Source organism: Gemmatimonadetes bacterium SCN 70-22 (assembly GCA_001724275.1).
Taxonomy (GTDB): Bacteria; Gemmatimonadota; Gemmatimonadetes; order Gemmatimonadales; family Gemmatimonadaceae; genus SCN-70-22.
Window position 1 is genome coordinate 1 of record MEDZ01000034.1, and the last position, 56,582, is coordinate 56,582.

48 protein-coding genes and 2 pseudogenes are annotated in these 56,582 nt (G+C 71.6%); 32 read left to right on the forward strand and 18 right to left on the reverse strand.

Annotated features, from left to right (window positions below):
- Nucleotides 1-651: pseudogene (locus ABS52_15175) on the reverse strand (hypothetical protein).
- Nucleotides 652-879: 228 nt separating this feature from the next.
- Here ABS52_15175 and ABS52_15180 point away from each other — a divergent pair.
- Nucleotides 880-1,770, forward strand: a complete 891-nt coding sequence (locus ABS52_15180; GenBank protein ID ODT02067.1) for a hypothetical protein — start codon at nucleotides 880-882, stop codon at nucleotides 1,768-1,770.
- Between the two features lie 71 nt (nucleotides 1,771-1,841).
- Here the strand turns inward: ABS52_15180 and ABS52_15185 are convergent, their stop codons facing one another.
- Nucleotides 1,842-2,573, reverse strand: coding sequence for a hypothetical protein (locus ABS52_15185; protein ID ODT02068.1), 732 nt, complete (start codon nucleotides 2,571-2,573; stop codon nucleotides 1,842-1,844).
- 303 nt (nucleotides 2,574-2,876) lie between these two features.
- Between ABS52_15185 and ABS52_15190 the strand changes: the two genes are divergently transcribed.
- Both ABS52_15190 and ABS52_15195 read left to right on the forward strand, forming a co-directional pair.
- Nucleotides 2,877-3,761: a hypothetical protein gene (locus tag ABS52_15190; protein ID ODT02069.1), complete on the forward strand. Its 885-nt coding sequence runs from the start codon at nucleotides 2,877-2,879 to the stop codon at nucleotides 3,759-3,761.
- A gap of 43 nt (nucleotides 3,762-3,804) precedes the next feature.
- Complete coding sequence (locus tag ABS52_15195) at nucleotides 3,805-4,080, forward strand: hypothetical protein (protein ID ODT02070.1); 276 nt, start codon at nucleotides 3,805-3,807, stop codon at nucleotides 4,078-4,080.
- A 41-nt stretch (nucleotides 4,081-4,121) separates the two neighbouring features.
- On the opposite strand, the gene ABS52_15200 is transcribed toward ABS52_15195, so the two are convergent.
- Together ABS52_15200 and ABS52_15205 are read right to left on the reverse strand one after the other, a co-directional pair.
- On the reverse strand, nucleotides 4,122-4,580 hold the full coding sequence (locus ABS52_15200; GenBank protein ID ODT02071.1) for a hypothetical protein: 459 nt from the start codon (nucleotides 4,578-4,580) through the stop codon (nucleotides 4,122-4,124).
- A gap of 41 nt (nucleotides 4,581-4,621) precedes the next feature.
- Nucleotides 4,622-5,155: a hypothetical protein gene (locus ABS52_15205; protein ODT02072.1), complete on the reverse strand. Its 534-nt coding sequence runs from the start codon at nucleotides 5,153-5,155 to the stop codon at nucleotides 4,622-4,624.
- A 252-nt stretch (nucleotides 5,156-5,407) separates the two neighbouring features.
- Between ABS52_15205 and ABS52_15210 the strand changes: the two genes are divergently transcribed.
- Both ABS52_15210 and ABS52_15215 read left to right on the forward strand, forming a co-directional pair.
- Nucleotides 5,408-6,934 (forward strand): hypothetical protein, encoded by a 1,527-nt coding sequence (locus tag ABS52_15210; GenBank protein ID ODT02073.1) that lies wholly within the window; start codon nucleotides 5,408-5,410, stop codon nucleotides 6,932-6,934.
- The gene (locus tag ABS52_15215) at nucleotides 6,931-7,650 is read left to right on the forward strand and encodes a hypothetical protein (GenBank protein ID ODT02074.1); all 720 of its coding nucleotides are present in this window, start codon (nucleotides 6,931-6,933) and stop codon (nucleotides 7,648-7,650) included. The genes ABS52_15210 and ABS52_15215 overlap by 4 nt, the downstream gene beginning before the upstream one ends.
- Before the next feature lie 54 nt (nucleotides 7,651-7,704).
- On the opposite strand, the gene ABS52_15220 is transcribed toward ABS52_15215, so the two are convergent.
- From ABS52_15220 to ABS52_15245, 6 genes are all read right to left on the reverse strand, one after another.
- A complete protein-coding gene (locus ABS52_15220) occupies nucleotides 7,705-10,323 on the reverse strand; it encodes a hypothetical protein (protein ID ODT02075.1) in 2,619 nt (872 codons plus the stop codon).
- Between the two features lie 53 nt (nucleotides 10,324-10,376).
- Nucleotides 10,377-11,396 (reverse strand): hypothetical protein, encoded by a 1,020-nt coding sequence (locus ABS52_15225; protein ODT02076.1) that lies wholly within the window; start codon nucleotides 11,394-11,396, stop codon nucleotides 10,377-10,379.
- Nucleotides 11,397-11,419: 23 nt separating this feature from the next.
- Entirely contained in the window at nucleotides 11,420-12,532 is a 1,113-nt protein-coding gene (locus tag ABS52_15230) for a hypothetical protein (protein ODT02077.1), read from the reverse strand.
- Between the two features lie 165 nt (nucleotides 12,533-12,697).
- Nucleotides 12,698-13,633 carry a hypothetical protein gene (locus tag ABS52_15235; GenBank protein ID ODT02111.1) on the reverse strand — a complete coding sequence of 312 codons (936 nt, stop codon included), beginning with the start codon at nucleotides 13,631-13,633 and terminating at the stop codon, nucleotides 12,698-12,700.
- Nucleotides 13,630-14,550 carry a hypothetical protein gene (locus ABS52_15240; protein ID ODT02078.1) on the reverse strand — a complete coding sequence of 307 codons (921 nt, stop codon included), beginning with the start codon at nucleotides 14,548-14,550 and terminating at the stop codon, nucleotides 13,630-13,632. Before ABS52_15240 ends, ABS52_15235 begins: the two co-directional genes overlap by 4 nt.
- Nucleotides 14,547-14,780 carry a hypothetical protein gene (locus ABS52_15245; protein ODT02079.1) on the reverse strand — a complete coding sequence of 78 codons (234 nt, stop codon included), beginning with the start codon at nucleotides 14,778-14,780 and terminating at the stop codon, nucleotides 14,547-14,549. The genes ABS52_15240 and ABS52_15245 overlap by 4 nt, the downstream gene beginning before the upstream one ends.
- A gap of 365 nt (nucleotides 14,781-15,145) precedes the next feature.
- Here ABS52_15245 and ABS52_15250 point away from each other — a divergent pair, with 365 nt between their 5' ends.
- Nucleotides 15,146-15,490, forward strand: coding sequence for a hypothetical protein (locus ABS52_15250; protein ODT02080.1), 345 nt, complete (start codon nucleotides 15,146-15,148; stop codon nucleotides 15,488-15,490).
- 7 nt (nucleotides 15,491-15,497) lie between these two features.
- Here the strand turns inward: ABS52_15250 and ABS52_15255 are convergent, their stop codons facing one another.
- Both ABS52_15255 and ABS52_15260 read right to left on the reverse strand, forming a co-directional pair.
- Nucleotides 15,498-16,520 carry a hypothetical protein gene (locus tag ABS52_15255; protein ODT02081.1) on the reverse strand — a complete coding sequence of 341 codons (1,023 nt, stop codon included), beginning with the start codon at nucleotides 16,518-16,520 and terminating at the stop codon, nucleotides 15,498-15,500.
- A gap of 93 nt (nucleotides 16,521-16,613) precedes the next feature.
- Nucleotides 16,614-16,886, reverse strand: a complete 273-nt coding sequence (locus ABS52_15260; protein ODT02082.1) for a hypothetical protein — start codon at nucleotides 16,884-16,886, stop codon at nucleotides 16,614-16,616.
- Between the two features lie 172 nt (nucleotides 16,887-17,058).
- Between ABS52_15260 and ABS52_15265 the strand changes: the two genes are divergently transcribed.
- The gene (locus tag ABS52_15265; GenBank protein ID ODT02083.1) at nucleotides 17,059-19,827 is read left to right on the forward strand and encodes an aconitate hydratase 1; all 2,769 of its coding nucleotides are present in this window, start codon (nucleotides 17,059-17,061) and stop codon (nucleotides 19,825-19,827) included.
- Nucleotides 19,828-19,972: 145 nt separating this feature from the next.
- Nucleotides 19,973-20,905 carry a hypothetical protein gene (locus ABS52_15270; protein ID ODT02084.1) on the forward strand — a complete coding sequence of 311 codons (933 nt, stop codon included), beginning with the start codon at nucleotides 19,973-19,975 and terminating at the stop codon, nucleotides 20,903-20,905.
- Here ABS52_15270 and ABS52_15275 read toward each other — a convergent pair.
- On the reverse strand, nucleotides 20,902-21,423 hold the full coding sequence (locus tag ABS52_15275) for a hypothetical protein (protein ODT02085.1): 522 nt from the start codon (nucleotides 21,421-21,423) through the stop codon (nucleotides 20,902-20,904). The two genes, ABS52_15270 and ABS52_15275, sit on opposite strands and share 4 nt — an antisense overlap.
- A gap of 302 nt (nucleotides 21,424-21,725) precedes the next feature.
- Here ABS52_15275 and ABS52_15280 point away from each other — a divergent pair, with 302 nt between their 5' ends.
- The 7 genes from ABS52_15280 to ABS52_15310 all read left to right on the forward strand — a co-directional run bounded on the left by ABS52_15280 (nucleotide 21,726) and on the right by ABS52_15310 (nucleotide 28,921).
- Nucleotides 21,726-21,968, forward strand: coding sequence for a hypothetical protein (locus tag ABS52_15280; GenBank protein ID ODT02086.1), 243 nt, complete (start codon nucleotides 21,726-21,728; stop codon nucleotides 21,966-21,968).
- A gap of 9 nt (nucleotides 21,969-21,977) precedes the next feature.
- Nucleotides 21,978-22,313, forward strand: coding sequence for a hypothetical protein (locus ABS52_15285; GenBank protein ID ODT02087.1), 336 nt, complete (start codon nucleotides 21,978-21,980; stop codon nucleotides 22,311-22,313).
- Between the two features lie 103 nt (nucleotides 22,314-22,416).
- Entirely contained in the window at nucleotides 22,417-23,757 is a 1,341-nt protein-coding gene (locus ABS52_15290; GenBank protein ODT02088.1) for a hypothetical protein, read from the forward strand.
- Nucleotides 23,758-23,804: 47 nt separating this feature from the next.
- A complete protein-coding gene (locus tag ABS52_15295; GenBank protein ID ODT02089.1) occupies nucleotides 23,805-24,737 on the forward strand; it encodes an acyltransferase in 933 nt (310 codons plus the stop codon).
- Between the two features lie 134 nt (nucleotides 24,738-24,871).
- A complete protein-coding gene (locus ABS52_15300; protein ODT02112.1) occupies nucleotides 24,872-25,942 on the forward strand; it encodes an agmatine deiminase in 1,071 nt (356 codons plus the stop codon).
- Between the two features lie 154 nt (nucleotides 25,943-26,096).
- Entirely contained in the window at nucleotides 26,097-27,209 is a 1,113-nt protein-coding gene (locus ABS52_15305) for a hypothetical protein (protein ID ODT02090.1), read from the forward strand.
- Nucleotides 27,206-28,921, forward strand: a complete 1,716-nt coding sequence (locus ABS52_15310) for a hypothetical protein (protein ODT02091.1) — start codon at nucleotides 27,206-27,208, stop codon at nucleotides 28,919-28,921. The genes ABS52_15305 and ABS52_15310 overlap by 4 nt, the downstream gene beginning before the upstream one ends.
- Nucleotides 28,922-29,021: 100 nt before the next feature.
- Here ABS52_15310 and ABS52_15315 read toward each other — a convergent pair whose 3' ends face one another.
- Nucleotides 29,022-29,831: a hypothetical protein gene (locus ABS52_15315; protein ODT02092.1), complete on the reverse strand. Its 810-nt coding sequence runs from the start codon at nucleotides 29,829-29,831 to the stop codon at nucleotides 29,022-29,024.
- Nucleotides 29,832-29,912: 81 nt separating this feature from the next.
- Between ABS52_15315 and ABS52_15320 the strand changes: the two are divergent.
- The 13 genes and pseudogenes from ABS52_15320 to ABS52_15380 all read left to right on the forward strand — a co-directional run bounded on the left by ABS52_15320 (nucleotide 29,913) and on the right by ABS52_15380 (nucleotide 47,056).
- A pseudogene (locus ABS52_15320) lies at nucleotides 29,913-30,611 on the forward strand (7-cyano-7-deazaguanine synthase QueC).
- Nucleotides 30,612-30,704: 93 nt separating this feature from the next.
- A complete protein-coding gene (locus ABS52_15325) occupies nucleotides 30,705-31,334 on the forward strand; it encodes a 7-carboxy-7-deazaguanine synthase (GenBank protein ID ODT02093.1) in 630 nt (209 codons plus the stop codon).
- Between the two features lie 68 nt (nucleotides 31,335-31,402).
- A complete protein-coding gene (locus ABS52_15330) occupies nucleotides 31,403-31,780 on the forward strand; it encodes a 6-carboxytetrahydropterin synthase QueD (GenBank protein ODT02094.1) in 378 nt (125 codons plus the stop codon).
- Nucleotides 31,781-31,892: 112 nt separating this feature from the next.
- Nucleotides 31,893-32,522, forward strand: a complete 630-nt coding sequence (locus tag ABS52_15335; protein ID ODT02095.1) for a hypothetical protein — start codon at nucleotides 31,893-31,895, stop codon at nucleotides 32,520-32,522.
- Nucleotides 32,523-32,914: 392 nt separating this feature from the next.
- On the forward strand, nucleotides 32,915-34,162 hold the full coding sequence (locus ABS52_15340; GenBank protein ID ODT02096.1) for an RND transporter: 1,248 nt from the start codon (nucleotides 32,915-32,917) through the stop codon (nucleotides 34,160-34,162).
- Nucleotides 34,159-34,884: an ABC transporter ATP-binding protein gene (locus ABS52_15345; GenBank protein ID ODT02097.1), complete on the forward strand. Its 726-nt coding sequence runs from the start codon at nucleotides 34,159-34,161 to the stop codon at nucleotides 34,882-34,884. The genes ABS52_15340 and ABS52_15345 overlap by 4 nt, the downstream gene beginning before the upstream one ends.
- A gap of 257 nt (nucleotides 34,885-35,141) precedes the next feature.
- Nucleotides 35,142-37,553: a hypothetical protein gene (locus tag ABS52_15350; GenBank protein ID ODT02098.1), complete on the forward strand. Its 2,412-nt coding sequence runs from the start codon at nucleotides 35,142-35,144 to the stop codon at nucleotides 37,551-37,553.
- Between the two features lie 224 nt (nucleotides 37,554-37,777).
- Entirely contained in the window at nucleotides 37,778-38,473 is a 696-nt protein-coding gene (locus ABS52_15355; GenBank protein ODT02113.1) for a phosphonate ABC transporter ATP-binding protein, read from the forward strand.
- A gap of 226 nt (nucleotides 38,474-38,699) precedes the next feature.
- The gene (locus ABS52_15360; GenBank protein ODT02099.1) at nucleotides 38,700-40,085 is read left to right on the forward strand and encodes a sigma-54-dependent Fis family transcriptional regulator; all 1,386 of its coding nucleotides are present in this window, start codon (nucleotides 38,700-38,702) and stop codon (nucleotides 40,083-40,085) included.
- A 73-nt stretch (nucleotides 40,086-40,158) separates the two neighbouring features.
- On the forward strand, nucleotides 40,159-41,472 hold the full coding sequence (locus ABS52_15365) for a PAS domain-containing sensor histidine kinase (GenBank protein ID ODT02114.1): 1,314 nt from the start codon (nucleotides 40,159-40,161) through the stop codon (nucleotides 41,470-41,472).
- Nucleotides 41,473-41,837: 365 nt separating this feature from the next.
- The gene (locus tag ABS52_15370) at nucleotides 41,838-43,853 is read left to right on the forward strand and encodes a peptidase S9 (GenBank protein ODT02100.1); all 2,016 of its coding nucleotides are present in this window, start codon (nucleotides 41,838-41,840) and stop codon (nucleotides 43,851-43,853) included.
- Between the two features lie 59 nt (nucleotides 43,854-43,912).
- On the forward strand, nucleotides 43,913-44,620 hold the full coding sequence (locus tag ABS52_15375; GenBank protein ODT02101.1) for a hypothetical protein: 708 nt from the start codon (nucleotides 43,913-43,915) through the stop codon (nucleotides 44,618-44,620).
- A 3-nt stretch (nucleotides 44,621-44,623) separates the two neighbouring features.
- A complete protein-coding gene (locus tag ABS52_15380) occupies nucleotides 44,624-47,056 on the forward strand; it encodes a hypothetical protein (GenBank protein ODT02102.1) in 2,433 nt (810 codons plus the stop codon).
- Here ABS52_15380 and ABS52_15385 read toward each other — a convergent pair.
- Complete coding sequence (locus tag ABS52_15385; protein ODT02103.1) at nucleotides 47,031-47,588, reverse strand: hypothetical protein; 558 nt, start codon at nucleotides 47,586-47,588, stop codon at nucleotides 47,031-47,033. The genes ABS52_15380 and ABS52_15385 overlap by 26 nt on opposite strands.
- 288 nt (nucleotides 47,589-47,876) lie before the next feature.
- Here ABS52_15385 and ABS52_15390 point away from each other — a divergent pair, with 288 nt between their 5' ends.
- A complete protein-coding gene (locus ABS52_15390; GenBank protein ID ODT02104.1) occupies nucleotides 47,877-50,735 on the forward strand; it encodes a hypothetical protein in 2,859 nt (952 codons plus the stop codon).
- 161 nt (nucleotides 50,736-50,896) lie between these two features.
- On the forward strand, nucleotides 50,897-51,691 hold the full coding sequence (locus ABS52_15395; protein ID ODT02105.1) for a hypothetical protein: 795 nt from the start codon (nucleotides 50,897-50,899) through the stop codon (nucleotides 51,689-51,691).
- 10 nt (nucleotides 51,692-51,701) lie between these two features.
- Here the strand turns inward: ABS52_15395 and ABS52_15400 are convergent, their stop codons facing one another.
- The 3 genes from ABS52_15400 to ABS52_15410 form a co-directional block, all read right to left on the reverse strand.
- The gene (locus ABS52_15400; GenBank protein ID ODT02106.1) at nucleotides 51,702-52,388 is read right to left on the reverse strand and encodes an EpsI family protein; all 687 of its coding nucleotides are present in this window, start codon (nucleotides 52,386-52,388) and stop codon (nucleotides 51,702-51,704) included.
- Nucleotides 52,381-53,322 carry a hypothetical protein gene (locus ABS52_15405; GenBank protein ID ODT02107.1) on the reverse strand — a complete coding sequence of 314 codons (942 nt, stop codon included), beginning with the start codon at nucleotides 53,320-53,322 and terminating at the stop codon, nucleotides 52,381-52,383. The genes ABS52_15400 and ABS52_15405 overlap by 8 nt, the downstream gene beginning before the upstream one ends.
- A gap of 72 nt (nucleotides 53,323-53,394) precedes the next feature.
- Nucleotides 53,395-53,964 carry a hypothetical protein gene (locus ABS52_15410; GenBank protein ODT02108.1) on the reverse strand — a complete coding sequence of 190 codons (570 nt, stop codon included), beginning with the start codon at nucleotides 53,962-53,964 and terminating at the stop codon, nucleotides 53,395-53,397.
- 143 nt (nucleotides 53,965-54,107) lie between these two features.
- Between ABS52_15410 and ABS52_15415 the strand changes: the two genes are divergently transcribed.
- Both ABS52_15415 and ABS52_15420 read left to right on the forward strand, forming a co-directional pair.
- Nucleotides 54,108-55,244: an oxidoreductase gene (locus ABS52_15415; protein ODT02109.1), complete on the forward strand. Its 1,137-nt coding sequence runs from the start codon at nucleotides 54,108-54,110 to the stop codon at nucleotides 55,242-55,244.
- Between the two features lie 54 nt (nucleotides 55,245-55,298).
- On the forward strand, nucleotides 55,299-56,582 hold a 1,284-nt coding region (locus ABS52_15420; GenBank protein ID ODT02110.1), incomplete at its 3' end, for a hypothetical protein.

The following is a 56,582-nucleotide window of genomic DNA, read 5'->3' on the forward strand; positions in this document are numbered from 1 at the left end:
GAGCGTGATCGACCCGACCTGCGCGAACTTGGAGATGACCTCGCTCGATTCGTCACGCTTGAGGTAGCGGGACAGCTTCCCCTCCGGCGTCTCGCGGAATAGACCGTAGAGGATCCCCGCGACCACGGCAACGGCGCCGACGAGGTACAGCGCGGTCATCCACGGCGCGCGCCGCCTGCCCACCACCGACATGTGCTCGGCGGCAGCGTGGCGCGACAAGTCGGCCTTGGCCCTCGCCGCCTTGGCGGTGTCGGGCGGGGGGGCGTGCAGGGCGTTGGTGATGCGTGCCCACGCCTCGTCGACGGTGACCGTGGCATGGCCGTTGGCGCGCGTGTGGTGCACCCCTTCGTGTCCCTCGAATCGGTGGAGCGCGGCCCGGCGCGACTTCTCTCGCACTGCCCCCTCGTGCACCGCGTCGCGCAGGAAGCTCTCGAGGGCCTGCGGCGTCTGGAACTCGGTACGCTTCTCCCACGCGCGAAGGGTCGCGGTCTCGACGATCCGGGGGGCGAAGGTGGCATCGTCGAGGTCGGCCTTGGCTTCCTCGATCAGAGCGTCGTAGTGCTCACGAAACAGGCGTTCGAGCGCGCGTTCGTCACCCTGGCGGACTCCAGACAGGACGTCGTTGCTGATGGGAGTGAAGGTCACGGGCATGTCGTTCTCCGGTCGCACGAGTGTGGGGAAATGCTGCTACCACAGTCAGCATTTGCCCCAGAGAGTGCAACGTGGGTTTCTCCCCCCTCGCGCTCGGGGGTTCCCTGACGCCCGCGCTCGCTTGGGGTCGGCCCGCCTCTCCGGTGTCGGCGCGTGCGGTAGATTGGCCTCGATGCACGCCGCCCACTCCTGCGCCAACTCCTGCGCCAACTCCTGCGCCCACCTGCCATGACCGCCGACCGAGAGGCCGCCGAGGCGGCGGCCACGCTCCTCGAGGGGCATCCGGATTACCTCGTCCTGCGGCGCATCCCTCACCCGGAGCGGTACCACGCGGACGACGGCGACGCGGTACGGCTCGCCCTCTTCGTGGACGTGGAGACGACGGGGCTCGAATCGCGGCAGGACGCCATCATCCAGTTCTGCGGCGTCCCGTTCGAGTTCGACCCGTCGAGCGGGCGCATTCACCGGGTCCTCCCGGCCATCACGTGCTACGAGGATCCGGGGCGCCCGATCCCGCCGTTCGTCGTCGAGAAGACGGGGATCACCGACGAGATGGTGGCAGGGCATCGCCTGGACGAGGGGGCGATCCGTGCCGCGTTAGGCAGCGCGGTGCTGGTGGTGGCGCACAACGCCGCCTTCGACCGCAACTTCCTGGAGCGGCGCCTTCCCGAGTTCGCCGACCGGTACTGGGCCTGCTCGATGGCCGACGTTCCCTGGGGGGCCTACGGCTTCGACTCGTCGAAGCTCGAATTCCTGCTGTACAAGCACGCCCGCGTCTTCTACGAGGCGCACCGCGCCGACGAGGACTGCTTCGCGGGGATCCACCTGCTCGCGACCCCCTTCGCCAACGGCGACCTCCCCATGCGCCTCCTCCTCGAGAGTGCGCGCCGTCCCATGTGGCACATCCAGGCCACCGGCGCGCCGCGGGAGCGGAACGAATTCCTCAAGGGGCGCGGCTACCGATGGAACCCCAAGCAGGTCGCCTGGTGGCGCGACGTCCCAGAGGCGGAGCGCGACGCGGAGCTGGCGTGGCTGCGCGAGGCCGTGTACCAGCGCCCCGACGCACGCCCCACGATGGAGAAGCTCGACCTCAAGCGCCGCTTCGCCGAGCGTGCGTGACCGCCGGAGCGGCGCGTGCCGCCTCCCGCTGGGGGAGGCGGCACGCGGGACGAGCCGGCGATGTCGACCGGCTACTGCTTCGCGGCGCTATCGGTCGGGGGCGCGGCCGGCGCCGCCACAGCCTCGGCCTTGGCGCTGTCGACGTACGCCTTGAACTTGTCGAACGAGATGCTCCCCGGAACCATGCGCGACCCGATGATGAACGTCGGCGTCGAGCCGACCATGCGGCGCTCGGCCTCGGCACGGTTCGCCTGGATGTTCCGCAGGTAGCGCTGTTCGTCGAAGCACTGCTCCCACTTGTCGACGTCCAGTCCGATCGCCTTCGCGTAGTCCTTGAAGACCGACTTCGGACGCGAGGTGGCCTCGCCGTTCCACTGATCCTGCCCCATGAAGATGCGGTCGTGCATCTCCCAGAACTTCCCTTGCTCGTTGGCGCACGCGGCGGCGTGTGAGGCCGCCCAGGTGTTGCGGTGGCCGGGGAGCGGGTAGTCGAGGAAGCGGTAGCTGATCTCACCGGTCTCGATGAGGCGGGTGCGGACGTCCGGCTCGGTCAGGACGTAGAACTGGCCGCAGGCGGGGCACTCGAAGTCGGCGAACTCGAGCACCTGCACCGGCGCGTCCTCCTTCCCCAGGAGGTACCCCTCGGCCTTGGGGAGCGGGATCGACGGGTCGACCTTCGTGCTCTCGGGCGAGGTCTTCGGCTTCGTCACCTGATAGATGATGAAGATCCCCAGAACCGCTGCCACCAGTCCCAGCATGGCGTAGAAGCCCTTCTGGTTCCCCTTGGCACTCTTCTTCACCACGTTCGATGGGCGTCCCTTTCCGGCGTCCCTGGATTGCTTGGCCATGTCTCCTCTGTCGTTGCCGTGGCCCCAGTGCCCTAACGGCTCGGCCCAGGCGGGCAGCAGACCGTCGCACGCCCCCGAACCGACCGGGATGGGGTAAGCGGTGAATTCTAGGATGCGAGACGGAGCGGAGGGAGTAGGGCGCCCCGACAAGGAGCCCTTCGGCGCTTACATTTCCCGCGCCCGCCGCACCCCTGCTCCCATCGCGCGCCCCGTCCCCGAGCCTCCCAGCGAAGCGTGAAAGTCCCCACCGACCCCGACATGTTCCGCGTCCCCGTGGGGCCGGGGGCGATGCACGTCGACCGGTTCGGATACGGTGGGACGCCGGTCGTCCTCGTGCATGGATTCGGTACCTCGTCGTTCCTGTGGCGCGAGGTGGGCCCGATGCTCGCCGTGCGACAGTGCAGCGCCTTCGCGGTGGACCTGTTCGGCTACGGAGAGTCGGACCGCCCGTTCGACGCCGACTTCGGCCTTCGCGCGCAGGCCGACTATCTGGACCGCGCGCTGACGGCGCTTCAGCTCCCGAGAGTCACCGTCGTGGGGATGGACGTCGGAGGGATCGTGGCGCTTCGGCTGGCCGCCGAGCGGCGCGACCGTGTGGAGCGAGTGCTACTGGTGGGACCGCCACCGCTCGACGACCTCCCCGGCGCCGAGATACGCGACCTGCAGCGCGAAACCGCGCGCTACGCATTCCGCCTCTCGCGCGGACTGTTCGGCGCCTCATCGCTCCTGACGCCGTTCCTGGAGGCCTCGGTGGCCTCGGGGCGCCACATGCCGAGCGTCCTGGTGGGGCGCTACCTGGCGCCGTATCTCGGGCGTGACGGGGCCAATCACCTGCTGGCCCTGGCGGGGTCGCTCGAGGAGGACCAGGTCGACGACATGGAGCTGTCGGACGTGAAGACACCGACGCTCGTGGTGCGCGGGACCCGGGACCGCTGGTGCACCAAGGGAGTCGCGGAGGGGTACGTGGAGGGGCTCCCGAACGGGAAATACGAGCACGTCGACGAGGTGGGGCGTCTGGTCCCCGAGGAGGCGCCGGGGGAGCTCGTGGAGCTCATTTGCGGCTTCCTAGCAGGGGAATCGCCATCGTTGCAGGGGCCGGAACGTTCCGTTCGAGGCGCGCGTAGCTTGGGCGGACGCGACTGAGAGGTTAGCTTTCGGTCCTGTACTCAACCTACAACCCGAGGACATGGCGAAAAAAACCGTCCGTCGTCACACCACCCCTGCGCTCCCGACCCCGTTCGACGAGGCGCGCGACGAGCTGTTCCAGCACATCATGCGATGCGGCGTCATTGGCGCCGAGCCCGAGCATCAACTCGAGTGGTTCGACGAAACGATGAAATACCTGGCCGATCGATATCACGAGCTGTCGGCCGATCAGTTGAAGCAGATGCGGTTGCTTGGTGAGCGGTTCGTGCAGCCGCCCAAGCAGAGCAAGAACAACGAAGCGATCACCGCGGCGTAGTTCACCCGGCCCCCTCTCCGACGAGGGGGTCTTTGCTTTCCCTACCGTCCCGTCGTTCGTGCCCCGCGAACGAAGAGGGTGAGTCGAACCCCTCCACCGAGGGCGAGCTCGCCCCCCCAGGCGCGCCCGTGCCGTGGCCCCCCCTCGACCCCCACGCCGGCCATGACGCGTGGGCGCCACTCCTCGAAGCCGTCGTACATCGCGCTCAGCCCGCCCACGCCGTACACCCCCCACGGGGACTCGCGAAACGGGTCGAGGAGGAAGCGGGCGAAGAGGTCGCCGCGGGCGGCGGTGCGCGATGCGCCGTCGCGGTGCGCGACCCCGCCAGCCACGGCCGCGCCCAGGCGCACGTAGAGACCCGCCGGGACATTCACGGCGACGCCGCCCTGCATCGACGGGGTGCTGGCGAGGATGGCGTCGAGGCGCCCCTCGAACTGTCGTCCGGCGGGGCGCTGCGCCGGGGCGGCGAGGGGAGCGACGGCGAGCCAGGCCAGGGCCACCGCGAGGCGGTCCCAGCGCCTCCGCCGTGGACGAGGAGCGTTCACGCGGCCCCGCGCTCGCGCTCCCGCCAGAGCATGAGCGTGTAGTCGACGATCGCCCAGGCGGAGGTGATGCCGACGAGGTTGATGAGGGTGCCGGCGCGGTGCGGCTGCATGAGGAGGGCGAGGAGGGCCAGCAGCTGCAACGTGGTGACGATCTTTCCCGACAGGCGGGCGCGGAAGGTGACCGGGCGCAGCCAGGGGACGATGCGCGCCACCAGGAAGCCGATGGCCGTCATGACGTCGCGCGAGATGAGCATGAAGTACTGTGCCGTGCCGATCGATCCCTCGAACAGGAAGATGCAGACGGCGGTGAAGACGAACATGCGATCGGCGATGGGATCGATGAGCGCCCCCCACTTGGTGGTGAGCCCGGCGCGCCGTGCCAACCAGCCGTCGAAGAAGTCGGTGAGCGAGGCGGCGAGGATGAGGATCACGCGCGTCTCGGGGGCTGGGAACACGACGAAGGCCGCCGCCATGGCCAGGCGAGTGAGCGAGATCACGCTGGGGACGTAGAGGAGCACCCGCCGTTTCATGCCGAGAAGGTAACCCGTCCGTGTGGAGGCGGGGATGGGAGCGCGACCGCGGGTGGCGGCGTGCGGCGGGATGGGGATGCGGCATACGCAACGCGCCATCCGCAACGCGCCACGCGCCACGCGCCACGCGCCATCCGCAACGCGCCATCCGCAACGCGCCATCCGCCATGCGCAACGCGCAACGTGGAGCCGGGCGACGGCGCGAGGCGCTCCCTGTTGCTCGTGGAGGCGCCAACGTGGGAGATTTGACGCATGGCGCTCCCTCGCGAGTGGCTCATTCCCGGATACCTCGGCGTCTCGGTGGCGGTGCTGCTGTGGGACGTCGTGCTGGCGTCCCAGATTGCCCGCGCGCGACGCCAGTCGCGCCTCTTCCTGGCGCTGACCTCGATCTGTGCGCTATTCATCGTTCCGGGGGCGCTGATCGTCGTCGCCTCGAGCACGGTGCTGACGGGGCGGGCGATCTACCTCGTGGCCTGGGTGTGGCCCGCGGTCCTCCTCTTCTTCGTGGCCCAGAGCGGGTACGCGATCATCCGGCACCACGCGACGCTCTTCTTCGGGCTCCCGATCTTCCTCTTCAACGTCACCCTGTTTGCCGCGGCGGTGGCGCGTTACGCGAGCGGCTGGGTGGCCGACCTCCCGGCGCCGCTGGTGGCGGCGGCGGTGGCGCAATCGGGGGCGATGGGCTTCGTGTTCGGGCGCGAGGCGCTGTCATCGCCGTGGCTCATCCTCCTTCCGCTCCTGGCGCCGGCCTTCCCGGCCCGCTGGCGGGTGGGGAGCGCGGTACGGGCCGCGCTGGCGGTCGTCGCCGCCGTCATGGCCACGCTCACCGTGATCGAGTTCCCGCGCGCGGTGTACGCCAGCGAGTCGTTCTCGGTCTTTGGGGGCGAGCGCCTGCAGGAGCGGCCGCGCGGCGACTTCGTCCTGGGGTTGCACGTCTTTCCCGCGCTCGACGGTGCGCCCCCTCCCCTGCCGTTGGCCCGCGACCTGGCGCTGGCGGACACGCTCGGCATGCGAGTCGTGAGCGTGACGGTGCTCCCGAAGGGAGTCGGGGCGATGGCGCTCGACTCGCTGGCGGCGTCGCTGGCCGACATCCGGCGCGACTCCGTGCTGCTGGTGGTCGCGCTCGGATACGGGAGCGATGAGGCGAGCGCCTTCCACGCCGATCCTGCCGCCCACCTCCGGCGCCGCCTGGCGATGGTGGACCAGGTGGTGCGCCGCGTGCGCCCCGACGTCCTGGTCCCGGCGCTCGACCCGAGTGATGCCGGGGCCCGGATGCTGGGCGGTGTGCCGGCGGCGTGGTGGCACGACTACCTGGCGCAGTCGGCGGCGCTGGCGCATCGCCTGCGCCCGCGCACCCGCGTCGCCCTCGCGGCGTCGACCTTCTCCCCGAGCGACTCGGCGCTGTACGCCTGGGGGGCGCGGCAGCCGGGGATCGACCTGCTGGGGTTCTCGCTCGCCCCGTCGTTCGGCGGCGGGGCCTCGCTTTCCGCGCGCATGCGGCTGGCGGAACGCTGGATGCGGGGGACCCCAAAGGAGCAGTGGATCTTCTCGGCCCGCGCCTACCCTCGCACGTTCGGCGAGCGGAACCAGGCGCGGGCCATCTGGGGGGTGCTGGCCTGGGCCACCAGCCAGCCCCGGGTGCGCACCGTGATCGTGGACGGCGCGGGCGACTACGAGGCGCTGGTGGGGCTCCGCGACCCCGGGGGGCGCCTGCGCCCGGTGGTGGCGAGCGTGGCCCGCGCCCGCGAGGCGCTGGCCGAGTCGAGCGAGGGACGATGACGATCTTTCCGGGATTCACCCCCGAGGCGCTGGCGTTCCTGCGCCAGCTGAAGCGGAACAACGACCGCGAGTGGTTCAAGGCGCGCAAGGCGCAGTTCGACGCGTTGCTCCTGCGCCCGATGCAGCTGTTCGTCGAGGAGATGGACGTGCGGCTCGCCCGCGCCGTCCCCGAGATCCATGGGAGCCCGAAGCGCTCGATCTTCCGCATCTACCGCGACACGCGATTCTCGAAGGACAAGTCGCCGTACAAGACGCACCTGGCGTGCTGGTTCCCGCACCGGCGCGCGTCGCACGGCGTGGGGACGGAGACCCATGGGGCGGGCGCCGGGTACTACTTCCACCTGGAGCCCCGCGCCTCCATTGTGGCTGGCGGCATCTGGATGCCGTCGCGCCCGGCGCTCGGGGCCATCCGGGACCGGATCGCCGAGCGGGGCGGCGAGCTGGCGCGCCTGCTGCGCGCCCGGGCGCTTTCGGCGCGGTTCGGGGAGCTGAGCCGCGAGGGGAAGCTCACGCGGAGTCCGCGCGGCTACCCGGCCGACCATCGCCATGGCGACCTGTTGCGGCACGTATCGTTCACGCTGTCGGCACCGGTGGACGACGACGAGGTGCTGTCGGCCGAGCTTCCGCGCCGGGTGGAGCGGGACTTCGTGGCGATGCGCCCGCTGGTCCGGTGGCTCAACGACGCCCTGGGATATCCGGCGAGCTCGTCGCGCTAGGGTGCGAGGAGGAGGTTCGGCAGGCGCTGCCATCGACGCTCGCCGCCGCGCCGCTCACCCCCTCCCCCGCACGATCCCCTCGACCCGCCGGTCGGGATCGAAGTAGCGGCGTGCCAGCTCGCGCATCGACGCCGGCGTGACGGCGCGCAGGCGATCGGCGAAGCGGTCGATCTCCTCGAGGCCGGCACCGTACAGCCACGCGTCGACCAGCTCGGCGAGGACGTTCCCGCCGGACTGCTGCGCGATGGCATGGGTGCCTAACGCATAGGTGCGGGCCCGCGCCAGCTCCTGGTCGCTCACCGGCGCCTCGCACAGGCGGGCGAACTCGCGCAGGAGCCCCTCGCGCGCGGCCGCTTCCTTGTCCGGCGAGGTGCCGATGTACGCCAGGAACATGCCCGCGGCGAGGCGATCGCTGGCGGTGGCGTGCACCGTGTAGCAGAGCGACTGCCGGTCCCGCAGCTCGTCGAAGAAGCGCCCGCCCAGCCCGCTCGCGACCCCCGCCGTGAGGTGTGCCGCGATGCGGGCCTCGTCGGGGCGGGGGGGGGCGGGAAAGGCCAGCGCCAGCCCGGTCTGTGCCTTGTCGCGACTCTCGACGCGCTGGACCACGCGACCGGGCCACGCCGGGGTCGCGAACGGCTCGCCGCCGTGAAAGGCCAGGGCGTCGAAGGCGGTGGCGAGCAGTCGCGCCACCTCGGCCGGCTCCACGTCGCCGACCACCGCCAGGACGCACGGTGACGTGCGCACCTGCGCGTCGTGCCAGGCGAGGGCGTCGTCCACCGTGAGGGCGCGGATCGACGCCTCGCTTCCCATGGTGCCGCGGCCGTACGGATGCGCGCCGAAGGCCGCCTCGTTCGCGAGGCGGACGGGGTAGCGCATCATGTCGTCGCGCAATTGCGCGAGCTGCGAGAGGGCGATGGCCCGTTCCGTCTCGAAGGCGGCGAGGGGGAAGGCCGGCGAGAGGACGACGTCGGCGAGGAGGGCGATCCCGGCCGCGAGCCGCGGCGGCGTGACCGACAGCGTCCAGCCGGTCCCGTCGCTGGTGACCGTGGGGGAGATACTCCCCCCGAGCAGCTCGGTCTCGAGCGCGATCGCCTCGGCGTCGCGCCGGGACGTCCCCTTGAGCGTCGTCCGCGACGCCAGCGTGGCGATGCCGGCGCCCGCCGCATCCTCGCGCATGGCGCCGCCGAGGGCGTACATCCCGAGGTGCACGACGCTCGCCCCCGGCTTGCGCCTGACGAGAATCGGGACGCCGTACCTCGTGCGGAAGACGGAGACGGCCCCGTGCACCTGCTCGGGGACGGGGGCCGTGACGACGTGCGGCGGGGCGACGGGTTCCTCGGGGAGGGGGACGCCGGGGAGCGTCGACGGCGGGGCCGCATCCAGGGCGGCGAAGGCGGCATCGGCATCGCGGGCGAAGCCGGGGGCCGAGGCGGGGCGATAGACCAGGAGCGAGGCCTGGCCAGGGTCGAGGTGGCGGTGCACGGCGTGCGACACCTCGTCGGGCGTGGCCTCCAGCATGCGCGCCGCGTAGGCGTCGCCCCACGCCCAATTGCCTAACGCCTCCCACTCGGCGAGATGGTTGGCCTGCCCTTCCATGGTCTCGAGGCGCCGGAGCCAGCGCGACTCGAACAGCCGCTGGGCGCGGAGCAGGTCGGTCGGCCGCACGCCGTCGTCGCGCAGGGCCCGCAGCTCGCCCCACATCGCGCGCGCCGCCTCCGCCGCGCGCTCGGCGGGACCGGCCGCGTGCAGCACGAAGACGCCCAGCTCGGTGGGCGTGTAGTTGTACGCCGCGACGCTGGAGGCCAGGCGACGCTCCCGTACCGCGCGGTACAGGCGCGACGCACGCCCGCTCGCCAGGACGGCCGCGGCGAGGTCGAGGAGCGGGGTGTCGTCGTGACGCGTCCCGGGGGTGCGCCACCCGAGGGCACACTGGCTCTCGGCGACATCGCCGGACAGCTCGCGGAAGCGGCGCCCGGGCGGGGCGATCTCGTCGGCACCGCGGCTCCGCGCGACCGCGCCGTCAGGGAGCGCGCCGTACAACTCGGTGATGCGCGGAAGGAGCGAGTCGGGGTGCACGTCGCCCGACACCACGAGGATCGTGTTGGACGGGCGATAGAAGTGGTGGTAGAACGCGAGGAGCTGGTCGCGTCGCAGGGCGCGCAGCGGCGCCTCGCGCCCGATGCGCCAGCGCCGGATGCGATGGCGGTCGTGGAGGAGCTCGTACAGCGTCTCGGTCGTCACCGCCCCGGGATTGTCCTCCTTGCGCCTGGCCTCCTCGATGATGACCTCCAGCTCGCGGCGGAGCTCGTCGGCGTCGACGAGCGAGTGGGCGTACGCATCGGCCTGGATGGCGAGCCCGGCGTCGAAGCCCTCGATGGGGAGGACGGCGTAGTACGAGGTGTGGTCGTAGATGGTGGCGGCGTTGAGGTAGCCACCACTCGCCTTGGTCTGCCGGGCGATCTCGCCCACGCCCCGCGTCGGCGTCCCCTTGAAGTACATGTGCTCGAGGACGTGGGCGATGCCGACGACGTCGTCCGTCTCGTCGAAGTAGCCGGCCTTCACGTAGGTCACCACGGCCGCCACCGGAGCCGAGTGGTCCTCGTGGATGAGGACGGTGAGGCCGTTGGCGAGGACGGCGCGATGCACCCGTCCGGGGTCGAGCGAGCGGATCATGCGGGGAAGGGCGTGGAGGGGCGAGGCGCGGCGGCGACGGGCAGGGCCCGTCGTCAGCGCGGTGCCGCTGGCGGAGTCATTGCGCCTGGCGGTGGGGCGGCCTGGCAGGCCTGCCAGGCGCCGGGGCCGGCGCGCTCGAAGAAGCGCACGGCCAGGTCGCCGCGCCCCAGCCGCAGCAGGGTGCACGCCATGTAGCCCAGGGAGACCTTGTCGGACGGGTTCAGCTCGATGGCGCGCTGGTAGAACGAGCGGGCGAGCTCGGGCTGGCCGGTGGCGAGGAGGAAGGCGGCGAGCTCGCGGTGGGTGAGGTAGTTCTCCGGCTCGAGCTCGACGGCGCGTCGCAGCTCGGCGCTGGCCGTGCGGACGTCGCCGTCCTCGCGGGCCATGCGCCCCAGGAAGAGGTGCGGCTCCGCCAGCCCGGGGGCGTCGCGCGTGGCCGCGGCAAAAGCGTTGCGCGCCGTGAGGCGGTCTCCGGCGGCATAGGCCGCGCGCCCGTCGCGCAGCGCCGACGACTCGCGCGAGAAGGCGAGCGCGTAGTACGCCCCGGCGCCCACCACCGCGAGGGCGACGAGGGCGACGACCGCGATGGCGAACGTATTGCTCCTGGCGGAGGCCGGGAGCGGGGGCGGGGGCGGGGGCGGAAGCGACTCGGATGGCGCGGCGGGCGAGGTGGCCACCGGGCCGGTGAAGCGCACGTCGCCGGACGCGCCGCTCCCCATGTCACGCGACAGCACCTGCGCCATGCGATCGAACGCGGCCCGCGCGGCGTCGACGTCGGCGCTGGTGGGGGCGTACCCGTCGCCGAGCGCGCGCTCGGCGGCGGCGTGCAGGTCGACGAAGGCATGGGCGTCGTCGAGGGCCAGCAGGTTGCGCTGGCGGAGCTCGCGCACCACGGCGACACCGCCGAGGGCGGTGGTGCCGGCGAGGGCGCGCAGGGCACGCTCGGTCTCGGTCCACACCGCAACGAGGGCGGTGGCGAGCTCGCGTGGGTCGGTCGCCCGTGTCAGGCGATCAAACGGCGCGCGGGCCGCGTCGAACGCGGCCCGCGCGGCGCGTTGGCCATCCGTTGGCATCGTCGCGAGGGGTGGCGGTGGACTTACGGAATGATCCGCAGGAGCCCGGCGTCGGCGCTGCCGCGAATGAAGCTCTCGGCATCGCCGGTGGGAATCACGATCCCCGTGAGCGAGAAGCCGCGCCGCGCCTCGTTGAGCATGAAGTCCTGCACCGACCGGCCGGTGAACGCGGCGCTCCCATCGCGCATCTGGCGGACGATGTCCTCCCAGCTGCCGTGGAAGGCCCGCCCGTCGCGCGTCATCACGCGGTGCGTGCGCTGCTCGGTCTTCTGATCCACGAGCCCGGTGAGCATGCTGCCGAAGAGCTCGAGCTGGTGCTTGACCTCGTGGTGCTCCTGCTCCATCGCGCGCTGCTCGATCTCGGCGAGCATCTCGTCGATGTCGTCGGGCTCGCCCGCCAGTTCGACCAGCCGCTCCTCCCACTTGCGGAGCTCCGGGTCGTCGTCGGGGAGGCGGTGGACGGTGCGCTTGAGCTCCATCAGCCGCCAGATGCCGAGCTCGTCCCAGTGATCCTCGGGCTTGGAGCGATCGAGGTGATAGAGGGCCGCCTCGTACTCGCCGCGGTCGTACAGGATGTTGCCCAGGTAGATGCGGGCCTCGACGTGCCCGGAATCGAGCTGCAGGGCACGCCGCAGCGTGGCGATGGCGCCGTCGTCGTCACCGAGGCGGTGCTGGCAGTATCCCACCAGCGCCACGCTCTCGGCCGAGTCGGGGGCCTGGCGGACCGCGACCTCGAAGTACTCCCTGGCGTCGTCGACGAACCCCTCGCGGAAGAGGGCGCGGCCGATCTGGAGCATGAGCTCCAGGTCGTCCTCGTAGCCTAACGCGAGGGTGGTGTGGAAGGCCTTCCGGGCGGCGTCCACGAGGCCCAGCTTGAGCAGCACCTCGCCGAGCCCGGCGAGCGCATCCTCGTGCTCGGGGTCGAGGACGAGTGCCTCCTCGAAGCTGCGCCGCGCCCACGCGTACTCCTCACGGGCCAGGCGCGCGTAGCCGACGCCGACGTGGAGCTCTACCGCGTGCGGATAGAGCGCGAGCCCCTCGCGCAGCACATCGAGCGCCTGGTCGTACTGCCCATCGTTGTAGAGCTGGTGGGCGCGCTCATCGTACTCCTCGGAACTCAGGAATGGAGTCGGCATCTCTCGAACTTCCTCCGCTTCGAGCGTGCTGGCCTATTGTACCATTCCGAACGCGTGGGGTTCAATACTCTCGTTCGCAGAACGTACGGCGTGGTGAACTGACGGCGCCTGACGCGCCCCTGAAACATAGCGCATCGTCAGGTGCGCTGCCGAGGCGGCTCCTGCTCATGACGCATGGGGGGCACCGGACGGCACGGCCGCCGGGGCGTCCCCGGCAAGGGCCACGGCGATGCGACCGGCCAGCGCCGCGTTGGCCTCGAGGAGGGCGAGGTTGGCGCGGAGGGAGCGCCCGCCGGTGGCCCGCTCGACGGCGGCCAGCAGGAAGGGCGTGACGGCACCGCCCCGCACTCCCTGCGCCTCGCCCTCTCGTAAGGCAGCGCCGAGCGCACGCTCGACCTCGTCGCGGGGAATGGCGTCGGCGGCCGGGCACGGCTGCACCACCAGGAGCGCCTCGCGACGTCCGAGCGCACGATGGGCGCGCTCGATCGCGGCCACCTCGTCCGGCGTCTCGGCAACCGTCGAGACCGGGAGGGCGCTCGAGGTGGAGAAGAAGGCCGGGAATTCGCGGCACCGGTAGCCGACGACCGGCACGCCGAGCGTCTCCAGCCGCTCGAGTGTCGCCGGAAGGTCGAGGATCGACTTGGCGCCGGCGCAGACGACCACGCGCGGCGTGCGGGCCAACGCCACCAGGTCGGCCGACTCGTCGTACGGCGGCGCCCGGTGCACGCCGCCGATGCCGCCCGTGGCGAAGACCCGGACGTCGCTGCCGGCGATTAGGGCGAGGGTGGCGGCGACGGTGGTCGCGCCGCAGGCGCCCTGCGCCATCGCGGGGGCGAGGTCCCGGGATGAAACCTTCCTAATCCCCTCGCGCGCCAGGAAGCGCTCCACTTCGGCGGGGATGAGGCCGATGGTCGGCACGCCATCGACGACGGCGGTGACGGCGGCGACGGCGCCCGCGCGCGCGACGGCCGCGGTCATGCGCTCGGCGGCCTCGCGATTGGCGGGGATGGGGAGTCCCTGGGCGAGGACGGAGCTTTCCAGGGCGACCACCGCGCGCCGCTGGAGGAGCGCCTCGCCGACGTCGGGAGCGAGCCGGATCATGGCCGCCTCGGGGGCGTCCCCCACGCGCGCACGATCGCCTCGCCCATCCGCGCCATGGTGAGCTGCGGCTCCGCGTCGAGCACCCAGCGCTGGTCGGCGTTCTCCCGGGTGAGGACGCAGGCGACGACGCGCCGCGTGAGGTAGAACAGCGAGCACTCGGTGCGCACCGCGTCGGTGGCCCCCGTCTTGTGCGCCGCGCGGACGCCATCGGCGTATCGCTGCAGGAGCACGTTGTCCTCGTTGTGCGCGAGGACATCGAGCATGGCCGAGTCGGCGGACGGCGAGACCGCCTCGCCGCGCGCCAGCAGCTCGAAGAGGCGCGCCATCTCGTTGGGGGTGGTGACGCCGAGCCCGTACTTGACGGACGAATCCATCGCCACGCTCGAGCTGCGCAGGAAGGTCTTGGAGTGGACCTTGGTGTGCTCGAGCCCGAGCGCCTCCATCTTGTCCCACACCCGGCGGATGATGATGCGGTCGAGGAGGATGTTGGTGGCGGTGTTGTCGCTGATCGTGGTCATGAGCCATGCGGCGTCGCGCACGGTGACCTCGATCCCGTCGTGCATGAACTGCAGCGTGCCGGAGCCCGGGACCTTGTCGATCCCGAGGACGGTCAGGCGATCGTCGAGCGACAGCATCCCCCTGGCCACCAGGTCGTACACGGTGACGAGGATCGGGACCTTGATGAGCGATGCCGTGGGGAAGGTCTCGTCGCCGCGGCGCGAGATCGTGGCGCCGGCGTCGATGTCGCGGACCGCATAGCCGACGACGCCGTGGTGCGCGTCGGCCAGGGCATCCAGGGCACGCCGCAGCGCCGCCGTGTCGGGGAGCGGCGTGCCGGCGGCCGGCGCCTGCGCGTCGGCGCGGCCAGCCGCCAGCAGCAACGACGCGAGGGCTGCGCCGGCCGCGCGGCGAATCACGCCACCGCGTCCGGGAACTGCTCGGCGCGCAGCGTGTCGAGCTTCTCTCGCTCCGCCGAGGTCGGGTCGTCCTTGGCCAGGACCTTGATGCGCTCGCCCTCGTAGCAGTCGAACGATTTCGTCGACCCCTTCGGGACGTGGATCTCGTGCCCATCCTCGAAGCGCAGGATCACGTTGAGGTGGTCGTTGTTGCTGTACTGCTTGCGGAGCTTCTTCGGCGGTGTCGGCATTAGGCGTCTCGTCAGGCGTCTGGAGGTCGGAAGCGGCATAGTATAGTGCGCGGTGAAACGCCCCCGCCAGCGTCCGGGCCCCGCTCCCGGCAGGAAGCCCGCCCACGCGCGGCGCCCCTCACGCGCGCGGCTCGCCCAACCGGGCGTGCGATTGCGATGGCGTCCTCGGGTGCGCGGCGGCGAGGCGACACCGTTCGCCGCCCCCCTTTACGGGCGTGACACGGATCACGCCTCGCGCCAGCGCCGGCACAAAGATTCCGGCAGGACCGGAGGCTCGCCGGCGTTGGACGCTTATGGTGTCACCACCCTAGCTTACGCCCGTCCAGCGCCGGCCCCACGGCGCATCACCCCAGCCCGACACTGCCATGACCGTCCGCACGCTCGTCACTCGACTCGCCATCGTCGCGGCCCTCGCGGCCGCCGTCCCGTTCACCGCCGCCGCGCAGGGCCCGGCGACGCCGGCGGCGGCCCAGGCCACCGGCGCCCCGCGCCGTGACGCCAGCGTCGCCGGCGTCCGCTTGCAGGTGACGGCCGATGCCCCGCGCCCGGCGGCGCTCGCGGCGGCGCGGTCGGGCAGTGGCCAGGCGTTGGCGATCGTTGGAGGCGCCGCCTTCCTGGGCGGGCTGATCATCGGTGGCGACGCCGGGACCGCCATCGCGATCGGGGGGCTGGCGGTCGGCGTCTACGGCCTCTGGGTCTGGCTGCACTAGCGCTCGCTCAGGCAGGACCGAGCCCTTCCCTCGCCAGCGCGGCGAGGGCAAGGCGCTCGTACGCCGCGACCGCGTCGGCCAGTTCGCGCACCGAGACGTGCTCGTCGGCCGTGTGCGCGACGTGCACCGAGCCCGGCCCGAACAGGTAGGGAGTCCCCCACTGGGTAAGGGCCGGGATGTCGGTGGCGAACGCGACGACGCTCGTCCGGAATCCCTCCACGGTCGCCAGCCGCACGGGAGGGACCATCACCCCTTCCTCGAGAGTCGCCCGGTCGCCCGCCCACGCTCGCAGGAGGGGCCAGATCTCCTGCGCGGGCGTCACGAGCCGAAGCATCAGGCGCGCCTCGGCGCGCGGGGCGATGACGTTGTCGGCCACCCCTCCCTCGAGCTTCCCGATGTTCACCGTGGTTGGTCCCAGCAGCGGATCCTCGGGCCACCGGACCTCGTCGAGCGTGGCCAGGAGCTGCACCAGCTCGCGCGTGGCGGAGTGCCCCATCTCGGGATAGGCCGAGTGCGCCGCGCGCCCGTGGGTCCGGACGGTGACGCGCATCGCCCCCTTGGTCCCCACGGCGAGGGTGCTCTCGGTGGGCTCGCCATTGATGAGGATGCGCGACGTGGTCGGGCGCGCATTGGCGGCGTGCGCGCCATCGTGCGTCGTTTCCTCACCGATGACGAGGAGGAGCGCGACCGACAGCCCCCGTGCGCGCAGGCGCTCGGCGGCGAGGATCATCGAGGCCGCGATGCCCTTGGCGTCGCAGGCGCCCCGCCCGTGGAGCGTATCGCCGTCCAGGCGCGGCGGGATCCAGGGCGGGACGGTGTCGAGGTGGGTCGAGAGCGTGAGGACGGGATCGGCGGCGGAGGTGGCGAGCAGGGCGTCGCGCCCCTCGGCGACGGGGATGCGGTCGCAGTGCCACCCTCGCCCGGCGAGGAGGCCCTCGGCGACGGCGACGACGCCCCCCTCGTTGCCGCTGGTGGATTCCACTTCCATGAGGCGGATGGCGAGGTCCGCAACCTGCCGTTCGAGCGTCATCGTTAGGCACGGCTGGGGGCCGGCGCGCGTCGCGGGGCGCCGGCGCGCCCCAGGGGGACGCCCGGCAGGGCACGACCCGCGGGGCACGACCGCTCAGCGCAGGAAACGGCGCGCGAGCTGCTCGAGCCGTTCGTCGCCGGCGGCCACCGCCTCGGCGAGGATCGCCGCGACGTGCGGGCGCAAGCGCGACTCGCCCCAGTAGTAGCCGGTGGCCTGTTCGGCGGCGGCGGTGATTCCCTCGCGCGCGGCCTCGAGGATCGCACGCGCACAGGCGGCGTCGTAGTCCGGCGCGTCGGCCGGGGGGAGGTGGAAGTCGCGCTTCGGACCGGAGTCGTCGCGGTCGTCATCAACGAAGGCTCGGGACACGATGCCGGGCGGGAATCGGGGGACGGGGGACGGGCGTGGAGCGCGGCGCGCTCCAGAAGGCCGGGACCTGGAGTAGATTACACGCAGCCTGGCGGCGTGCCGAGTGCCCCGCCAGTGGCTCAGCGACCCACTGCGCCGCCACTTGCGGCGCCCTCATCTGCGTGATGAGCCCATGACACATCCGAACTCCTTCGGCAGCAAGTCCACCCTCACGGTGGGCTCCCGGTCGTACACGATCTTCCGCCTCGACGCGCTGCGCGCGCTGTCGAAGGGGAACGTCGACCGCCTCCCGTTCTCCCTGAAGGTCCTCCTCGAGAACCTGCTACGGGGCGAGGACGGGGCGTTCGTGAAGCGGGGCGACGTCGAAGCGCTCGCCAACTGGAACGTGAAGCAGCCGGTGGACAAGGAGATCGCCTTCCGCACCGCGCGGGTACTCCTGCAGGACTTCACCGGGGTCCCCTGCGTGGTGGACCTGGCGGCGATGCGTGACGCGATCGCGACGCTCGGCGGCGACCCGACGAAGATCAACCCGTTGCAGCCCGTGGACCTGGTGATCGACCACTCGGTGCAGGTGGACGAGTACGGGACCGAGGCGGCGTTCCTCCTGAACGTGAACCTGGAGTACGAGCGCAACGGCGAGCGCTACCAGTTCCTGCGCTGGGGGCAGGAGGCGTTCCGCAACTTCCGCGTCGTGCCCCCGGGAACGGGGATCTGCCACCAGGTGAACCTGGAGTACCTGGGGCAGGTCGTCTTCGCCTCGGCGAGCGGGGGCGAGACGCTCGCCTACTGCGACTCGCTGGTCGGAACCGACTCGCACACCACGATGATCAACGGCCTCGGCGTGCTGGGATGGGGCGTCGGCGGGATCGAGGCGGAGGCGGCGATGCTGGGGCAGCCGGTGTCGATGCTGATTCCCGAGGTGATCGGCTTCAAGCTCACCGGGAAGCTCCCGCCAGGGGCAACGGCGACCGACCTGGTGCTGACCTGCACCGAGATGCTGCGCAAGAAGAAGGTGGTGGGGAAGTTCGTGGAGTACTATGGCGACGGGCTCTCGTCGCTGGCGCTCGCCGACCGGGCGACGATCGCGAACATGGCGCCGGAGTACGGGGCGACGATGGGCTTCTTCCCGGTCGACGCCGAGACGCTCAAGTACCTGCGCCTGTCGGGGCGGAGCGAGGAACAGGTGCAACTGGTCGAGGCGTACACGAAGGCCCAGGGGCTCTTCCGCGAGGACGGGATGCCCGACCCCGTGTACACGGACACGCTCGAGCTGGACCTGGCGACGGTGGTCCCGTCGCTGGCGGGGCCCAAGCGCCCGCAGGACCGCATTCCGCTGAGCGCGGTCAAGGCGAGCTACGCGGAGTCGCTGGCGGCGGAGAAGGCGCGCATGGCCAGCGCGATTCCGGGGGCGGCAAAGCCGGCCCCCGGCTCGGCCGAGGCGGCGATGGTGGCGGAGGGAGGGGCGGTGACCGTGGCGGGGAACGGCATCCCGTGCGAGTGGCGCGGCGAGCGCTTCTCGGTTCGCGACGGGTCGGTCGTGATTGCCGCCATCACGTCGTGCACCAACACCTCCAACCCGAGCGTGATGCTGGCGGCCGGGTTGCTGGCGCAGAAGGCGACGGCCAAGGGGCTCAAGGCGAAGCCGTGGGTCAAGACGTCGCTCGCGCCGGGCTCGAAGGTGGTGCGCGAGTACTTCGAGAAGGCGGGGGTGCAGCCGGCGCTCGACGCGCTGGGCTTCCAGATCGTCGGCTACGGATGCACGACGTGCATCGGAAACTCCGGTCCGCTCCCCGACCCGATTTCGCGCGCGATCGACGAGGGGAAGCTGACGGTGGCGGCGGTCCTGTCCGGGAACCGCAACTTCGAGGGGCGCGTGAATCCGCAGACGCGCTTCAACTACCTCGCCTCGCCCCCGCTGGTGGTTGCCTACGCGCTCGCCGGGCGCATGGACATCGACTTCGACCGCGAGCCGATCGGCGTCGGCACGGCGGGCCCGGTCTTCCTGCGCGACATCTGGCCGAGCCCGAAGGAGGTCGAGGACGTGGTGCTGTCGTCGGTCAAGCGCGAGCAGTTCGAGAAGGAGTACGGCGACGTCTTCGCCGGCGACGCGCAATGGCAGGCGATCCGCATCCCGACGGGCGACCGCTACGCGTGGGACGACCGGTCGACCTACGTGAAGCATCCGCCGTACTTCGCCGGGATGACGATGACGCCCCCGGGGGTGCAGCCCATCGCGGGGGCGCGCGTGCTGGGGATGTTCGGCGACTCGATCACGACCGACCACATCTCCCCCGCCGGGTCGATCGCGGAGAAGAGCCCGGCCGGGCAGTGGCTCCTGTCGTTAGGCGTGGCGAAGAAGGACTTCAACTCCTACGGCGCCCGGCGCGGGAACCACGAGGTCATGATGCGCGGTACCTTTGCCAACATCCGCCTCAAGAACGACCTGACGCCCGGCCTGGAAGGGTGGTGGACGCGCACCGCGCCGGGGGCCGAGCCCACCTCGTTCTTCGAGGCGAGCGAGGGGTACAAGGCCGCCGGGACCCCGCTGATCATCATTGCCGGCAAGGAGTACGGCACGGGGTCGTCGCGCGACTGGGCCGCCAAGGGGACGGCGCTGCTGGGGGTGCGCGCGGTCATCGCCGAGTCGTTCGAGCGCATCCACCGCTCCAACCTGGTGGGGATGGGAGTGCTCCCGCTCGAGTTCACCGACGGCGGCACGCGCCAGTCGCTGGGGCTCACCGGCTTCGAGACGTACGCCATCGAGGGGCTGGCCGAGGGGATGACGCCGCGCGCCACCCTGACCGTGGTGGCTCGCACCGCGGACGGGAAGGAAACACGCTTCGCGGCGCGTTCGCGGATCGACACTCCGGAGGAACTGCAGTATTACCGCAACGGCGGGATCCTCCCATACGTGCTGCGGCATCTGGTGGGCGGGCGGTGAGGCGCCGCGGGAGGCGCTAGCTCCCGCGCCCCCGAGCGAGCCTCCCGACCGGGGAGGCGGCGGCGCGTCCACGCGCGTCGCCCGCCCGAGCCGAGCGGCGGCGCCATTCCCTCCGGGATGGCGCCGCCGTTTCTTTCCGCCGGCCATGTCCCCCCCTACCCCACTCACGATCCTCGCCAACCCCGTCGCCGGGAGGGGGCGGGCCAAGCGCCTGCTCCCCCGGTTGCGCGCGCTCCTGGCGGAGCGCGGCATTCCGCACCAGCTGCACCTGACGGAGCACCCCCGGCACGAGCTCGCGCTCGCCGAGCGCGCCGCCAGCGCGGGAGCCGACACGATCCTCGCCGTCGGGGGAGATGGCACCTGGGGGAACGTGGTGCGCGGCATCCTGGCCAGCGGGCGGCGTCCACGGTTGGCGCTCCTGGCGGCGGGAACGGGAAACGACCTGGCCTACGCCACCGGGGTGCCGGCCCACGACGTCGAGGCAACGCTCGCCATCGCCACGGGGACGGGTGAGCGCGCCATCGATGTGGGCGAGGTGGACGGCGTCCACTTCGTGAACTGCGCCGGCTTCGGCTTCGACGCCGAGGTCCTGCGCGCGACGGAGGGGGTGCGATGGCTGCGCGGGCACACCGTGTACCTCCTGACCGCGACGCGGAAGCTGTTCGGCTACCGCGGCTTCGCCACCGCCATTTCGTACCTCGACGCGTCGCGCGACGGGGAGACGAGCGCGTCATCCGCGCCGGGGGCCATCCGTCACCTGGCGGTGATCGTCTCCAACGGCCCGCGCTTTGGCGGCGGCTTCCTGATCGCACCGGGGGCACGCGTGGACGACGGCGCCCTCGACCTCATCAGGGTGCGCGATGGGTCGCCATGGCGGCGCCTCGCGGTCTTTGCCGGCGCCACGCGCGGAACGCATGTCGGCGCGCCGGAGGTGAGCCGGCACGCCGTGCATGCGGTGACGCTGGCCTTCGAGGCCCCGCCGATCTTCGACGCCGACGGGGAGCTGCACCAGGCGTCGGGAACGACCGTCACCGTGCGCTGCCACCCCGGCGCGGTGCGGCTGGCGGTGAGCGCCTAACGCGGGCGGCGCACGTCGATCTTCTCCCCCACCACCGCCCCGAGCAACCCGCCGGCCGCGGCGCCGATGATGGCCCCCTTCAGCGTATTGCGCGTGCTGGCCACGCCGATCGCCGCCCCGGCCGCGGCGCCGATGATGGCGTCGCGCTTGGTGTTCTTGACCACGCCCGCCTCGCCTCCGTACCCCCCGCCGCTCGAACCGCCGTACACGGATTCGCTGGCGGGGGCCCGGCGCACGACGCGCGGCGCCGGCGCCTGGCGGTACACCACCTGCTGCGGCCGCGGCTGGTAGTACGGCTGGCCGTAGTATCCCTGCTGCGGATAGCGCGGCTGGCCATATCCGTACGCATAGCCCTGCTCCTCGGGCGAGACGTACATCTGCGGCTGGTACGGCTGCATCTGCGCGGCGAGCGACAGGTCGTTCTTGAGCGCCTCATCCATGCGGGGCGCCTCGCCCTTCGAGCAGGCCGCGAGCGCGGCGAGCGCCGCCAACGAGAACATCACACGAGCGATCTTCATGGGATCCTCCGGAATGACACGATGTGGGTGCACCCATGAATGGCACGCCCCGTGCCCCACGCGGACCCGTGGAATCACAACGACTTAGCGTGAGGGGTGTCTCCCCTGCGGACAGTCGGGTGTCCACTCGGGGTCACGATGCGGGGAATGACGCGGGGAAGGACGCGGGGACAGACGCGGGGACGGACGCGGGGACGGACGCGGGGACGGACGCGGGCGGGCGACGTCACCGGCCGAGACGCTCCGTTGCGCGCCACCTGCACCGCCCGCCAACTTCCAGACTCACCTGCCAGGACACCAACATGCGATCCACTTCGATCGGGGGCGTGACGATGGCGGCCGCCATCGCGCTCGCCTTGGGGGGACCGTCGGTCGCCGGCGCGCAGCAGGCGGAGACGGGGCCGAAGGTGGGGGACGTCGCCCCCGACTTCACCCTCCGCGGCGTCACGAAGGACGGCCCCATGCGCGACGCGATCACGCTCTCGAAGTACCGGGGCAACACCGTCGTCCTCGCCTTCTTCTTCAAGGCGCGGACAAAGGGTTGAACGGTCCAGATGGAGGCGTACCGTGATCAGTACGCCACGACCTTCAATGGGGGGAAGCACGTCACCCTCATCGGGATCAGCGTCGATCCCGACACCACGCTCCAGTCGTGGATGAAGGACGCGAACTTCCCCTTCATCTTCGCCAGCGATGCCGACGGTGCGGTGGGAACGCTGTACGGGGCCTACCTCCCCGCGAACAAGACCGACAATCGCTCGCTGTACGTGATCGCCCCCGACGGCCGCATCGCGTACAAGGCGCAGCCGTTCCGCCAGATGTCGGCCGAGGCCTATACCGAGCTCGCGGCCGCCATCGACAAGCTGTCGCCCGAAGCGGGGAGGCGCTGAGCGAGCCTCCCCGGCTCCCCTCCCCCGGGCTCCGCTCGCCCCGACGCACCGCCCCGGCGCCCGTGCCGGGGCGGTCTGCGTTTCGGCGATGTAGGTTTGGGCCATGACCGCCGCCCGCCACCTCGCCGAGTCGCTGTTCGACGCCGCCGTGCGCGCCGCCGACCCGTACGCCGCCACGCGCGCGACGCTGGAGGGACGCGCGTTAGGCGCCCGCCCCTGGATCCTCGCCGCCGGCAAGGCGGCGCTCCCGATGGCCCGGGCCGCGCTCGATGCGCTCGCCGTGGCGCGCCGGATCCCGGCCGGCGGGGTGGTCATCGCCGCCGACCTCCCCCGCGGCGCCGAGGGCGAGGTGACCCCGCTGGTCGCGATGGCCGGCGACCATCCGCTCCCCGGCGAGCGTTCACGGGCGGCGGCCGAGGCGCTCGGGGCCGCCGCCCGGCTGGTGCGCCCCGGCGACGACGTCCTCGTCCTCCTGTCGGGCGGTGCCTCGAGCCTGATGGCGGCACCGGTCGAGGGGATCTCGACCGAGGCGATGCTCGGGCTCTTCCGAGGGCTGCACCGCGCGGGGGCCCCGATCGACGTGATGAACGCGTTCCGCAAGCGGGTGCTGCGATGGGGGGGCGGGCGGCTGGCGAGCGCCCTCGCGGGGGCGAAGGTCCAGGTCCTGATCGCCTCCGACGTGATCGGCGACGAGCCGTCGGCAATCGCCTCGGGGCCATGCAGTGCCGACCGCTGGCGGGCCGCCGACCTGATCGAACTGGCGCAGCAGCAGCGCCTCGGGGCCTACCTGCCGCAGGAAGTGCAGACGTTTCTCGACCGCACGCTGTCGGGCGAGGTGGAGGAGACGCCGAAGCCCGGCAGTCCCGCGCTGGCGGGAGTCGAGGCTCGCGTGATCCTCGGGAATCGCCGCGCCCTCGAAGGAGTGGCGCAGGAAGGGATGCGGTTGGGGGTCGACGTCCGCGTGGCCCCCACGCCGATCACCGGGCGCGCGCGCAGCATGGGCGCGGCCATCGCCATGGCGGCGATGGCGGCGCGGAGTGCGGCGCCCATGCCGTCGCACCGCCCCCTAAACATCCCGTGCCGCCTTGCGCTGGTGTGGGGCGGGGAGACGACCGTCCCCCTCGGCGAGGGGCCGACCGGCACCGGAGGGCGGGCCCAGGAGTTGGCGCTGGCCGCGGCGCAGGCGCTGCACGAGCGTGGCGCGGAGGGGCGCGGGATCACCATACTCTCGGCGGGGACCGACGGGCGAGATGGCCCCACCGATGCGGCCGGAGCCGTCGTGGACGGCACGACGTGGACGCGCATCGCCCTGGCCGGGCACGCTCCGCTGCGCGCCCTCGAGCAGCACGATGCCTACCCGGCGCTCGACGCCGCCGGGGCCCTGCTGCGCACGGGGATGACGGGGACCAACGTGAACGATGTGGTGATCGCGCTGGTGGAGTGACCGCGGGGGACGTTGGGGTTTGGGGGCGAGGCCGATAGTTTCCTCGCATGCCAAACGCCCCGTTCACCGTCGGTCTCGTGCAGGAGACTGCCGGCTCGCGCGACGTCGAGGAGAATGTCGCTCGCGCCATTGCCGGCGTCCGCAGCGCCCATGCGCGCGGCGCCCAGGTCATCTGCCTGCAGGAGCTGTTCAACGCCCCGTACTTCTGCAAGTCGCTCGACATCGACTGGTTCGACCTGGCGGAGCCGATTCCCGGCCCCACCACCGAGCGCATGAGGGCGCTGGCGCGCGAGCTCGAGGTCGTCCTCGTCGTCCCGATCTACGAGCGGCAGGCGGCGGGGCTGTACCGCAACTCGGCGGCCGTCATCGACGCCGACGGGACGTTGCTCGGGGTGTATCGCAAGATGCACATCCCGCACGACCCGCTGTTCGAGGAGAAGTACTACTTCACCCCCGGCGACGCCGCCGACACCGCACCGCGCATCCCGGCGCGCTCGCGCGACGCCGGCGGGTTCCGCGTGTGGAAGACGCGCTACGGGACCATCGGCGTCCTGATCTGCTGGGACCAGTGGTACCCGGAGGGCGCGCGCATCACGTCGTTGTTAGGCGCCGACGTCCTGTTCTACCCGACCGCGATCGGCTGGCACCCGGCGGAAAAGGCGACCTTCGGCGGGGCGCAGGTCGACGCCTGGCGCACCATCCAGCGGTCGCACGCCATCGCCAACGGCGTCTTCGTCGCTGCCCCCAACCGCGTCGGCTTCGAGGCGCACCCGGGGACGGATGGCATCGAGTTCTTCGGGCAGTCGGTGGTCTACGACCCGTTCGGGCGCGTGCTCGCGGAAGCGGGGACCGATCCCGCTGTCCTCGTCGCGACGTGCGACCCGGCGCTCATCGAGGAGACCAGGCGCAACTGGCCGTTCCTGCGAGACCGGCGCGTGGATGCGTACGGGGGGATCCTCGCCCGGTACCTGGGGGAGTGAGGGGGAGGGACGCAGGGCGGGCGCCTCGAGCGCGCCGCCGGCGGCGACGCGAATACGCTCGCCGGCCGCGCTCCACGGCAGTCTCTCCCTGACCTCGCTCGTTGCACCCACGCGCCAACTTCCGCCCCAACGCCATGACGACGCCCGCATCCCCTCTTTCGTCTCCCGTCTCCTATCGCATGCCCGCCGAGTGGGAGCCTCATGCGGCGACATGGATCGCGTGGCCGCACCACGAACCGGACTGGCCGGGGAAGCTGGGGCCGATCCCGTGGGTGTACGCCGAGATCGTGCGCGCCCTGCACCCGTACGAGCGGGTGGAGATCCTGTGCCACGACGAGGACGTGCGCGATGATGCGCGCGCCAAGCTCGCGGCCCACGGCTGCGACCCGGCGGGATACCGGCTCCACATCGTGCCTAACGATCGGGTCTGGCTCCGCGACTCTGCGCCCACCGGCGTGCACGACGAGGCCGGACGCGTGGTCCTGGCCGACTGGGCGTTCAATGCGTGGGCCAAGTACGACAACTACGCGCACGACGCACAGGTGGGGCGGGCGGTGGAGGCGATCACGGGGCTCCCCCGCATCGAGCCGCAGCGCCCCGACGGTGCCGGACGCGTGGTGCTGGAGGGCGGGGCGATCGAGACCAACGGGACGGGGCTCTTCCTGGTGACCGAGGAGTGCCTCCTCTCCCCGATCCAGGAGCGGAATCCGGGGCTGACCCGGGAGGGATACGAAACGGTCTTCCGCGATATGCTGGGCGTGCGCGAGACGATCTGGCTGGGAGAAGGGTGCGTCGGCGACGACACCCATGGCCACATCGACGACATCGCCCGGTTCATCGAAGCCGACACGGTCGTCCTCGCCTACGAGACCGACCCCGCCGACGAGAACCACCTGCGCTCGGCGGACAACCTGCGCCGCCTGTCGCTGGCGGCCCAGGGCGGGCTGCGGGTCATTACCCTCCCCTTCCCCCGCCCGGTGATCATGGACGGACAGCGCCTCCCCGCCAGCTACGCGAACTTCTACGTCGCGAACGGGGTGGTCCTCGTCCCGACCTTCAACGACCCGAACGACCGCGTGGCGCTGAACACCCTGGCCGAGTGCTTCCCGGATCGCGCGGTGGTCGGGATCCACTCGGTGGACCTGGTGTGGGGGCTGGGGACGCTGCACTGCCTGACCCAGCAGGAGCCGGCCCCCGCGGCCTGAGAAGCGGAACCACCACGCAGGGGCCCGAGGGGGTGGGGCCCCCCCTGATGGGCGAGGGTGAGGGAGCGCGGAGTGGGGAGTGGGGGGGGACGGACGTGGCGCGTTGCCAGCCTCGGCCGTCCGGCGTCTAGTTGAGGTGACCCACCCCTCTCACATGCCCAGCACCTCGTCCCGTCTCCGCCACGCGGCGGGCGCCGTCGTCCTCCTGGCGCTCGCCGCCTGCTCCTCCTCCGAGACAGGAGTCCTCATTGCAGCCGCCGGCAACTGGGACGCCGGGTACGGCGAGATGAACAAGCGCGGGATCGAGCTCGCGGTCGAGCAGGTCAATCGCGATGGCGGCGTGCGTGGACGACCGCTCCGCGTCATCGAGCGCAACGACAAGGGCGAGGGGACGAGGGCGGTCAGCATCGCCGCCGAGTTCGTGGCCAATCCCGAGATCGTGGCCGTGGTGGGACACGTCAACTCGGGGACGATGATCGCTGCGGCCCCGGTGTACAACCAGGGGCTTCCCGCCGTCTCCACGACGGCGTCGACCCCCGACCTCACCGGGATCTCGCCATGGGTCTTCCGCGTGATCTCCTCCGACTCGGTGAACGGGCTCGACCTGGCGCGGTTCGCCCGCTCCAGGGGATTCGAGCGGGCGGCGGTGCTGTACGAGAACAACTCGTACGGCCGCGGTCTCGCCCAGTCGTTCGAGCGCAACTTCGGCGGGACGATCATCGCCAGCGATCCCATCCCCTCCGAACGTGACGGCAATTACGAGCCGTTCATCACGTGGCTCTCCCGTCGCAAGCCCGACGTCGTCTTCGTCGCCGGCACCGAGATCAGCGGCCTTGCCATCCTGCGGGAGTCGCGCCGGCAGCGCTTCGCTCCCGCCTTCATGGGTAGCGACGGGTGGACCGGAGTCGTGGTCGACACGGCGCTCGCCGAGGGGGCATACGTGGGCGCGCCATTCTCGGCGCAGGACCCGCGCGCCGACGCGCAACGGTTCACCGCCGCCTTCCGGGAGAAATACGGCATCGACCCCGACGGCAATGCGGCGCTGGCCTACGATGCGACGATGCTCGTGGCCAAGGCGATCGCCGAAGGAGGGGCGACGCGCGCCGCCGTGCGCGACTGGCTGGCGGGGCGCACGACGGAGAAGCCGGTGCCCGGAATCACCGGCCCACTCGCCTTCGACCGGTCGGGTGACGTGGTGGGCAAGGGCTACGTCATGACGCGCGTGCGCGGAGGGGCGCTCGTGGTCGAGGGGGCTCGCCGCTCATGATCAACGGACTCCTGCGGTTCCAGAGCATTCGCCAGCGGCTGCTGGTGAGCTTCACGCTCCTGATCGCGCTCTTCTGCGCGGCCGGGGTGGTGGGGCGCGCGGCCATTTCCCGCATGTCGGGGCTGATCGGCGAAACGCTCGAGTCGGTGCAGGTGGACGCCCAGCTGTCGTCGCGGCTTTCCGGAGCGGTCACGCAGGAGCTGGCGGCGGCGCAGCGCTACCTCGAGTCGCGCGACTCGCTGGCCCAGTCGGAGTTCAGGCACCAGGCCCGTGAGGCGCACGCGGCCCAGCGGGCGATGAACCTCCTTCCGGGCCAGTCGGCGCGAGAGGCGGCGCTCGTGGCGTCGATCGACGCCCGGCTCTCGGACATCGAGGTGCGATATGCGCGGGCCCATCGCCTGGCCGACCTGGGCCGGCGCGACGAGGCGGCGCGCGAGGGGAAGGTGGCGGACGAACACGTCGACGCACTCCTCGATGACGTGCGCCAGCTGGCGACGCTCAAGGCGAGCGCGGTGGACACCGCCTCGGCCAAGCTGCGGCGCGACGCCGAGCGTCGCGGGACGTGGGTGCTGATCGTGATGGGGGTGGCCGCATTCCTCGGACTCATCGTCGTCTTCAGCACGGTCAACTGGATCGCGCGCCCGCTCCGGCAGCTGGCCCAGCAGGCGCGCGCGCTCAGCAGCGGCGACTTCACGGCCCAGATGGACGGCGACCTCCCGGGCGAGTTCCGGGAGCTGGCCGACGCGATGAACAGCGCCTCCGTCTCGCTATCGCGTGTCGTTTCGGTCACGACGAGCACGGCCGACGACGTGGCGCACTCGGCGCGCGACCTGGCCAACGTGTCCGAGCAGATCTCCGCATCGGCCAACCAGATGGCGGCGTCGATGACGGAGATCTCGACGGGAGCGGAGAGCCAGGTGCGGCAGCTGCGGGCCATCGACGATGCGCTGCGCGCCATCCGCACCAATGGGGAAGACATGGTGCACAGCGCGGCGGAGCTGACCGCGCTCGCGGCCGCCATCGAGGAATCGGCGCGGGCCAAGCGGGCCGAGATCGCCCGCTCGCTGGGGATCCTGACGACGGTGCGGGAAACGGTGCGCGAGGCCGCGTCGGAGGTGGACGCGCTCAACGCGACGGCCGAGGACATCAACAAGCTGGTGGGAGCGGTGGGGCGCATCGCCGAGCAGACGGATCTCCTCGCGCTCAATGCCGCGATCGAGGCGGCCCGCGCCGGCGAGGCCGGGCGGGGCTTCGGCGTGGTGGCCGACGAGGTGCGCAAGCTCGCGGAGCAGGCGCAAGGGGCGGCCGACGACGTGGTCCGCCTGACGCGCGTGGTGACGACGCGAGTGGCGTCGACGACGCGCGCCATGGAAGCCGGCGTCTCGCGGGTGGCGGAGATCGAGGGCGTCTCGCGCGACGTGGACGCGGCGCTCGACAGCATCACCGCGTCTGCGGGGCAGACGCGCGCGGCCGCCGGCGGGACGGCGTCGAAGGCGGAGCGCAACGCCCACATCGTCGCCTCGGCGGCACAAAGCGTGGAGTCGATCGCGCGCACGGCCGAGGGGTACGCCGCCGCGGCGCAGCAGGTGAGCGCCTCGACCCAGGAGCAGAGCGCGGCGTGCGAGCAGATGAGCTCGGCCTCGACGCAGCTGCTGCACGGGAGCGTGCAGCTGCGCGAACTGGTCGGGGCACTCCGCTCCAACGCCGCCTGAGGGCGCCCGCGGTCATTTCCCGGGCCGGGCACGGCGGCGGGCGCGGCACCGGGCTGCCGCGCCGGGAAGGGGGCGTTGCCCCCCGTCCCGCCCCGGCCGCCTAACGCCGCAGCTGCGAGGTGGCCCAGTTCTGCGGCTCGAACAACTCGACGGGGAGTCGCTCCCCCTCCTTCACGTTGGTGGACTCGCCGCGGAAATACAGGCGCCCGTCGCGATAGGCCCGCATGCTGAAGGCCACCGGGTAGCCGGCGACATTGCGGTAGTTGAGGTAGCGCGTCTCGTTGGTGGCCGGGCGGGCGCCGCGCGCATCGCGCACCATGACGCGACGGACGAGGAGCGAGTCGGTGTCGACCCAGAACTGTGACGACGTGCTGTCGCCCGACTCGGCCCCCACCACCCAGACCTCCTTCCCTTCCCACCGATCCTTGCGGGCGACCGAGAGGTCGAAGCCGAGCGAATCGAGCTGCATGATGGTCGTGTCGGGCATCTGGGTGTACACGTCACCGGTGAGGACGAGGAGGGGGTGCCACCCCGATTGGGTGTTCTGCAGCTTCCCGCCGGTGTACGCATAGAGATTGCCGTCGGCGTACAGCACCCCGCTCTTCGTGCTGAGGGGGAGGTAGTCGATGCGCTGCCGGCCGGGGAGGGTGAGGTACTGGTTCCACACCTGGCGCGTCTCGCGGCGATTCTGGGCGATGATGGCGACGTTCTGCTTGAACGTGAGCGTCATGTACCACTTGCCGATGTAGCGCGCGTTCATCTCCCGGATGACCGTGCGGCCGTCCGGCGCCGCGGGGACCGCGGCAGCGGTGGCGGGGGCGACGGTGGCCTTGCGCGCACACGCCGCCAGGGGGACCAGGGCTCCCAGGAAGGCGAGGCGCAGGGGGACGGGAGAGATGCGGAAGGACATGCCCACGGTATCGGGCCCTCGTGGCGTGGAGACTGGGGTCGGGAGCGACTAGCTTCGAGACGTTAACACCAGCGTCACGCCGTGCCTAGACAAGCCAGCGCCCCACCCGCCGTCCTGCTCCTGAGCGGAGGGCTCGACTCCACGACACTCCTCGCGGTCGCCCAGCGCGACGGCCATGCGGTGCACGCCCTGTCGTTCCGCTACGGCCAGCGCCACACGGCCGAAATCGCCGCCGCCGAACGGGTGGCGCGCCACTTCGGCGTGGCGCGACACGTGATCGTCGATATCGACCTGCGAATCTTCGGCGGGTCGGCGCTGACGGCCGACATCGAGGTGCCGAAGGACCGGCCGCTGGACGACCCGTCGGCCGGGATTCCGGTGACGTACGTCCCGGCGCGCAACACCATCTTCCTGTCCTACGCCCTGGCGTGGGCCGAGGTGCTGGGGGCCGCCGACATCTTCATCGGGGTGAACGCGCTGGACTACAGCGGCTATCCGGATTGCCGGCCGGCGTACGTGGCCGCCTTCGAGCGCATGGCGAACCTGGCGACGCGCGCCGGGGTGGAGGGGACGCGACCCATCCGGGTGCGCACCCCGCTGATCGACCTCACCAAGCGGCAGATCATCGAGCTGGGGACGTCGTTAGGTGTGGACTACGGCCTCACGACGTCCTGCTACGACCCGGCCGCCGATGGCGCCGCCTGCGGCCACTGCGACGCCTGCCAGTTGCGCCGCCGCGGCTTCGCCGAGGCGGGGATTCCCGACCCCACGCGCTACGCCGATTCGCCCGCCCCTGCCATCGCTCGCCCCGCGAACACCGCCGGTGCCAGCGCCCTCCCGTCTCCCGACTCCCGCCTCGCGTCTCGCCGCTAGATGTACGCCGTCAAGGAGATCTTCTACACCCTGCAGGGCGAGGGGGTGCACGCCGGACGGGCCGCGGTCTTCTGCCGCTTCGCCGGGTGCAACCTGTGGACGGGGCGCGAGCAGGACCGCGCGTCGGCGACGTGCACGTTCTGTGACACCGACTTCGTGGGGGTGGGCCCCGAGGGGGGGCGCTTCGCCACGGCGGCGGAGCTGGCCGAGGCGGTGCGCCAGCGGTGGCCGTCAGGCGCGGGCGGGCGCCCCTACGTGGTGTGCACGGGGGGCGAGCCGTTGTTGCAGCTGGACGCCGCGGCGGTCGAGGCGCTGCACGCCGCCGGCTTCGAGGTGGCGGTGGAAACCAACGGCACGCAGCCGGCACCGCCCGGGATCGACTGGACCTGCGTGAGTCCCAAGGCCGGCGCGCCGCTGGTGCTGACGTCGGGCGACGAGCTGAAGCTCGTCTACCCGCAGCCCGACGCCCCACCCGAGCGTTTCGCGTGGCTCGATTTCCGCCATTTCTCCCTGCAGCCCATGGACGGTCCGCTGGTGGGCGAGCACACCGCCGCCGCCCTGGCCTACTGCCTCGCCCACCCCCAGTGGCGCCTCAGCGTGCAGACCCACAAGCAGCTGGGGATCCGCTAGTCTCGTCTTCCCGTCTTCTCGTCTTCTCGTCTTCTCGTCTTCTCGTCTTCTCGTCTTCTGCCCCCCCGATGTTGATCTTCAAGGAATTCAGCTTCGAGTCGGCCCACCGGCTCCCCAACGTCCCGGAGGGGCACAAGTGCGCGCGGTTGCATGGGCACTCGTTCCACGTTCGCGTGTGCGTGGGCGGGGCGGTCGGGGAGAGGTCGGGATGGGTCATGGATTTCGCCGACATCAAGGCGGCGGTGAAGCCGGTCCACGACCGGCTCGACCACCGCTACCTGAACGAGATCCCGGGGCTGGAGAATCCGACCAGCGAGGTGCTGGCGCGATGGATCTGGCGAGCGCTCGCCCCGGCGCTCACGGGGCTGGCGGAGGTCCAGGTGCGCGAGACGTGCACGTCGGGGTGCATCTACCGCGGTGAGGACGAAGGGGTGCCCACGGCTTGACCGAGCGGACAAGGGGAACATTCTTCCCGTGACGCGCCGCCTCTTTCGCCGTCGTGCACATGCGATAGCTTGTGGCGTTGCCCTCGTCCCCGCACTCCCCCGCACTTCCGGAATGCCCCGATCCTTCTGCCTGACGGCCGTGATCCTCGTGATGTCGCTCGTGCTGACGCACGAGGCATCGGCGCAGGGGAGCAGCCGACGGGCACCCCGGAAGAAGCCGTTTGCGGCGTTCAACGAGTCCGCCCAGCGGCTCAAGGATTCTCTCGCCACCCGCCTGGCCGCTGTCCCCGCCCCCCCGTTGCTGGCGGTCTCGTCGCCGGTGGACGAATCGATCCTGCGTGACTCCGTGCTGGCGGTGGCCCGGTCGCAGATCGGGACACGCTATCGTCTTGGCGCGGAGGCACCGGGCAAGGCCTTCGACTGCAGCGGGTTGATTCGCTACGTGCTTGGCGCCCTCCGGCTCGAGGTGCCTCGCACCGCCCACGAGCAGTCGAAGCTGGGACGCGAGGTGGCGCGCGACACGGCGCAGCTGCGCCCCGGCGACCTCCTGACCTTCGGGACGAAGCGTCGAATCACGCACATCGGGATCTACGCCGGGAACGGGCAGGTGATCCACGCCAGCACGTCCAGGCGACGGGTCATCGAGACGTCCCTGTCATCGTTGGGGCCGTCGCTGCTGCGGAACTGGCGCAGCGCGCGGCGACTGATCGATGTGGTGGATGAGGTGCCGGAGGTCCAGTAGGGCGAGACGAGGGGCGGTAAGGCGAGGTGCAGGAAGGGCGGGCCCGAACCGGGCCCTTTCTTATGGGCGTCTACTTTGTCCCGCAAAGTATGCGGCCAGGCGATGCCGCCCGAGCGGCCGACCCGTGAATGGTCCGGAGCGTCTGGCCGGCGCCGGGCGTTGGCGCGTCGGCGCCCTGATGCGATGGCGCCCAGTGTCCGTTTCCGGACGGTGCGTCCCACAACCGGACGGATTCCTCCCCCACCGACACTTCTTCGAGCCCCGGAACGTATTGTCAGGCAACGACTTCGCCGAAGGCACGCCTGGGCACGAGAATTTCCTAGGAAAGGCGACGAAACGCGACGACACCAAGCGGTTGTCCTATCCGCTGAACCTTCAGATCGATACCGCTCGTGGACATCAAGCGAGAAGCCCCGAAGAAGACCAAGCGCAACGTGCTCATCGCCGTGGGCGTGGTGGCACTGACAGCGACGACGCTGGCGCTCAGCAACCTCGAGGCACGCCCCCCGAGCGTGTCGCGGAGCGAGCTGTGGGTGGACTCCGTGCAGCGCGGAACGATGGTGCGGCAGGTGCGCGCCCCGGGGACACTCGTGCCCGAGAACATCCGGTACGTCGCCGCGGTGACGGCGGGGCGGGTGGAAGCGCGCCCGCTGCGCCCCGGATCGCGCGTGACGGCCACGACGATCCTGCTCGAGCTGTCGAACCCGGAAGTGCAGCTGCAGGCCCTCGAGGCGCAGCGGCAGCTGACGCAGGCCGAACAGGACCTGGTGACGCTGCGCACCACGCTGGAGACCAACCGCCTCAACCAGGCCTCGCAGGTCGCGCAAGTCCGGACGCTGCGGGCGAACGCCCTTCGCGACGCGACGGTCATCGAGGGGCTCGACGCCAAGGGGCTCTCGTCGAAGAACGAGGTCGAGCGTGCGCGCGACCAGGTGAAGGAGCTCGACACGCGGCTCGAGCTCGAGGTGCAGCGCCTGGACATCATGACGGCGGCCATGCAGGAGCAGCTCGCGAAGGCGCGGGCGAACCTGGAGCAGGTGCGCCAGGTGGCCCGCTTCCAGGCGGAGCGCGTGGCGTCGATGCGGGTGATGTCGGGGCTGGACGGCGAGCTGCAGACGCTCCCGCTGGAGCTGGGGCAGTGGGTGGTGCCGGGGCAGACGCTCGCCACGGTGGCGCAGCCGGGCCGGCTCAAGGCGGTGTTGCGGGTGCCGGAGACGCAGGCCAAGGACATCGTCGTCGGGCAGAAGACGGCGGTGGATACCCGCAACGGGATCATCCCGGGGAAGGTGATGCGAGTGGACCCCATCTCGCAGAACGGGACGGTCACCGTGGAGATCGCGCTCGAGGGTGAGCTTCCCAAGGGGGCGCGGGCCGACCTGTCGGTGGACGGGGTGATCGAGCTGGAACGGCTGGACAACGTGATGTACGTCGGCCGCCCGGCCTATGGGCAGCCGGAGCAGGCGATCGGGCTCTTCCGCATCGAGCCCGACGGGAAGACGGCGACGCGCATCAGTGTCAAGCTGGGGCGCGCGTCGGTGAGCACGATCGAGGTCCTCCAGGGCCTGCAGACCCGCGACAGCGTCATCATCTCCGACATGTCGCGCTTCGACAACGTGAACCGGGTGAGAATCGACCGATGACCATGCCTAACGACCTGCCGGCCGCGGCCGCGGAGCCCCTCATCCGCATGACGGGGATCAAGAAGATCTTCTACACCGACGAGGTGGAGACGCACGCGCTGGCCGACATCCACCTCGACATCCATCCCGGCGAGTACGTGGCGATCAACGGCCCGTCGGGGTGCGGCAAGACGACGCTGCTGTCGATCCTCGGCCTCCTCGACACCCCGACGGGGGGGACGTACACGCTCGGGACCGAGGACGTCTCCGACCTCTCGGCCGCCGACCGCGCGCGCATCCGCAACCGGCAGATCGGCTTCATCTTCCAGGCGTTCAACCTCATCGGCGACCTCACGGTGTACGAGAACGTGGAGCTGCCGCTCACCTACCGCGGGATGGCGGCCGCCGAGCGCAAGAAGCGGGTCCTGGAGGCGCTGGAGCGGGTGGGGATGTCGCACCGCGTGAAGCACTACCCGTCGCAGCTGTCGGGGGGGCAGCAGCAGCGCGTGGCGGTGGCGCGCGCGGTGGCGGGCGACCCCGCCATCCTCCTGGCCGACGAGCCGACGGGGAACCTCGACTCGACGAACGGCGAGGCGGTGATGGAGCTGTTGCGCGAGCTGCACCGTGGCGGGGCGACGATCTGCATGGTCACGCACGATCCGCGGTATGCGCGCCACGCCGACCGGTCGATCCACCTGTTCGACGGGCGCGTGGTGGACGAGATGGCGGGGGCCCCGGCGTGAGCCGGGACGCCCCGGCCCGGATGCGCCCCGGGGTGAGCGGGGCGCCCCGGCCGGTCGCGCCCCGCCCGGCCCGGCACCTCGCCCTGGTGCGCGACCTCGCCCCTCCACCAGCCGCCGGGTGGCGGCGGCTGGCGGGGACCGCGCTGGTCGTGTTCACGTTAGGCGCGGCCGTGCTGGCGGCGTTGCTGGTCTCGGTGCGCATCGAGTAGCGGTACCGTTCGCCCGCCCGCTGGCGGGCCCGCTCGACGACGTCATCCATGGACGCCCTCCTCCTCGACCTCAAGCTCGCGCTTCGCACACTGCGCCGCGCACCGGGCTTCACCGCCATCGCCGCGCTCTCGATCGCGATCGGCATCGCCGCGAACGTCTTCATCTGGACGCCGGTCAACGCCATCCTCGTGCGCCCGCTCCCCTTCCCCGAGTCGGGGCGCGTGGTGCAGCCGAGCACGTGGCGCACCGACGGGCGGCGCCAGACGTACGGCTCGTGGTCGGTCCCCGACTACGAGGACCTGAAGCAGCTTCCCGGTGTCTTCTCGGCGGTGGGCGCGCATGCCGAGGCCACGTGGAACGTGGGCGGGATGGAGGAGCCGGAGCGCATCCTCGGCGCGCGTGTCACGGCGTCGCTCTTCCCCATGCTGGGGCTGCAGCCGGCGGTGGGTCGCTTCTTTCGCCCCGACGAAGAGACGAGCGGCGCCCGGGTCGTGGTGCTGGGCTCCACGATATGGGAACGGAAGTTCGCCGCCGATCCGGGGATCGTGGGACGGAGCGTCACGCTCGACGGCGAGTCGTACACCGTGGTCGGGATCATGGCGCGTGGCGTCCGCTACCCCGAGATCCACGACCTGTGGGTCCCGCTGGCGGCCGGCGACGAACGCGGGCACCGCGACCGGCGCTTCTTGCAGGTGGCGGCCCGCCTCGCCCCCGGGGTCACGATCGAACAGGCCAACACGCGGGTCGAGGCGCTGATGCGGACCCTTGCCGAGCGCCACGGCGACACCAATGCCGGGTGGTCGGCGTGGCTCGTCCCGATGAACGACCTCGTGGCGCGCGAGGTCCGCCCGCTCTTCCGGATCATGCTGGGTGCCGTGGGGTTCGTCCTGCTGATCGCGTGCGCCAACGTGGCCAACCTCCTGCTGGCGCGTGGCGCCGGGCGGCAGCGCGAGGTCGCGGTGCGGCTCTCGCTGGGCGCGCCGCGGCACCGCGTCGTGCGCCAGCTCCTCACCGAGAGCCTCGTGCTGGCCGCCATCGGCGGCGTGGGAGGGCTCCTGCTGGGGAGCTGGGGGACGGCGCTCTTCGTCGCCCGGCTCATGCCCACCACGGTCCCGTACTGGATGCGCTTCGAGGTCGACGGCTTCGTGCTGCTGGTGACGGCGGCGGCGACGGTGGCGAGCGGGCTCGTCTTCGGGATCGCGCCCGCGGTGCGCCTGTCGAGCCAGTCGTTAGGCGAGACGCTCAAGGCGGCGGGCGGGCGCGGCGGGAGCGCGGGGGCGCGCGTCGGACGCCTGCGGAGCATGCTGGTGGTGGCCGAGCTGGCCTTGTCGCTGGTCCTCCTGGTGGGGGCCGGCCTGATGATGCGCTCGTTCATGGCCACCATGAACGCGAAGCTGGGCTTCGACCGAAGCGGGATCCTCAACTTCCAGATCGCGCTGGCGGGGGAGCGCTACGCCACCGACTCCGCGCGCGCCGCCTTCCTGCGCCTCCTCGACCAGCGGCTGCGCGCCATTCCCTCGGTGACGTCGGTCGGGGCGATCGACTACCAGCTGGTCGCCAGTTGCTGCCGGCACACCGCCTACTTCCCCGAAGGCAAGGAGTATCCGCGCGCCACGGGACCACACGGGTTCATCGCACGCATCTCTCCCACCTACCTCGAAGCGATGCGCATCCCCCTGCGGCAGGGACGCACGTTCTCGGATGGCGAGGTCGCGACGGGGAGCCGCGTGGCGCTGGTGGACGAGGTACTCGCGCGGCGCGAGTGGCCGGACGGGGGGGCGCTCGGAAAGCAGCTGCGCCTCGACGCGACGACCGGTGAGCCGTACACGGTGGTCGGGGTCATCCCCCACGTCGTCACCCGCCAGGTGGGCGAGCCCGAGATGGCGCAACTCATGGTCCCGCTCCTCCCCGGCTATCGCGGGGAACGCTGGGTCGCGGTGCGAAGCGCGGGCGATCCCGCCGCGCTGGTCCCGGCGGTGCGCCAGGCGGTGCGCGAGCTGGACCCGACCCTCCCGCTCGCCCGCATCGCGACGATGGACTTCGTCTTCCGCGACCGGATGTTCCAGCCCCGCGTGTTCGGCTCGATGTTCGCCGTGTTCGCGGCCGCCGCGTTGCTGCTGGCGACGATCGGGATGTACGGCGTGATGGCGTACCTGGTGGCGCAGCGGACCCCCGAAATCGGGATCCGCGTCGCCCTCGGGGCGACCGCCCGTGACGTGATGCGCCTGGTACTCGGCGGCTCGCTGCGCCTGATCGCCCTCGGACTCGTCCTGGGCCTTCCGGCGGCCCTGGCCCTCTCGCAGCTGCTGCACGGCGCGCTGTACGGCGTGCGAACCACCGACCCCCTGACCCTGATCGGGATCCCGCTGCTGCTGAGCGCCGTGGCGCTGGTCGCGAGCGTCGTCCCCGCCCGGCGCGCCACACGGGTCGACCCCCTCCACGCCCTTCGCACGGACTGATGCAGAGTGATGCGGAGTGATGCAGAGTGATCGGGTGATGTCACAATCTTCCTCGGGGTCGCGTACGCCCGTGTCGCGGGACGACGGTCGTCCCGCGCGGCGTCGCACGCCGGTCGCCGCTCCCCCGCGCATCGAGCCACGCCTGAGCCATGGCCCTCTTTCGATCCACCAAGCCGGCTACCCCCCCCGCTGACGACGAACCGCTCACCGGTCCCCTGGTCACGATGCGCGGGATCGAGAAGGCGTTCGACACGCCGGCGGGCAAGTCGTACGTCCTGCGCCGCGTCTCCCTCGACATCGCGCCGGGAGAGTTCATCACGATCATGGGGCCGTCGGGCGCGGGGAAGTCGACGCTCCTGTCGATCCTCGGGATGTTCGATGGCGCGTGGACGGGCGAGTACGCCTTCCGGAACCACCCCGTGCACGCGCTATCGGGCAAGGCACGGCTGGCGCTCAACCGGAAGCACATCGGCTTCGTCTTCCAGCAGTACCACCTGCTCGACGACCTCACCGTGGCCGAGAACCTCGACGTGCCGCTGTCGTATCGCGACGTCCCGCGCGACCGACGCGCGGCGATCGTGGCCGACACGCTGGACCGTTTCCAGATCGTGGGGAAGAAGGACCTCTATCCGAACCAGCTCTCCGGCGGGCAGCAGCAGTTGGTGGGCGTGGCGCGCGCCGTGATCGCCAATCCCTCGCTCCTCCTGGCCGACGAGCCGACGGGGAACCTCCACTCGTCCCAGGCCCGCGAGATCATGGAGCTGTTCGTCACCCTCAACCGGGCGGGGACGACGATCGTCCAGGTGACCCACTCCGAGGAGAACGCGCAGTATGGGAGCCGGATCGTGACGGTGCGCGACGGGTGGATCGTATCGGACATGAAGACGGGGGACGGGAGAGGGGAGACGGGCGATCGGTAGCGCGGGGGGCTGATCGGGCGTACGGGAGCGGGGTGGAGCCGAACCGGGCGCGCCCGTGCTCGCACGCCGGCGCGGGGCATTCCGGCGCGATGGGCGAGGCGATGGGCGAGGCGATGGGCTCGTGCGTAGCCCGCGTTCGGTCGCGTGCACATCTTCCCTGTCGGCCGCCCTCCCTTCCCGCTCCCCGCTCGCGTCGCGCGCCTTCCGTCTCCGATCGCCGTCCCCCATGCCCCCGCCCCTTCCGCGCATCCTCATCGCCGACGACCAGCCGGACATCCTCGAGGCGTTGCGCCTGCTGCTCAGGGAGGCGGGGTACCACATCGAGACGGCGCGCTCGCCGATGGAGGTGCTGGAGGCGGTGCGCGGCCGCGAATACGACGCGATCCTGGCCGACCTCAACTACACGCGCGACACCACGTCGGGGCGCGAGGGGCTCGAGCTGCTGCAGCACCTGCTCGCCCTCGATGCGACGCTCCCGATCGTGGTGATGACGGCCTGGGCGAGCATCGATACCGCGGTGGAGGCGATGCGGCGCGGGGCGCACGACTATGTCGAGAAGCCCTGGGACAACGCGCGACTGGTCGCGACCGTGCGCAACGCGGTGGAGCTGGGACGGGCGCTCAGGCGCGCCCAGCGGCTGGAGCACGAGAACTCGGCGCTGCGCGCCGCGTCGTCCTCGCTCCCCGCGCTCATCGCCGAGTCGCCGGCGATGCGCCCCGTGTTGCAGCTGATGGAGCGCGTCGGGCCGTCGGATGCCAACGTCCTCATCACCGGCGAGCACGGGACGGGGAAGGAGCTGGTGGCGACCTGGCTGCACGCCGCATCGCCGCGCGCGGCGCGCGGCTTCGTGGCGGTCAACATGGGAGGACTCTCCGAAGGCGTCTTCGAGAGCGAACTGTTCGGCCACGTGAAGGGGGCCTTCACCGACGCCCGCGCGGACCGCGCCGGCCGGTTCGAGCTCGCCGACGGCGGGACGATCTTCCTGGACGAGATCGCGAACATCACACCGTCGCAGCAGAGCAAGCTGCTGCGGGTGCTGCAGTCGGGAGACCTCGAGCGGGTGGGCTCCTCCCGGGTGCGCCGGGTGGACGTCCGCGTCCTCTCGGCGACCAACGCGGAGTTGCAGGACGAGGTGCGCACGGGGCGCTTCCGTGAAGACCTCCTGTTCCGCCTGAACACGATCGAGATCCACCTGCCGCCGCTGCGCGAGCGCCGCGACGACATCTCCCTCCTGGCGCATGCCTTCCTGCGGCGGCACGCGGGGCGGTACCGGAAGGCGCTCGAGGGGTTCGAGCCGGCGGCGATGCAGGCGCTGTTGGAGCACCCCTGGCCGGGGAACATCCGCGAGCTGGGGCACGTGGTGGAGCGGGCGGTCCTCCTGGCGCAGGGCGGGGCGATTCGCGCGGTCGACCTCGCCCTCCGGGGCGCCGGGGGGGCGGCGCCACGCTACGAGGACCTCCCGCTGGAGGACGTGGAACAGATCCTGATCCGCAAGGCGCTGGCCCGGCACGGCGGGAACGTGTCGCACGCCGCCAGGGCGCTGGGGCTGAGCCGGAGCGCGCTCTACCGTCGTCTCGAGCACTTCCGCATCGAGTCCGGGAACGAGGGGTGACGAGGTGACGCCGACGCCGGGGGCGCCAGCGAAGCCGGACGCGCCGGGGGCGCCGCGCCGGCGCCGGGCGCCCTTGTCGCACGAGCGGCGCGTCTTCCTGCTCGCGTTAGGCGCCGGGCTCCCGGGCGTGGTGGCCACGCTCGCCCTCCTCTGGTCGGGGAACTTCTCCTCCCAGGCCACCTGGACGCTGGGCGGCTTCGTGGCCGGCACGTGGCTGATCATCGCCTTCGCCCTTCGCGACCGGGTGGTGCGCCCGCTGCAGACGCTGTCCAACATGCTGGCGGCGTTGCGCGAGGGCGACTTCTCGCTGCGCGCCCGCCTGGAGCATGGCGACGATGCGCTGGCCCTGGCCCTCCTCGAGGTCAACATGCTGGGCGACACGCTGCGCTCCCAGCGCCGGGGGGCCCTGGAGGCCGGTTCGCTGCTGCGCGCCGTGATGGCCGAGATCGACGTCGCCATCTTCACCTTCGACGAGGGCGACGCGTTGCGGCTGGTGAACCGGGCGGGCGAATACCTGCTCAACCAGCACGTGGAACAGCTGGTCGGGAAGCGCGCCGCGGCCCTCGCCCTCGACACGCTCCTGCGCGGCCCCTCGCCGCAAGTGTACCACCGGTCGTTTCCCGGGCGCGCGGGACGCTGGGAGGTGCGGCGCACGACGTTCCGGCAGGAGGGGCGCCCGCACACGTTGCTCGTGATCGCCGACGTGACGAAGAGCCTGCGCGAGGAGGAGCTGCAAGCATGGCAGCGGCTGGTCCGCGTCCTGAGCCACGAGATCAACAACTCGCTCGCCCCCATCAAGTCCATCGCCGGGACCCTGCAGGGGCTCGTGGACCGGCAGGCGGCGTCCCACGATGCCGGCGGCGACATGCGGCGCGGCCTGTCGATCATCGCCAGCCGCGCGGACGCACTCTCGCGCTTCATGAGCAGCTATGCGCGGCTGGCACGGCTCCCGGCGCCAAGCAAGCGCGCCACCAGCGTGGGCGAGCTGGTGCAACGCGTGGCGGCGGTCGAGCAGCGCCTCGCGGTGCGCGTGGCGCCCGGCCCCGAGGCGGTCGTGCACGCGGATCGCGACCAGCTGGAGCAGGCGCTCATCAACCTCGTGCGCAACGCCGTGGATGCGGCGATGGAGACGGCGGGCGGCGTCGAGGTCACCTGGCGGAGCGATGCCGGGCGCGTCGAGCTGCTCGTGCGGGACGAGGGGCCCGGCCTGGCCGCCACGGCCAACCTCTTCGTCCCATTCTTCACCACCAAGCCGCAGGGGACGGGGATCGGACTGGTGCTGGCGCGTCAGATCGCCGAGGCGCACGGCGGGATCCTCACGCTCGAGAACCGCCCGGACCGCGGCGGGTGCGTGGCGACGCTGTCGATCCCCGCCGAATCTCGTTAGGCACTCGGCGGCGGGCCGCGGGCCGCCTGACGCGGGCCGAGCACGGCCCCCAGCTGCCACCTGGAGCGGCGGCGCGGCGCCGGCGACGGCGCCCCGCGCCATGGTCTCCAGGACGAGCGCCGCGCGCGACGTCGGCAGGAGCAGCCGCGCCCCCCGCCGGCGGCGGCGCCAGCCGAATCGCACGCGCGCGCCGCTGGTGACGGCGGTGGGCCCCGGCGCCGGCGACGTCGGGGGCGGAACCCGCATTCGCGTCGAAAGTCCGCGTCGCCCCCCTCGCGCCGCGGCGTGCACCGAGGCAGAGTACAGCGCGAAGGGCGAGGCCTCCCCTCCCCTCCGACCGCTGCACCCCCGTCACGGAGGATCCGATGCATTCCGCGCGACTCCTGCTCGGCGCCGTCGCCGTCGCGCTGCTCCCGTTCGCGAAGGGCGACGCCCAGCCCGGCGGACCGTACCTTCGCCTCGAGCAATACCTCGACTGGGAGGACGTCCAGTCGCCGCGGCTCTCGCCCGACGGGAAGCAGGTGATCTACACCCGCCGCTGGATCGACAAGCTCAACGACCGGTGGGAGTCGTCGCTCTGGATCATGAACGTCGACGGCTCGAGGAGCCGGTTCCTCGTGAACGGCGGGTCGGTCGAGTGGTCACCCGACGGGCAGCGCATCGCCTACATCGCCCGCGGCGAGCCGGCCGGCGCCCAGATCTTCGTCCGGTGGATGGACGCCGAGGGGGCGGTGTCGCAGGTGACGCGCCTGACGGAGGCGCCCAGCGACATCCAGTGGTCGCCCGACGGGAAGTCGATCGCCTTCCGCATGGCCGTTCCGTACCGCGAGGCCTGGAGCATCCCGCTCCCGGCGGCCCCGAAGGGAGCCAAGTGGGTCGAGCCGCCGCGCATCGTGACGAAGCTCGACTACCGCCAGGACCGCCAGGGGTTCACCGACGATGCCTACCAGCACGTCTTCGTCGTCTCGGCCGACGGCGGGACGCCGCGGCAGCTGACGAGCGGCAACTGGGATCACGGCGCCCGGCAGTGGATGCCCGACGGCAAGTCGGTGGTGTTCAGCGCCAATCGCGTCCCCGACGCCGAGTACTCGTGGCGGCAGAGCGACGTATACGCGGTGGACGTCGCCAGCGGCGCCATCAGGCAGCTGACGACGCGCAGCGGCCCCGATGGCCAGCCGGTTCCGTCGCCCGACGGGAAGCTCATCGCCTACACCGGCTACGACTACACGACCGACACCTGGCGTGACCAGCAGCTGTACGTGATGAACGCCGACGGGTCGAACCCGCGGCCACTCACGCCGCAACTCGACCGGTCGCCGGCGGGGCTCATCTGGGCCGCGGACGGGAGCGGGATCTACTTCACCGTGGAGAACGAGGGGTCACGCAACCTCTACTTCGCCTCCCTCGGCGGGGAGGTGCGCCCGGTGACGAAGGGGGCGCACGTCCTCACGGTCACCGACATCGGCAAGGGCGGGATCGCGGTGGGGACGGCCAGCACCGCCGCGAGGCCTAACGATGTCGTCACCTTCCCGCTGCTGCGCCCCGAGCCCAGGGCCATCACGGCGGTGAACGACGACATCCTGGCGGGGAAGACGCTGGGCGCACAGGAGGAGGTGTGGTACACGTCGGTGGACGGCTACCGCATCCAGGGATGGATCGTGAAGCCCCCCGATTTCGACCCGGCCAGGAAGTACCCGCTGATGCTGGAGATCCACGGCGGGCCGCACGCGATGTACAACGTGGGGTTCAACTTCGCGCGCCAGAACCACGCGGCCGAGGGGTACGTCCTGCTCTACACCAACCCGCGCGGCTCCACGGGGTACGGCAGCGCCTTCGGCAACGCGATCAAGAATGCGTACCCGGGAAAGGACTTCGACGACCTGATGGCCGGGGTCGACACGGTGGTCAATCGCGGCTACATCGACCCCGCGCGCCTGTACGTCTTCGGCTGCTCCGGCGGCGGCGTGCTGACGGCGTGGATCGTGGGACACACGGATCGCTTCGCCGCCGCCAGCTCCAACTGCCCGGTGACCAACTGGATGAGCTTCGTCGGGACGACCGATGGGCCGTCCTGGTACCGCAACTTCGAGAAGCCGTTCTGGGAGGACCCGAGCGAGCACCTGCGTCGCTCGCCGATCATGTACGTCGGCAACGTGAAGACGCCGACCATGCTGATGACGGGCGTTCTCGACCTGCGCACGCCGATGCCGCAGACCGAGGAGTTCTACATGGCGCTGAAGTATCGCAAGGTGCCGACGGCAATGATCCGCTTCAACAACGAGTGGCACGGGACGTCGTCGACGCCGTCCAACTTCCTGCGAACGCAGCTGTACCTGCGGAGCTGGTTCGCCCGCTGGCCGCAGCGGGTGGCGGCGCAGTAGGTGCGCGGGGCCACGGTCCGGGGAGCCGCCACGCGGTGACCAACGCTTGCCGCGCGCTGGTGCTGGTTGGGCTCGTCGCCACCGCGACGGGCCCGGCCGCGCGCGCCCAGGGGGCGACGGGGACGCCAGGGCTCTCGGCTGCCGCCTCGCGCAAGGCGGAGGCGCTGCTGCGCGACCACCTCCCGTGCCTGGGGTGTCACGCGCTCGGGGGGAACGGGGGGCGCATCGCCCCCGACCTCGCGACGGTGCGCACGCGTCGGTCGGCCGCCTACATTGCCGCCATCGTCACCGACCCCGCGGCAGTCGTCCCGGCAGCCGCAATGCCCCGTACCCCGATGCCACCGGCGACCCGCGCGCTGATCATCCGCTACCTGCAAGCGCGTCCGGGATCGGCCACGGACGGCGCGCCGTCCGCGGCGCCAGCCGCAGCGGCGCCGCCACCACGCGCCGGCGACGGCGCCGCGCTGTACGCGCGCTGGTGCGCCGCGTGCCATGGCCCCACCGGAAAGGGCGACGGCCCCAACGCCTCGGCGCTCCCGGTCACGCCGGCGGCACACGCCGACGCCGCGGCAATGTCGCAGCGTCCCGACGACTCGCTGTACGACACCATCGCCGGCGGCGGGGCGATCATGAACCGGAGCGCGCGAATGCCGGCGTTCGGCGAGACATTGTCCCCCGCGGAGATCCGCGCCCTCGTGGCGCACATCCGCACGCTGTGCCGCTGCCAGGGGCCGGCCTGGTCGCGCGACGGGAGCGGGGCACGATAACCGATGGCGCGCAAGCGGAATCGCGGGGGCGACGCCCCCATCAGGCGCGTCAGCGCGAAGGACACCGCGGCCACCCCGCTCCCGGTGAGGCCGGGCGGGGGGCGCCGGCGCCTCCTCGCCGGCGTTGCAGCTGTAGCCGTCGTGGCCGCCCTCCTGCTCGCCGTCCGCCCCTGGCGATGGCTGGCGTCCGACGACGGCGGGGACGCCGGCGGAGCGCGCGTGCAGCTCCCGCTCCCCGCCGCGCGACTCGCCGCGGCCGGCACCACGCCCGATGACTTCGTCGGGGCCGAGGCGTGCGCGCGCTGCCACCGCGCCGAGTACGACACGTGGCGCCGGTCGACCCACGGGACGGCGGGGGGCGCACCGTCGCGGGCAATGGTCATCGCGGCGTTCGACGGCTCGGAGATCCGATTCCGCGACGCCGTCGTCATCCCCACGTCGGCCGGGGGGAGCTACCGCTTCGTCGTGCGGCAGGAAGGGCGCGGCGAGCGCACGTACCGCGTGGACGGCGTCATCGGCAAGGGACACATGCAGGGGGGCGGGACACAAGGCTTCGTCTCGCGCTTTCCCGACGGGACCTACCGCTTCCTCCCCTTCGACTTCCACCGCGAGTCGGGGAAGTGGTTCTGCAACACGGAGGGGCGCTCGGGACGCGGATGGGAGCCGATCACCGCGACCATGGCCCTGGCCGACTGCGGGGACTGGCCGCCCGCGCGCGTCCTCGGCGACGAGGTCCGGTACACGAACTGCCAGTCGTGCCATGGCAGCCAGATCACCGTGACCCTCGACACGGCAGCGGCACGGCTGCGCACGCGCTTCACGTCGCTCGCCATCAACTGCGAGTCGTGTCACGGCCCGGGGCGGCGCCACGTCCAGCTGGTGCAGGACCCGACGGCGGTTGCAGCTGGCGACATCGGGATGGCCCCGCTCGAGACGCTGTCCAAGGACGGGTCGCTCGGCACCTGCTGGAGCTGCCACGCGCTCAAGGATCGCCTGCGCGGCGGGTACCTGGCGGGGGAGAAGCTGGAGGACTACTACGCCATCCGCACGCCGCAGCTGGGCGAGCACGCCCACCTGGCCGACGGCCGCGTGCGGACCTTCGCCTACCAGGAAGGGCACCTCTGGTCCGACTGCTACGTGAACGGCGGGATGACCTGCACCTCGTGCCACGACCCGCACTCACAGGGCTACCGCGACGTGGCCGGGACCCCGCTCGCCAGCCGGTTCGACGACCGGCAATGCACCTCGTGTCACCAGGCCAAGGCGGCCGCGCCGCAGCTGCACACCCGCCATGCCCCGGCGTCGGACGGGAGCCGGTGCGTGAGCTGCCACATGCCGTACCTGCAGGAGCCGCAGGTGGGGACGGCGCTGCGATACGCCCGGTCCGATCACGCGATCCCAATTCCGCGCCCGCAGCAGGATGCGGCGGCGGGGGTGACCAGCGCCTGTCGCGGGTGCCACATCGACCGCACCGAGGCGGCGCTCGACGCGCAGGTGCGCGCGTGGTACGGGGAGCTGAAGCCGGTGGCCGGCGGCATCGTTGCGGCGCAGCGGGTGGCGACGATGTCCGATCGCCGCGAGGCGGCGGCGACGGCCCTCCGCCCGGGGGAGCGTCACACGGCCGCGCTCTTCGCCGGCATGGCGCAGTTTGCCGAGCGATTCCTGGCGCCCGACATGCCCGACGTGGAGCGGGAGGTCATCGCGCGCCTCGACTCCCTGGCGAGCCACGCGGATGCCGACGTGCGGGCCCTGGCGCTGGCCTCGCTGCACCTGGCGGCGGGTGAACGGGGGGCGGTGCGACGGCGGCTTGCGTTCCACCTCCGCTCGCTTGGCGGCGAGGAGGCGCGCGTGCGCGCCCGATGGTCGCTGGTGCTCGGCTTCTTCGGCGACCGCGCGCGCAGCGACGGAGACGTCACCACGGCCGCCACCATCTACCGCAAGGCGCTCGAGATCGAGCCCGACAACCCGCGCACGTACCAGAATCTCGGCGTCGCGCTCTCACAGGGCGGAGCCTTCGCCGAGGCCGTGACCAGCCTGCGGCAGAGCCTCTCGCTCGATCCGCAGCAGCCGCTGGCCCTGGTGAATCTCGGGATCGCCCTCTCCTCGCAGGGCGACAAGAACGGGGCGATCGGCGCCTATCGCGACGCCCTGCGGCTCAACGCGCACGAACCGCTCGCCTGGTTCAACCTCGGCAACGCCTATTTCGAGCTCGGCCGTCAGGGCGAGGCCGAGGCGGCCTACGCCCGGGCCGTCGAGGCCGACCCGTCGCTGCCGGTGGCGCACTTCTACCTGGCCCGCACGCTCGCCAACCGTGGCGAGTTGGCCCGCGCGCTTCGCGAGGTGGAAGCCGGCCTCGAGTTCGCGCCAGGCGATGCCCAGGCGCTGGAGGCGCGCGAGAAGCTGCGTCAGCTCATGGCCGGCGGCGGCGCGAAGTAGGCTTCGGGGGCGGCGTGGCCGCGCGCCGCACCTGGCGGACGAGCGTGCGCGCTTCGTCCAGCTCCATCGGCTGGCGGATCCCCTTCAGCTGGGCGTCGTCGGCATAGAGCAGGAACTGCCGCGTCCCGGCGCTGTCGACGCGGGAAAGGACGAGCGAGCCGGTCCCCAGCCCGGGCTCCTCGAGCACGACCCGCGCGCGCTGCACGCGGTCGTTTGCCATCCGGGCGCGCCTCCCGGGGCGCGGCAGCGCGACGGTGAGCCTGGCGGCGGAGTCGGCCCAGCGGCGCGCGTCGGAGGCGCGCACGGTGAGCGTCAGCGTACGCTCCGCCCCGGAGATGCCGATGCCGAGCGCCCCGTCCGGGGCCTGGCGCAGGACGACGGCGACGTCGCCGAAGAGGGAGCGGATGGGCGCTCGCACCTCCTGCGCCCCCAGCGGCGGTCCCCATCCCAGGAGGACGAGGGCGCCCGTCACGAGGTGGCGGCGGCGCAGCCCGGCCTGCGGTGTGCCGGCTGCAAGGAGGCGTGGCGTCATCGGAATGCGGGGGAGAATCGGCACGTGGGAGTTGGTTGGTGCGCGGAGGGTAGCGCAACGGGACGGGGGTGTCACCCCGAGGGATGCCGGACGAAAGGGTGAGGGCAAATGCCGCCTTGGGCCACCGGCATTGCGTCGCGCGGGCCCGCGCGGGAGACCTTCGCGGCCGGCCCCATATGGCGGACGGTCGAGATCGTGGCATATCTTCGGGACGATTTTTCCCTGTGGTGATACACCATCTCCAAAGAGGTGTCGATGTCTGCTACCCGGGTTCGTCTATTCGCCGTCATGTGCGTCCTCGCGCTGGCAGCCCGTCCGGTGCTCGCGCAGGGCGGCGCCATCAGCGGCAAGGTCTCCACGGAGGGCGGCACCCCCATTCGGGAGGTGCGCGTCCTCGCGATCAGCGCCAGCGGCCAGACGGCGGCGTCGGTCCTGTCGCGCGAGGATGGGACGTACCGCATCTCGAACGTCTCTGCGGGCACGTACGCCGTCGTGGCCCGCCGCATCGGCTTCAGCGAGGAGCGGCGCGACGGCGTCGTCGTCAGCGACGGCGGGACCGCCACGGTCGACTTCACGATGAAGGAGGTGGCCACCCAGCTCAATCCCGTCGTGACCACGGCGTCGCGGCGGCCGGAGAAGGCGCTGGACGCGCCGGCGTCGGTGTCGGTGGTCGACGTGCGCGAGATCCAGGAGCGTCCCTCGGTGACGGTCGCGGATCACGTGCGCGGGGTTCCCGGCATCGACGTGAACCAGGGCGGCATCGCGCAGGCGAACGTGGTGGCGCGCGGATTCAACAACGCGTTCTCGGGCTCGATCCTGATGCTGCAGGACTACCGCTTTGCCGGGGTCCCCTCGCTGCGCGTGAACGTCCCGTTCCTGATGACGGGGGTGAACGAGGACGTCGAGCGCGTCGAGGTCCTGCTGGGTCCGGCCTCGGCGCTGTACGGACCGAACTCGGCGAACGGGGTGCTGCACGTGATCACCAAGTCGCCATTCGAGTCGCAGGGGACGACGCTCACCGTCGACGGGGGCGAGCGCTCGCTGATGCGCGGGTCGATCCGCCACGCGGGCGTGCTGGGGAGCAAGGTCGGCTACAAGCTCTCGGGCGAGTACTTCACCGCCACCGACTGGCACAGCGCCTCGGCGCGCGACACGCTGGGGAACATCCTCCCGAACTACGATCCGGGGGAGCCCGACGTCTTCCCGCCGCAGGCGCCCGGCGGGCGTGCGGGAAAGCCGAACATCCGTGACTTCGACCTCCGCAAGTTCACCTCGGAGGCGCGGGTCGACGTGCGTCCGAACGAGAACTCCGAGTTCGTCTCGACCGTCGGGTACAGCAAGGTCGGGAGCGGGCTGGAGTTGACGGGGGCGAACGGCACGGCGCAGATCAAGAACTGGACGTACCTCAGCCTCCAGCAGCGGGCGCGCGTGGGGCGGCTCTTCGGGCAGGTGTTCGCCAACCTCAGCGATGCCGGCAACGACGATTCGCTCTCGACCTCCGGGACGTACCTGCTGCGTTCGGGGCAGCCGATCGTCGACCAGTCGCGGGTCTTCGCCGCGCAGCTGCAACACGGGCTCTCGCTGGGATCGCGCCAGGACTTCGTGTACGGGATGGACTGGATCAAGACCAACCCGCGCACCGGTGGGACCATCAACGGGCGCAACGAGGGCATCGACGACGTGACCGAGTACGGTGGCTACGTCCAGTCCACCTCCAACCTCACGCGCAACTTCGACCTCATCGCCGCGCTGCGCATCGACCACAACTCCCTCATCGAGGGGTACCAGACCTCGCCGCGGGTGGCGCTCGTCTTCAAGCCGTCGGAGACGCAGAACTTCCGCGTCACCTACAACCGCGCCTTCTCGACGCCGGCCAACTTCTCGTACTTCCTCGACCTCATCCAGGCGCGCAACATCGGCAACTCGGGCTACAACATCCGGGCGCACGGGAACCCGCCCAAGGAGGGGTGGGGCTTCAACCGGTCGTGCGGGACGGCGAACGGTGGCCTCTGCATGAAGTCGCGCTTCACCGGCGGCAACAACTGGGTGCCGTCGTCGGCCGCGGGCGTCTACAAGGGCGTGATCGCCGGGCTGCGCCCGAACCTCGTCGCGCTCCTCACGCCGTCGCTTGGCGCCACGCTGGCCAACTCCCTCGTGAATGGGCTCGGGAACGTGCAGCCCACCGACGCGCAGGTGGGGACGCGCATCGCGTACCTCAACCAGGCCACCGACCCGTCCAAGGACATCCAGGGGGGCAACCTGGCCGACATCGGTCCGCTGGACGCGTCGTACAACAAGACGTACGAACTCGGCTACAAGGGGATCATCGCCAACAAGCTGCGCCTTGCCATCGATGGCTGGATCCAGAAGCGCGGTGACGTCGGCAACCCGGCGGGGCTGGCAACGCCGAACGTCTTCTTCAACGGGCCGCAGCTGGGGAGCTACCTCGGGCAGCAGATCGTGCAGATCCTGATGGGGGCGGGGATGCCGCAGGCGCAGGCACTCGCGGCCGCGCAGCAGATCGCCCCGCAGATCGCCACCGCGGCGGCGTCGCTCCCCTTGGGCATCGTGCAGTTCAACAACGACACGTTCGCCAACGGCACCGACGTGTATGCCACCTACACGTCCACCAGCAACCAGGAGATCACGGTCAAGGGGGTCGACATGGCGGTGGACTACGTCGCCAACGACTACGTGACGCTGGCCGGAACGTACAGCTGGGTGAGCGACCTGGTGTTCCGGGACATCGCAAGCTCCAACACCGCGCCGCTCATGCTCAACGCGCCCGACGGCAAGGCGTCGCTGACGGTGAAGTTCCGCGACGAACCCAACAAGTACGGCATCGAGCTGCGCTGGCGCTACATGAGCAGCTACCCGGTCAACTCCGGGGTGTACGCCTCGGGGGTCGACGCCAACGGGCACGCCATCCGCTTCCAGCGCCCTGGCTCCACGGCGTACTACATCTACGACGGCGTGCCGGCCAACAACCTGTTCGACATCGGCTTCAACTATCGCCTGCCGTTCGGCTCGCAGGAGCTGCTCTGGTCGGTCAACGGGACCAACGTCCTGGACAGCAAGGTCCGTACGTTCCCCGGCTCGCCGGAGATCGGCCGGATGGTGGTGACGCGGTTGCAGTACTCGTTCTGATCCCACCCGGTGTGCGAGGCGGGCAGGAGCCGATGGCTCCTGCCCGCCTTGCGTTTCATCGCACGTGCGGGCGACGGGACAGGAGCCGGTACTGGCGCGCCGGGCTACCTTTCGCTCGTCGGCATGCACCCTCTCGCCACGTCCGCCCCACCCCCGCTCGCGTGCACCCGCTACTCGACCTCACGGCGCGGCCCGTGATCGGCCATCGGGGCAACCGTGCCCACGCGCCGGAAAACACGATCGAGTCGTTCCGGCAGGCCGTCGCGTTAGGCGCGGACGCCCTGGAGTTCGACCTGCGCCTGACGCGCGACGGCGAGGTCGTGGTCATCCACGACCCTACGGTCGACCGGACCACGGACGGCGTCGGACGGGTCGCCGAGCTGACGCTGGCCGAGCTCCGCGGACTCGACGCCGGCGCCACGTTCAGCACCGACGGGGGGAAGACTCACCCCTACCGCGGCCGCGGGATCGGCATCGCGACCCTGGCCGAGGTGCTGGAGTCGCTCGACGCCACGCCGGTGCTCATCGAGATCAAGGTCGCCGAGGCGGCGTCGGCGACCCGGGCGGTGATCGAGCGGATGGGACAGGAATCGCGCTGCATCGTGTCGTCGTTCCAGGCGGGGGCGCTGGTCCCCTTCGAAGGGAGCCGCATCCCCATCGGCGCCTCGCCCGAGGCGGTGGCGCCGCTCCTCCTGCCGGCCCTCCTCGGGCGCCGCTTCACCGCGCTCCCCTTCCAGGTGATGTCGCTCCCGCGCTTCCACCGCGGGCTCCCGATCCCGTTAGGCGCCCTGGCGCGGGCCGCCGAGCCGGCGGGCGTCCCGCTCCACGTGTGGACGGTGAACGCACCGTCGGTGGCCCGGCGGCTGTGGCGGCGCGGCGTGCGCGGGATCATCTCCGACGACCCGGCCACGATCCTGCGCGAGCGCGAGCGGTTCACCGGGCGCTCCCGCCGCTAGGATGGCGCGCTCAGGTCGCGGGGACGCTCCACGGGGGGAGCACGCGCGCGACCATCGGGACGAGCCCCCCGGCGACCTGCATCGCCAGTTCGTCGGCGCGCGCCAGGCGCTCACGCCACTCCGACGCCGTCGACTCCCGCGACGGGGCGATGGGGACCATGATGCGCACGAGCGCCTCCTCCGTTCGCCCGCGCGTGGCCGCGTCGCGCAGGAGGTCCCACTTCACGGCGTACTCGTTCCAGGCCACGCGACCGCGCCCCTGGTACCAGTAGTACACCAGCGCCTGCATGGGGCCGTTGGCGAGGATGTACCGGTTCACCGTCACGCCGGCCCCCGCCAGCGGCAACCGCTGCGTCCCCGACTCCACGACCTGCCACCCGGCCCCCGGGAGGCAGTTGCGCGGCGAGTGGATCGTGCGCCCCGTGACCTGGGAGTCGTAGTAGCCGACGTACACCGAGAAGGCGCGCGTGGAATCGTCGCGCGCCCGGTAGATGCGATACGCGTAGTCCGACATCCCGGCAACCTGCTGCTCGTCCTCGCCGATCGCCCGGCGTTCGGTCACGAAGCCGGCGAAGTCGAGGCCGACGTCGTTCAACGGGCGCGGCAGCGTGGCGACGTCCTGCCGGCCCGCCCCCGCCACGAGCAGCCCCCCAGCCGCCAGGAGCAACGCCGGGAGATAGAGGCGCCAGTCACGCATGGCGCCCTCCGGGCAGGCGCCCTCCGGGCAGGCGCCCTCCGGGCAGGCCCCGCCGCGCCATCCAGCGTTCCTCGATCGCCATCGCGCCCCGGGTGATCGCACCGAGGATGGCGAAGGCCACCAGGAAGAGGAGCCACCCCTCCGTCAGGTGCGAGAAGCCGTCGGCCAGCTTCGGGTCGACGAAGAGCACGAGGAAGCCGGTGACGAAGACGCGCACGCCGTTGACGACGACGGCCACCGGGATCGAGAGCGCCACGATGGCGAGTCGCGCGGCCGGGGACCTGAGGAAGAGTCCCCCCAGCAGGACGCCAAGGCTCAGGAGCGCGGTCAGCGAGCGGAGGCCGCTGCACGCCTCGGTCACGAAGAGGTCGTGCCCGGGAAGCCGGATCACGTTGCCGTCCAGCTGCACGGGCACCCCGCGCATGGAGAGCATGGCCGCCCCCATCTGCGAGGCCTCGAGTTGCAGCGGGAGCGCGAGCGCCCCCATCACCACATCGGGGAGCGGCACCGAGAGCGCCACGAGGAGGAGCGGGAGCCACCAGTGCCGAAGCTGCCGCCCCCCCCACCCCCACACCACCACGCCACCGAGCGCCAGGAGCATCGCGGCGCGCCCCACGAAGGCCTCGGCCGCCAGCGCCGCCACGTATCGGAATAGCACGGCGGCGACGATCATCGCGAGCCCGAGCGCCGGCGCGCGCTCGGCGTCGGGGGCACGCCCCCGCTTCCATGCCAGCCAGACGGCCAGCGGGGCGAGCAACAGCCCGTGCCCGGCCTCGGGGTCGGTCCACCAGGCGCGCACCGTCCCGGCCAGGGGGGCGGCAAAGAGGGCCAGGAAGGCGAGGGTCGTCGCCGCCGTCACGGCGAGCCGGACGTTCGCCGGCTCGTCCGAAAGGGTGGCGACCCGTACCTGAGCCCCCTGGCGGCCCGCGATCATCCCACGCTCCTGGGTTGCACGTAATCCATTGCGCGCACGCTACTTACAATACTGGGCCCGCGCCACGCCCACTCAGCGCTTCAGGACCTCGACCTTGAAGCGGTCGAGCCGTTCCATCTCGTCCGACAGTGTGGTGCGCCTGGGCGGCCGGCACGTCGCGTCCTCTCGGGAGCGGGAGGTGTAGCCGATCACCTCCGCGTAGCGACTGAAGTGCCGCTCCCCGACCGTGATGGTGTCGTCCACGTAGCGTAGCCGAAGCTCGCCGAACATCGGGGTGTAGGCAGCCGGACTGGCGAACTTGTACTCCTGCGAGACGCGAGCGAAGACCGGAGGGATGGCCCGCATGTAGTAGTAACCCGACCTGCCACACGGCCAGAAGGTCAGGAAATCGGTCCCCTTCACGATCCACCCCTTGGCCGTTTCGGGGACGATGGAATCCGTCCGGATGCCGCTCGCCACCGCCCCGCGGCGCAATTGCTCCGTTGCCGACTGCGCCAGCTGGGCCTGGAAGCGCGCACGTCGGCGATCATCCGCCGTCGCCCCTCCGCCGTCGCTACGCTGGCACCCCTGAACGACCGAGGTGAGGGCAAGGCACGAGACGGCCAGGGCGATGCGGAGTGTGGGGCGCGCGAGGTGAGGCATGGGGGCGTGAGGAGCGGCGGTGACCGGCGAATCTAGTAGCAATCGCCGCGCCACGCGGCTGGCTGGCGCCCGTAACGCCACGTACATTCGCGGCCGATCCTACCCCATGACGGGGAGAACGTCGCACTGCGCAGGATGGAATCGTGGGAGCACAAGCTGACGAAGGGCGCCGAGTGCGCGTCGCGGTACTCGGCGCGGGGGCGTGGGCCCGCCTCGCGCACATTCCGGGCTACCGGCGTGACGCCCGCTGCGAGGTCGTGGCCATCTGCGACCCCCAGCGGCAGCTGGCCGAGGGCGTGGCCGCCGAGTTCGGGATCCCCGCCGTGTACAGCGACCATCGGGCGGTGCTCGAGCGAGACGACATCGACATGATCGACGTGTGCACGCCGTCGGCGACGCACTTCGAGCTGTCGTGGGCCGCACTGGAGTCCGGAAAGCACGTCCTGTGCGAGAAGCCGGTCGCCTTCGACTTCCGCGACACCATCCGCGCGGCGGAGTTGGCGCGCGCGAGGAAGCTGAAGACCAAGCTCGGCTTCACCTTCCGCTACGCGCCCGCCATGCGGTACATGAAACACCTGGTCGACAGCGGGTACATCGGGACCCCGTTCATCTTCAACGGCTTCGAGCAGAACTCGCAGTGGCTCGACCCGATGAACCCCCTGCGCCAGGTGGACGTGGATGCCGACCAGTCCGTGCTGCAGGTGTCGTCGCTCGAAGGGTACGGCGCCCCCATCATCGACATCGGGGCGTGGATGGTCGGGAGCGAGTACCGGGACGTGGTGGGGACCATGCGCAACTTCATCCCCGAGCGCATGGTGCGCGCCACCGGGCGCGTGATGCGCATGAACATCGACGACGGCGACATCTTCCTCGGTGAGTTCGCGAACGGCGCGTTAGGCAGCATCCAGACGAGCTTCGTGACGGTCGGGAACTACCCCGGCATCGAGGCCCGCATCTACGGCAGCGAGGGGGCACTCATCTGCCGGCTGGTGGAGGAATTCGGGATCTGCGAGTCGCTCAAGGGCGCCCGGCCGAACGACGTCGAGTTCCGGGAGATTCCCGTCCCGCCGGATTTCTATCCCCCCGGGGGGAATCGCGAGGAGTCGTGGCGCACCCTCTTCTACGCCAACCTCACGGCCTCGTTCATCGGCGAGATCCTCTCCGGCGAGGACGTGAACGAGGGCGACTTCATGGACGGGGCGCGGGTGCAGGAGGTCATCAACGCCGTGGAAGCCAGCGTGCGGGAACGGCGCTGGGTGACGCTTCCGCTGCCGCGCTAGGGAGGTACGCCCGTGCGAGACGCAAGACGGGAGACGAACGGCGATGGCGGGCCCGTGGGGAACGCACCCGCGGAGCGTGCACCCGAGGCGCATGCTCCCGCCGGGAGCGCACGCGAGGAAGCGACCGTGCGGCGAGACGCCGCCCTCGCCGCCTTCCTCGATCACTACTACGCGGCCCGGCCGGTGAACGCCACGTTCACGGGGATGCACGCCCACGATCATCGCTTGCCGGATTGGTCGGCGGCCGGGGTGGAGCGGATGGCCTCCGACATGCGCGCTCTCCGCGGGACCATCGCCCGGGTCGCGACACGCCCGCTCGACGACTGCATCGCCTCGCGCGACTGGCAGGGGATCGACCTCGCGCTCGCCGACTCGTTCCTGCACGTGCAGCTGGCGGAGCTCGATGGACGACACTTCCAGCGCGGGAATCCGTCGCTCGTCATCGGCGAAGCGGTCTTCTCCATCGTCTCCCTGATGATTCGCGCCTTCGCGCCGCCGGACCAGCGCGCGCGCATGGTGCGCGAGCGGCTCTCGCGCATGCCGCGCTTCCTCGCCTCGGCGCTCGCGGTCGTCGCGGAATCGGCAGTCCCCGGCGCCTGGGTCGAGAAGGCCCTGCGGGAGTGCGACGGGGCCCGGGCGCTGCTCGGCGCGGGACTCGACCGATGGCGCGGCACGTCCGGGATCGCCGACGACCTTCGCGCGGCGCTTCGCCGGGAGGGGGATGCGGCGTTGGGGGCAGTCGAGGCCTTCGCCGCCGAGCTGGCGTCGCTCCCGCGCGAGGCGGCCCCCGCACCTCCCTGCGGCGGGGAGCTGCTGGCGCTCCTCGTGGCGCGCGGGCACTGGTGCGAGCGCTCCCTCGACGACCTCCGGCGTGAGGCGCGGGAATCGTTCGAGGCGGAGCGCGCGCGGCTGGACGCCATGGCACACGCAGTGCACCCGGAGGGGCTGGCGGGCGTGCTCGAACGGCTGGCGGGCGCGCATCCGGCGCCTAACGCGTATCTGCGCGCCTTCCAGGAATCGTGGGAGGCCTGCCGCGCCCTCTCGAACGCACGCGCCCTGGTCACCTGGCCCGACGCCCCCATCCGCTACGTCCCGATCCCCGAGGCCGCGCGTGAGGCGGCGCCCTCGCTGTACTACCTCTACTACCGCTCGCCGGCGCCGCTCGAGTGGCCGGCCGTGCACGACTACGTCGTCCCGCCGATCGACGCGCTCGAGGGTGACGCCCTGGAGCGGCACCTGCGCGCCTGGAACGACAGCGTGATCAAGCTGAATCACGTGGTGCACCATGGCGCCCTGGGGCATCACGTCCAGAACTGGTACGCCGCCCGCGCGCCGCTT

Coding starts and splice junctions, on each gene's coding strand:
- ABS52_15180 (ODT02067.1), top strand. CDS start 880: ATGACCGCCGACCGAGAGGCCGCCGAGGCGGCGGCCACGCTCCTCGAG.
- ABS52_15190 (ODT02069.1), top strand. CDS start 2,877: ATGTTCCGCGTCCCCGTGGGGCCGGGGGCGATGCACGTCGACCGGTTC.
- ABS52_15195 (ODT02070.1), top strand. CDS start 3,805: ATGGCGAAAAAAACCGTCCGTCGTCACACCACCCCTGCGCTCCCGACC.
- ABS52_15205 (ODT02072.1), bottom strand. CDS start 5,155: ATGAAACGGCGGGTGCTCCTCTACGTCCCCAGCGTGATCTCGCTCACT.
- ABS52_15210 (ODT02073.1), top strand. CDS start 5,408: ATGGCGCTCCCTCGCGAGTGGCTCATTCCCGGATACCTCGGCGTCTCG.
- ABS52_15215 (ODT02074.1), top strand. CDS start 6,931: ATGACGATCTTTCCGGGATTCACCCCCGAGGCGCTGGCGTTCCTGCGC.
- ABS52_15220 (ODT02075.1), bottom strand. CDS start 10,323: ATGATCCGCTCGCTCGACCCCGGACGGGTGCATCGCGCCGTCCTCGCC.
- ABS52_15225 (ODT02076.1), bottom strand. CDS start 11,396: ATGCCAACGGATGGCCAACGCGCCGCGCGGGCCGCGTTCGACGCGGCC.
- ABS52_15230 (ODT02077.1), bottom strand. CDS start 12,532: ATGCCGACTCCATTCCTGAGTTCCGAGGAGTACGATGAGCGCGCCCAC.
- ABS52_15235 (ODT02111.1), bottom strand. CDS start 13,633: ATGATCCGGCTCGCTCCCGACGTCGGCGAGGCGCTCCTCCAGCGGCGC.
- ABS52_15245 (ODT02079.1), bottom strand. CDS start 14,780: ATGCCGACACCGCCGAAGAAGCTCCGCAAGCAGTACAGCAACAACGAC.
- ABS52_15250 (ODT02080.1), top strand. CDS start 15,146: ATGACCGTCCGCACGCTCGTCACTCGACTCGCCATCGTCGCGGCCCTC.
- ABS52_15255 (ODT02081.1), bottom strand. CDS start 16,520: ATGACGCTCGAACGGCAGGTTGCGGACCTCGCCATCCGCCTCATGGAA.
- ABS52_15265 (ODT02083.1), top strand. CDS start 17,059: ATGACACATCCGAACTCCTTCGGCAGCAAGTCCACCCTCACGGTGGGC.
- ABS52_15270 (ODT02084.1), top strand. CDS start 19,973: ATGTCCCCCCCTACCCCACTCACGATCCTCGCCAACCCCGTCGCCGGG.
- ABS52_15275 (ODT02085.1), bottom strand. CDS start 21,423: ATGAAGATCGCTCGTGTGATGTTCTCGTTGGCGGCGCTCGCCGCGCTC.
- ABS52_15280 (ODT02086.1), top strand. CDS start 21,726: ATGCGATCCACTTCGATCGGGGGCGTGACGATGGCGGCCGCCATCGCG.
- ABS52_15285 (ODT02087.1), top strand. CDS start 21,978: ATGGAGGCGTACCGTGATCAGTACGCCACGACCTTCAATGGGGGGAAG.
- ABS52_15290 (ODT02088.1), top strand. CDS start 22,417: ATGACCGCCGCCCGCCACCTCGCCGAGTCGCTGTTCGACGCCGCCGTG.
- ABS52_15295 (ODT02089.1), top strand. CDS start 23,805: ATGCCAAACGCCCCGTTCACCGTCGGTCTCGTGCAGGAGACTGCCGGC.
- ABS52_15300 (ODT02112.1), top strand. CDS start 24,872: ATGACGACGCCCGCATCCCCTCTTTCGTCTCCCGTCTCCTATCGCATG.
- ABS52_15305 (ODT02090.1), top strand. CDS start 26,097: ATGCCCAGCACCTCGTCCCGTCTCCGCCACGCGGCGGGCGCCGTCGTC.
- ABS52_15310 (ODT02091.1), top strand. CDS start 27,206: ATGATCAACGGACTCCTGCGGTTCCAGAGCATTCGCCAGCGGCTGCTG.
- ABS52_15315 (ODT02092.1), bottom strand. CDS start 29,831: ATGTCCTTCCGCATCTCTCCCGTCCCCCTGCGCCTCGCCTTCCTGGGA.
- ABS52_15325 (ODT02093.1), top strand. CDS start 30,705: ATGTACGCCGTCAAGGAGATCTTCTACACCCTGCAGGGCGAGGGGGTG.
- ABS52_15330 (ODT02094.1), top strand. CDS start 31,403: ATGTTGATCTTCAAGGAATTCAGCTTCGAGTCGGCCCACCGGCTCCCC.
- ABS52_15335 (ODT02095.1), top strand. CDS start 31,893: ATGCCCCGATCCTTCTGCCTGACGGCCGTGATCCTCGTGATGTCGCTC.
- ABS52_15345 (ODT02097.1), top strand. CDS start 34,159: ATGACCATGCCTAACGACCTGCCGGCCGCGGCCGCGGAGCCCCTCATC.
- ABS52_15350 (ODT02098.1), top strand. CDS start 35,142: ATGGACGCCCTCCTCCTCGACCTCAAGCTCGCGCTTCGCACACTGCGC.
- ABS52_15355 (ODT02113.1), top strand. CDS start 37,778: ATGCGCGGGATCGAGAAGGCGTTCGACACGCCGGCGGGCAAGTCGTAC.
- ABS52_15360 (ODT02099.1), top strand. CDS start 38,700: ATGCCCCCGCCCCTTCCGCGCATCCTCATCGCCGACGACCAGCCGGAC.
- ABS52_15370 (ODT02100.1), top strand. CDS start 41,838: ATGCATTCCGCGCGACTCCTGCTCGGCGCCGTCGCCGTCGCGCTGCTC.
- ABS52_15380 (ODT02102.1), top strand. CDS start 44,624: ATGGCGCGCAAGCGGAATCGCGGGGGCGACGCCCCCATCAGGCGCGTC.
- ABS52_15385 (ODT02103.1), bottom strand. CDS start 47,588: ATGACGCCACGCCTCCTTGCAGCCGGCACACCGCAGGCCGGGCTGCGC.
- ABS52_15390 (ODT02104.1), top strand. CDS start 47,877: ATGTGCGTCCTCGCGCTGGCAGCCCGTCCGGTGCTCGCGCAGGGCGGC.
- ABS52_15400 (ODT02106.1), bottom strand. CDS start 52,388: ATGCGTGACTGGCGCCTCTATCTCCCGGCGTTGCTCCTGGCGGCTGGG.
- ABS52_15405 (ODT02107.1), bottom strand. CDS start 53,322: ATGATCGCGGGCCGCCAGGGGGCTCAGGTACGGGTCGCCACCCTTTCG.
- ABS52_15410 (ODT02108.1), bottom strand. CDS start 53,964: ATGCCTCACCTCGCGCGCCCCACACTCCGCATCGCCCTGGCCGTCTCG.